Annotated in this window: 53 protein-coding genes (1 of these 53 running past the window's edge); 16 read left to right on the top strand and 37 right to left on the bottom strand. The window is 42.5% G+C overall.

The window, feature by feature from the left end; genetic code table 11:
- From OGX90_RS00300 to OGX90_RS00255, 10 genes are all read left to right on the top strand, one after another.
- Nucleotides 1–280 carry the final stretch of a cysteine protease StiP family protein gene (locus OGX90_RS00300; RefSeq protein ID WP_047745006.1) on the top strand. The gene continues 800 nt to the left of window position 1, outside the view, so only the last 280 of its 1,080 coding nucleotides appear in the window; its start codon lies beyond the left edge, outside the window; the stop codon is at nucleotides 278–280.
- Nucleotides 280–1,236, top strand: coding sequence for an HpcH/HpaI aldolase/citrate lyase family protein (locus OGX90_RS00295; RefSeq protein ID WP_000797367.1), 957 nt, complete (start codon nucleotides 280–282; stop codon nucleotides 1,234–1,236). The genes OGX90_RS00300 and OGX90_RS00295 overlap by 1 nt, the downstream gene beginning before the upstream one ends.
- Nucleotides 1,237–1,246: 10 nt before the next feature.
- A complete protein-coding gene (locus tag OGX90_RS00290) occupies nucleotides 1,247–2,455 on the top strand; it encodes a DUF4236 domain-containing protein (RefSeq protein WP_047745007.1) in 1,209 nt (402 codons plus the stop codon).
- Between the two features lie 17 nt (nucleotides 2,456–2,472).
- On the top strand, nucleotides 2,473–2,940 hold the full coding sequence (gene terW, locus OGX90_RS00285) for a tellurium resistance protein TerW (RefSeq protein WP_001176767.1): 468 nt from the start codon (nucleotides 2,473–2,475) through the stop codon (nucleotides 2,938–2,940).
- A 463-nt stretch (nucleotides 2,941–3,403) separates the two neighbouring features.
- Entirely contained in the window at nucleotides 3,404–4,042 is a 639-nt protein-coding gene (locus tag OGX90_RS00280; protein ID WP_024182867.1) for a vWA domain-containing protein, read from the top strand.
- A 22-nt stretch (nucleotides 4,043–4,064) separates the two neighbouring features.
- Nucleotides 4,065–4,706, top strand: coding sequence for a TerD family protein (locus OGX90_RS00275; protein ID WP_047745008.1), 642 nt, complete (start codon nucleotides 4,065–4,067; stop codon nucleotides 4,704–4,706).
- Nucleotides 4,706–5,344, top strand: coding sequence for a vWA domain-containing protein (locus OGX90_RS00270; protein WP_001253658.1), 639 nt, complete (start codon nucleotides 4,706–4,708; stop codon nucleotides 5,342–5,344). Before OGX90_RS00275 ends, OGX90_RS00270 begins: the two co-directional genes overlap by 1 nt.
- A gap of 85 nt (nucleotides 5,345–5,429) precedes the next feature.
- Nucleotides 5,430–6,470 carry a TerY-C metal binding domain-containing protein gene (locus tag OGX90_RS00265; RefSeq protein WP_001253655.1) on the top strand — a complete coding sequence of 347 codons (1,041 nt, stop codon included), beginning with the start codon at nucleotides 5,430–5,432 and terminating at the stop codon, nucleotides 6,468–6,470.
- Nucleotides 6,470–8,107 carry a PP2C family serine/threonine-protein phosphatase gene (locus OGX90_RS00260; protein WP_047745009.1) on the top strand — a complete coding sequence of 546 codons (1,638 nt, stop codon included), beginning with the start codon at nucleotides 6,470–6,472 and terminating at the stop codon, nucleotides 8,105–8,107. Before OGX90_RS00265 ends, OGX90_RS00260 begins: the two co-directional genes overlap by 1 nt.
- A 24-nt stretch (nucleotides 8,108–8,131) precedes the next feature.
- Nucleotides 8,132–9,631, top strand: coding sequence for a helix-hairpin-helix domain-containing protein (locus OGX90_RS00255; protein ID WP_001284314.1), 1,500 nt, complete (start codon nucleotides 8,132–8,134; stop codon nucleotides 9,629–9,631).
- Between the two features lie 165 nt (nucleotides 9,632–9,796).
- Here the strand turns inward: OGX90_RS00255 and OGX90_RS00250 are convergent, their stop codons facing one another.
- Nucleotides 9,797–10,879, bottom strand: coding sequence for a competence protein CoiA family protein (locus OGX90_RS00250; RefSeq protein WP_001232448.1), 1,083 nt, complete (start codon nucleotides 10,877–10,879; stop codon nucleotides 9,797–9,799).
- 360 nt (nucleotides 10,880–11,239) lie between these two features.
- The gene (locus OGX90_RS00245) at nucleotides 11,240–11,452 is read right to left on the bottom strand and encodes an Hha/YmoA family nucleoid-associated regulatory protein (protein ID WP_001285422.1); all 213 of its coding nucleotides are present in this window, start codon (nucleotides 11,450–11,452) and stop codon (nucleotides 11,240–11,242) included.
- Nucleotides 11,453–11,622: 170 nt separating this feature from the next.
- Between OGX90_RS00245 and OGX90_RS00240 the strand changes: the two genes are divergently transcribed.
- On the top strand, nucleotides 11,623–12,798 hold the full coding sequence (locus tag OGX90_RS00240; protein WP_286622896.1) for a tyrosine-type recombinase/integrase: 1,176 nt from the start codon (nucleotides 11,623–11,625) through the stop codon (nucleotides 12,796–12,798).
- Between the two features lie 301 nt (nucleotides 12,799–13,099).
- Here OGX90_RS00240 and OGX90_RS00235 read toward each other — a convergent pair whose 3' ends face one another.
- From OGX90_RS00235 to trhI, 22 genes are all read right to left on the bottom strand, one after another.
- Nucleotides 13,100–14,005, bottom strand: coding sequence for a hypothetical protein (locus tag OGX90_RS00235; RefSeq protein ID WP_001198595.1), 906 nt, complete (start codon nucleotides 14,003–14,005; stop codon nucleotides 13,100–13,102).
- A 9-nt stretch (nucleotides 14,006–14,014) separates the two neighbouring features.
- Complete coding sequence (locus OGX90_RS00230; RefSeq protein ID WP_000119428.1) at nucleotides 14,015–14,977, bottom strand: DNA replication terminus site-binding protein; 963 nt, start codon at nucleotides 14,975–14,977, stop codon at nucleotides 14,015–14,017.
- Nucleotides 14,978–15,067: 90 nt separating this feature from the next.
- Nucleotides 15,068–15,514, bottom strand: a complete 447-nt coding sequence (locus OGX90_RS00225) for a hypothetical protein (protein WP_000549069.1) — start codon at nucleotides 15,512–15,514, stop codon at nucleotides 15,068–15,070.
- A gap of 16 nt (nucleotides 15,515–15,530) precedes the next feature.
- Entirely contained in the window at nucleotides 15,531–16,067 is a 537-nt protein-coding gene (locus OGX90_RS00220; protein ID WP_000107167.1) for a hypothetical protein, read from the bottom strand.
- Between the two features lie 338 nt (nucleotides 16,068–16,405).
- Entirely contained in the window at nucleotides 16,406–16,996 is a 591-nt protein-coding gene (locus OGX90_RS00215) for a hypothetical protein (protein ID WP_047745011.1), read from the bottom strand.
- Between the two features lie 44 nt (nucleotides 16,997–17,040).
- Nucleotides 17,041–17,316: a hypothetical protein gene (locus tag OGX90_RS00210; protein ID WP_286622894.1), complete on the bottom strand. Its 276-nt coding sequence runs from the start codon at nucleotides 17,314–17,316 to the stop codon at nucleotides 17,041–17,043.
- A gap of 264 nt (nucleotides 17,317–17,580) precedes the next feature.
- Nucleotides 17,581–18,537, bottom strand: coding sequence for a hypothetical protein (locus OGX90_RS00205; RefSeq protein WP_000149830.1), 957 nt, complete (start codon nucleotides 18,535–18,537; stop codon nucleotides 17,581–17,583).
- A gap of 171 nt (nucleotides 18,538–18,708) precedes the next feature.
- Entirely contained in the window at nucleotides 18,709–19,647 is a 939-nt protein-coding gene (locus OGX90_RS00200; RefSeq protein ID WP_000472041.1) for a hypothetical protein, read from the bottom strand.
- A gap of 66 nt (nucleotides 19,648–19,713) precedes the next feature.
- Nucleotides 19,714–20,634 (bottom strand): hypothetical protein, encoded by a 921-nt coding sequence (locus OGX90_RS00195; RefSeq protein ID WP_000991697.1) that lies wholly within the window; start codon nucleotides 20,632–20,634, stop codon nucleotides 19,714–19,716.
- 68 nt (nucleotides 20,635–20,702) lie between these two features.
- Nucleotides 20,703–21,638 (bottom strand): hypothetical protein, encoded by a 936-nt coding sequence (locus tag OGX90_RS00190; protein WP_000691119.1) that lies wholly within the window; start codon nucleotides 21,636–21,638, stop codon nucleotides 20,703–20,705.
- Nucleotides 21,639–21,708: 70 nt separating this feature from the next.
- Entirely contained in the window at nucleotides 21,709–22,587 is an 879-nt protein-coding gene (locus OGX90_RS00185; protein WP_000762003.1) for a hypothetical protein, read from the bottom strand.
- Nucleotides 22,588–22,665: 78 nt separating this feature from the next.
- Nucleotides 22,666–23,187, bottom strand: coding sequence for a hypothetical protein (locus OGX90_RS00180; RefSeq protein WP_001011130.1), 522 nt, complete (start codon nucleotides 23,185–23,187; stop codon nucleotides 22,666–22,668).
- A gap of 269 nt (nucleotides 23,188–23,456) precedes the next feature.
- Nucleotides 23,457–24,689, bottom strand: coding sequence for a DUF7146 domain-containing protein (locus OGX90_RS00175; protein ID WP_000220379.1), 1,233 nt, complete (start codon nucleotides 24,687–24,689; stop codon nucleotides 23,457–23,459).
- A gap of 113 nt (nucleotides 24,690–24,802) precedes the next feature.
- Nucleotides 24,803–25,024, bottom strand: a complete 222-nt coding sequence (locus tag OGX90_RS00170; RefSeq protein ID WP_000192120.1) for a hypothetical protein — start codon at nucleotides 25,022–25,024, stop codon at nucleotides 24,803–24,805.
- A gap of 72 nt (nucleotides 25,025–25,096) precedes the next feature.
- Nucleotides 25,097–27,103, bottom strand: a complete 2,007-nt coding sequence (locus OGX90_RS00165; RefSeq protein ID WP_000762700.1) for a VWA domain-containing protein — start codon at nucleotides 27,101–27,103, stop codon at nucleotides 25,097–25,099.
- Nucleotides 27,104–27,180: 77 nt separating this feature from the next.
- Nucleotides 27,181–28,308 (bottom strand): DUF3150 domain-containing protein, encoded by a 1,128-nt coding sequence (locus OGX90_RS00160; RefSeq protein ID WP_024182866.1) that lies wholly within the window; start codon nucleotides 28,306–28,308, stop codon nucleotides 27,181–27,183.
- A gap of 63 nt (nucleotides 28,309–28,371) precedes the next feature.
- The gene (locus OGX90_RS00155) at nucleotides 28,372–28,545 is read right to left on the bottom strand and encodes a hypothetical protein (protein WP_001176645.1); all 174 of its coding nucleotides are present in this window, start codon (nucleotides 28,543–28,545) and stop codon (nucleotides 28,372–28,374) included.
- Between the two features lie 131 nt (nucleotides 28,546–28,676).
- Complete coding sequence (locus tag OGX90_RS00150) at nucleotides 28,677–29,735, bottom strand: ATP-binding protein (RefSeq protein WP_000063335.1); 1,059 nt, start codon at nucleotides 29,733–29,735, stop codon at nucleotides 28,677–28,679.
- Nucleotides 29,736–29,792: 57 nt separating this feature from the next.
- Nucleotides 29,793–30,770, bottom strand: a complete 978-nt coding sequence (locus OGX90_RS00145) for a hypothetical protein (RefSeq protein WP_286622890.1) — start codon at nucleotides 30,768–30,770, stop codon at nucleotides 29,793–29,795.
- 60 nt (nucleotides 30,771–30,830) lie between these two features.
- Nucleotides 30,831–31,208, bottom strand: coding sequence for a hypothetical protein (locus OGX90_RS00140; protein ID WP_000120822.1), 378 nt, complete (start codon nucleotides 31,206–31,208; stop codon nucleotides 30,831–30,833).
- A 57-nt stretch (nucleotides 31,209–31,265) separates the two neighbouring features.
- A complete protein-coding gene (locus OGX90_RS00135; RefSeq protein WP_000041927.1) occupies nucleotides 31,266–32,138 on the bottom strand; it encodes a hypothetical protein in 873 nt (290 codons plus the stop codon).
- Between the two features lie 394 nt (nucleotides 32,139–32,532).
- A complete protein-coding gene (gene trhI / locus OGX90_RS00130; protein ID WP_000517885.1) occupies nucleotides 32,533–34,317 on the bottom strand; it encodes an IncHI-type conjugal transfer helicase TrhI in 1,785 nt (594 codons plus the stop codon).
- A gap of 179 nt (nucleotides 34,318–34,496) precedes the next feature.
- On the opposite strand from trhI, the gene OGX90_RS00125 reads away from it, so the two are divergent.
- Nucleotides 34,497–35,369, top strand: coding sequence for a hypothetical protein (locus OGX90_RS00125; protein WP_047745015.1), 873 nt, complete (start codon nucleotides 34,497–34,499; stop codon nucleotides 35,367–35,369).
- A gap of 28 nt (nucleotides 35,370–35,397) precedes the next feature.
- On the opposite strand, the gene trhN is transcribed toward OGX90_RS00125, so the two are convergent.
- From trhN to parM, 10 genes are all read right to left on the bottom strand, one after another.
- Nucleotides 35,398–38,586, bottom strand: coding sequence for an IncHI-type conjugal transfer protein TrhN (gene trhN, locus OGX90_RS00120; RefSeq protein WP_047745016.1), 3,189 nt, complete (start codon nucleotides 38,584–38,586; stop codon nucleotides 35,398–35,400).
- An 18-nt stretch (nucleotides 38,587–38,604) separates the two neighbouring features.
- The gene (gene trhU / locus OGX90_RS00115; protein ID WP_181231580.1) at nucleotides 38,605–39,660 is read right to left on the bottom strand and encodes an IncHI-type conjugal transfer protein TrhU; all 1,056 of its coding nucleotides are present in this window, start codon (nucleotides 39,658–39,660) and stop codon (nucleotides 38,605–38,607) included.
- 144 nt (nucleotides 39,661–39,804) lie between these two features.
- A complete protein-coding gene (locus OGX90_RS00110) occupies nucleotides 39,805–41,316 on the bottom strand; it encodes a TrbC family F-type conjugative pilus assembly protein (RefSeq protein ID WP_047745017.1) in 1,512 nt (503 codons plus the stop codon).
- Nucleotides 41,303–41,815, bottom strand: a complete 513-nt coding sequence (gene trhF, locus OGX90_RS00105) for an IncHI-type conjugal transfer protein TrhF (protein WP_001286760.1) — start codon at nucleotides 41,813–41,815, stop codon at nucleotides 41,303–41,305. The genes OGX90_RS00110 and trhF overlap by 14 nt, the downstream gene beginning before the upstream one ends.
- 277 nt (nucleotides 41,816–42,092) lie before the next feature.
- A complete protein-coding gene (gene rsp / locus OGX90_RS00100; protein ID WP_001232109.1) occupies nucleotides 42,093–46,397 on the bottom strand; it encodes an IncHI-type conjugal transfer protein RSP in 4,305 nt (1,434 codons plus the stop codon).
- 119 nt (nucleotides 46,398–46,516) lie between these two features.
- Complete coding sequence (locus tag OGX90_RS00095) at nucleotides 46,517–47,071, bottom strand: plasmid transfer protein (protein WP_000235773.1); 555 nt, start codon at nucleotides 47,069–47,071, stop codon at nucleotides 46,517–46,519.
- A gap of 8 nt (nucleotides 47,072–47,079) precedes the next feature.
- Nucleotides 47,080–47,505, bottom strand: coding sequence for a hypothetical protein (locus tag OGX90_RS00090; RefSeq protein ID WP_000836981.1), 426 nt, complete (start codon nucleotides 47,503–47,505; stop codon nucleotides 47,080–47,082).
- Nucleotides 47,495–47,947, bottom strand: a complete 453-nt coding sequence (gene hdtA, locus OGX90_RS00085; RefSeq protein ID WP_000952689.1) for a H transfer determinant A — start codon at nucleotides 47,945–47,947, stop codon at nucleotides 47,495–47,497. The genes OGX90_RS00090 and hdtA overlap by 11 nt, the downstream gene beginning before the upstream one ends.
- 402 nt (nucleotides 47,948–48,349) lie before the next feature.
- Entirely contained in the window at nucleotides 48,350–48,988 is a 639-nt protein-coding gene (locus OGX90_RS00080; protein WP_001107538.1) for a hypothetical protein, read from the bottom strand.
- Nucleotides 48,989–48,999: 11 nt separating this feature from the next.
- A complete protein-coding gene (gene parM, locus OGX90_RS00075; protein WP_000818954.1) occupies nucleotides 49,000–50,037 on the bottom strand; it encodes a plasmid segregation protein ParM domain-containing protein in 1,038 nt (345 codons plus the stop codon).
- Nucleotides 50,038–50,400: 363 nt separating this feature from the next.
- Between parM and OGX90_RS00070 the strand changes: the two genes are divergently transcribed.
- The 4 genes from OGX90_RS00070 to OGX90_RS00055 are packed head-to-tail and all read left to right on the top strand — an operon-like array spanning nucleotide 50,401 to nucleotide 53,081.
- Entirely contained in the window at nucleotides 50,401–51,348 is a 948-nt protein-coding gene (locus OGX90_RS00070) for a metallophosphoesterase (RefSeq protein WP_000718595.1), read from the top strand.
- On the top strand, nucleotides 51,345–52,181 hold the full coding sequence (locus OGX90_RS00065) for a hypothetical protein (protein ID WP_047745018.1): 837 nt from the start codon (nucleotides 51,345–51,347) through the stop codon (nucleotides 52,179–52,181). Before OGX90_RS00070 ends, OGX90_RS00065 begins: the two co-directional genes overlap by 4 nt.
- Entirely contained in the window at nucleotides 52,174–52,695 is a 522-nt protein-coding gene (locus OGX90_RS00060; protein ID WP_000598517.1) for a hypothetical protein, read from the top strand. Before OGX90_RS00065 ends, OGX90_RS00060 begins: the two co-directional genes overlap by 8 nt.
- Nucleotides 52,692–53,081 (top strand): hypothetical protein, encoded by a 390-nt coding sequence (locus OGX90_RS00055; RefSeq protein WP_000815011.1) that lies wholly within the window; start codon nucleotides 52,692–52,694, stop codon nucleotides 53,079–53,081. The genes OGX90_RS00060 and OGX90_RS00055 overlap by 4 nt, the downstream gene beginning before the upstream one ends.
- Before the next feature lie 61 nt (nucleotides 53,082–53,142).
- On the opposite strand, the gene OGX90_RS00050 is transcribed toward OGX90_RS00055, so the two are convergent.
- The 3 genes from OGX90_RS00050 to OGX90_RS00040 all read right to left on the bottom strand — a co-directional run bounded on the left by OGX90_RS00050 (nucleotide 53,143) and on the right by OGX90_RS00040 (nucleotide 56,687).
- The gene (locus OGX90_RS00050; protein WP_001278838.1) at nucleotides 53,143–54,147 is read right to left on the bottom strand and encodes a ParB family protein; all 1,005 of its coding nucleotides are present in this window, start codon (nucleotides 54,145–54,147) and stop codon (nucleotides 53,143–53,145) included.
- On the bottom strand, nucleotides 54,144–55,397 hold the full coding sequence (locus OGX90_RS00045; protein WP_286622885.1) for a ParA family protein: 1,254 nt from the start codon (nucleotides 55,395–55,397) through the stop codon (nucleotides 54,144–54,146). The genes OGX90_RS00050 and OGX90_RS00045 overlap by 4 nt, the downstream gene beginning before the upstream one ends.
- Nucleotides 55,398–56,525: 1,128 nt before the next feature.
- A complete protein-coding gene (locus OGX90_RS00040; RefSeq protein WP_286622884.1) occupies nucleotides 56,526–56,687 on the bottom strand; it encodes a hypothetical protein in 162 nt (53 codons plus the stop codon).
- Nucleotides 56,688–57,671 lie beyond the last annotated feature (984 nt).

The raw sequence follows: 57,671 nt of genomic DNA, 5'->3' as shown, positions 1-57,671 counted from the left end.
GGAGTCAGCCCGGATCTTATGGCAGACAAGTCGCGACGTTATCGCGTTCCTGGCCGATGAATTTAAAGTGGACAGCGTCAATCGTATAAAACCCGGTATTGCTGAAGCAACCCGGGCTGTATTACGTCGGGTACCGGACCATGTATTTGTGCGTTCTATTGACGACCCGGACGTTGCCTTGCTTGTAGGGCTTGCTCGTGAAAAGGGAATAGTTGTTACAGAAATGGGGGGAACCCTCGGCCAGTATCGGGCTGTAACCATTATCAAGAAGGTACTCTGATGAAAAATCGTCTTTCTCCCTGGAATCTGGGAGCCACGCTATACATGCCTGCAACACGGGAAGATATTGCTGATGCCGTCCTGCACGGGAAAATCCCGGGTTTGCGCTCTCTGGTGATTTGCCTGGAGGATGCTGTCAGTGAAGCAGACATCCCCGTCGCCCTCAAAAATCTGGAGCACCTGCTGCACGAGCTCAGTAACAGCATGCGTAGCCTGGGTAAAAATGACTGGCCTCTGGTGTTCATTCGCCCCCGGCATGCCGAAATGGGCAGATGGTTAAAAGCGCATTATGATCTTTCCGCTGTCGACGGGTTTGTGTTGCCGAAATTTACCCTCAGTTCGTTAGCTGAATGGTGGGATATCATGGGCGGGACTCACCTGTGCATGATGCCAACGCTGGAAACAGAAGACGTCTTTGACGTGGTTCAGATGCGCGAGCTGGCCACCCATCTGGTGGAACATCCCTGCCACGACCGCATTATTGCGCTTCGAATCGGCGGCAACGATCTTATGAACGTTGTGTCGCTTCGCCGTCCCCGGGACCTGACGCTGTATGACAGCCCGATGGGCTACGTCATCAAAATGCTCGTTTCGGTCTTCGGCCCGCGTGATTTTGCCCTGACCGCGCCCGTATGTGAGCATATTGACGATCATGCCGTTATGGCCAGAGAGCTGGCTCTTGATATGGCACATGGGCTTGTTGGGAAAACGGCCATTCACCCGGGTCAGATAGAGGTCATTCAAAACGCGCTGATGGTCACTCAGGGTGAGCATTCTGACGCTCTGCGGATCCTGAACTCTACCCAGGCCGTGTTTAAGTCGCAGGGAGCAATGTGTGAACCCGCCACACATCGCCGCTGGGCGGCTGGCATTCTGGACAGAGCTCGTTTTTATGGGTTACAGAACGAGCAAAGCGCTGATGGAATCAGATTACTTACCGTGACCCAGCATCATTAAGGAAATCATAATGGGGTTCAGGTTCAGAAAGTCGATCAACATTATTCCTGGCGTTCGCCTCAACCTGAGTAACGGTGCACCGAGCCTCAGTGTCGGGCCGAGAGGTGCTTCCGTTTCTTTTGGAAGCAGGGGGACCTATGCCAATCTGGGCTTGCCCGGTACCGGGCTGAGTTACCGTACCCGGCTTGACCGGGCCGCGCGTTCCGGAGGTGGGAACCGGACGGCAACCGATCCGGGGCTCAGACAGGCGCTTGAGCAGGAAGCCGCTGAACTCATGTCAGCGGTGACCGCAATCCGTAATATTCACGAGCTCACGCCGGATCCAAAAACAGGCATCAGCTGGGCAGAGCTGGAGGCAGTATACCTGCATAACAGAACGTCGCCTTTTCAGGTTCCGGCACCGGTACGTCCAGAAAAGCCAGACTACCTTGCATTGCCGGAAAAGCCTGCCGAGAGCGAAGGCATTAGTTTTCTGGGTAAATGGTTTGAATCGGAATCAGCTAAAGCTGAGCGCCACGCCGAAAATCTTCGCCGGTGGCAGCAGGAGCTGATTGATGTGGAGCGTGAGAATACCCTTCGACAGCACCGGTACCAGCAACAACGGACGGCCTGGGCCGAACAGTATGCAAACTGGAAGTTTGAAGCTGAAGAACATGAAAAACGGCTCGCCACGGCTCAGGCAGATGCCCGGCAGCAGTTCCGGACAGACGCCGCGTTTTTCGAATCATACCTGGCGGGTGTGCTGGCAGAAACTGAATGGCCGCGTGAAACGCTTGTTGCATTTGAAGTAAAGCCGGAGCTATCAGCAGTCCTGCTGGACGTTGATTTAGCTGAGATTGAAGATTTCCCTGATAAGATTTACGGCGTTAATGCCCGGGGCACGGAGCTGACGGAAAAAGCCATGACGCAAAAAGCCGTACGCGAAAACTATGCCCGCCACGTCCATGGCTGCTTGTTCCGCCTGGTCGGTATCGTTTTACATACGCTACCGTTCGACAACGTGATTGTGTCAGGCTTTACGCAACGGGTCAGTAAGCGGACCGGCTATCTGGAGGATGAGTATATCCTGTCCTGCAAATGCACTCGCAGCCAGATGTCGTCAGTAAATTTTGCAGGCATAGAACACATTGATCCGGTTGAAGCGTTAGGCGATCAACCGGTTATTCGAAAGATGAGCAGTACCTTCATTTTTCAGCCTATTGAACCACTAACCCTTTAAGCAGGCTAAATCTTACGATGCAATTAAATACCAGACAGGCCCGGATTTTTAAGCTTGCCAACTTACTGGGCACCGGCAAGCCCGTTTCCGCTGCCGACATTATAACCAGTCTGGAATGCTCAGAGCCGACATTAACCCGGGCCCTCAAAGAGCTACGCGAGTCATATTCTGCGGAGATCAAATACAGCAAGGCAGGTCATTCCTATCATCTCGTTAATCCGGGCCAGCTGGATAAAAAGACCCTTCGCCGGATGAATGAAGCGCTCGCACAGAATGCTGAACTGAAAACCGGTGAGTCCACAGGGAAGGTCGTACTCGATAAGGATAAAAAAACAGCCGTGTCATTATCGTTACGCATGCGGATTCTAAGAAAAATTGACCGTCTGGCTGCGCTGAGTGGCTCGACCCGAAGTGAAGCGGTAGAGAAGCTGGCTCTTCACTCCGTTGATGAACTGATAAAAGAATACAGCGCTAAAAAGTCCTGACGCTAAATCTCAGACCGGGGTGAAAACCCCGGTTTTGTCATATTTCACCTCTGTATTGGCGTGACGGAGTTTTGATCTATTCTCCACCCGCAAGGTCAGCAGCGCCTTACTGCCTACAAAACCTGGTGTCTTGACATCCTCTTGTGCTACACATCAATCTTTGGGCGATTTACACTCCATTCATGCAGATCTGTGATGTATGATGATTTTCATACATAAGAAAGTTTATTTTTTCCCGAGTTTTTTCAGAAATCTGATATTCCAGTACGGTCTGAATTATTTTCTGTTGATAAGAGGCCATTCGCATGTCGGTAATTCAATGGTGGTTAACTTATTTCTATAATGCCGCTTCTGAATATTTAATCTCCACCCGACAGATGTCGTGCCGTTTTATCAAATCAACAAACCCTGGCCTCTTCCTGAAACTACTCTCCTCTTCCGATCTCTTAAGAAGGAATTACATTTGAGACGCTTACCCGTATATCTGCTACTCGACACGTCCGGCTCTATGCACGGAGAGCCTATCGAAGCGGTTAAAAATGGCGTTCAGACGCTGCTTACCACGCTGAAACAGGATCCGTATGCACTCGAAACGGCTCACGTGTCAGTGATCACCTTTGATTCTATAGCCCGACAGGCAGTCCCCCTGACAGACCTCCTGAGTTTCCAGATGCCAGCACTAACAGCCAGCGGCACCACGTCTCTTGGCGAAGCGCTTTCCCTCACGGCCAGCTCCATTGCCAAAGAAGTACAGAAAACGACGGCTGACACTAAAGGTGACTGGCGTCCCCTTGTATTCCTGATGACGGATGGAAGTCCGAATGATGACTGGCGCAAAGGCCTGAATGACTTTAAAGCGGCCAGAACCGGCGTTGTTGTGGCATGTGCAGCCGGGCATGATGCCGATACCAGCGTCCTCAAAGAAATCACTGAAATCGTGGTTCAGCTCGATACAGCTGACAGTTCGACGATCAAAGCCTTCTTTAAATGGGTCAGTGCGAGCATTTCGGTAGGCAGTCAGAAAGTGGAGTCCAGCAAAAAAGAAGTGATCGGTCTTGAAGACCTGCCACCGCCGCCGCCAGAAGTAAATGTGGTCTTATAATTTTATTGATTAAGGGGATGTCATGTCTGTCAGTCTGAGCAAAGGCCAGGGCGTAAGCCTGAAAAAAAATGAATACGATCTCTCGTCCGTTACTATCGGCCTCGGTTGGGATATTAATGAGGAAAAAAAAGGTTTCCTCGGCGGGCTCTTTGGTAAAAAAGAAGAAGAATACGACCTTGATGTGATCGCTTTCCTGTGTAATTCAGCCGGAAAGGTGACCGATCTCGGCAATGTGGAAAATGGTAAACCAACGCTTGTGAATGGCGATATCATCTTTTTCAACAGCCTTCGCCATAAGTCAGGCAATATCTGGCTGACGGGCGATAACCGAACCGGAGCCGGTGACGGTGACGATGAGCAAATTATTGTGCGCCTGAATTCCCTTGACGCTCAGTACGAGAAAATTGTGTTCATCGTTCAGATCTACAATGGTGAAAAGCTCCAGCAGCACTTTGGAAAAGTTCAGAATGCCTTCATCCGGGCAGTAGATGCCCGTAATATTGAAATGGCACGATTCGATCTTTCTGGCGGACCCGCCTTCGCCAGCCAGCGCTCCATGGTTTTTGCCGAGCTGATACGCGAGGCTACAGGCTGGAAACTCAGGGCAATTGGTGAGCCTTCAGAATCAGATTCGTTTGTCTCGCACCTGAGGAATTACATGTGATGCGCCGCCTGCCTGTTTACCTTGTTATCGACACATCCGGCTCGATGCGCGGTGAGTCCATCCATTCCGTTAACGTTGGAATTCAGGCGATGCTTAGCGCTCTTCGCCAGGATCCCTACGCTCTCGAAAGCGTTCATATCTCCATTATCACCTATGACAATGAGGCGCGTGAGTTCATTCCTCTCACGCCGCTGGAAGACTTCCAGTTTTCTGACATCGTTGTGCCAAGCGCAGGCGGGACGTTCACCGGTGCTGCCCTTGAATGTCTGATGCAGTGTGTTGAACGGGATGTACGTCGCTCAGATGGTGATACCAAAGGAGACTGGCGTCCTCTGGTATTCCTGATGACTGATGGAACCCCTTCTGATGCCCTGGCGTACGGTGAAGCGGTAAAAGCGATTCGCGGCCGGGGATTCGGATCCATCATTGCCTGCGCCGTTGGTCCTAAAGCAGGCCATGAGCACTTAAAACAGCTCACCGATAAGGTTGTGTCTCTGGAGACGCTAGATTCAACCGCGTTTGCAGGTTTCTTTAAATGGGTATCGGCCAGCGTGTCTTCCGGCAGTACAAGCGCGGGGATCAATAACGGAACTGATACCCTTCCCCCTCCTCCACCAGAAATCCAGCTGGTGCTTTGACAGACAGAAAGGTGCTGCTTTCCTGGCAGCACCTTTCTGTACAGCAACGTTTTCTGCTGGCCGTACCAGCCGTACGAGGAAAATTATGAGACGCCTTCCCGTGTTTTTTGTCCTGGACTGTTCAGAGTCCATGATTGGTGAAAACCTGAAAAAAATGACTGATGGTCTGCAAATGATCGTCGGAGATTTAAGAAAGGATCCACACGCACTTGAAACAGCCTGGGTTTCGGTAATCGCATTTGCCGGTGTAGCCCGTACGATTGTACCTCTTCACGAAATTGCCTCGTTCTACCCTCCCCGCCTTCCCGTTGGCGGCGGTACGAGCCTTGGGGCCGCATTGCGTGAGCTGACCGTACAAATTGATACCCAGGTCAGAAAAACCACTCATGAGGCTAAAGGCGACTGGAAACCCGTCGTGTACCTCCTTACCGACGGACGTCCGACTGACGACACAACCGCAGAAGTGAAGCGCTGGAAGGATCACTACGCGAGTAAAGTGAATCTCATTGCCGTTGGCCTGGGGCCGTCAGCGGACCTGAATATCCTGCGACAACTGACAGAGAATGTCATGCTGTTCACCGAGTCTCAGGAAGGGGACTTTACCCGCTTCATCAAATGGATCACGGCCTCGGTTACGGCGCACAGCCGCAGCGTCGGGGACGACAAACAACCTGAGCTCAGCCAGACTGAATACATAGTCCGGCTGGCCAAGGACGAGCCAGTAAAAGCGTACGACGAAAACTGCGTTACGCTTACCGGCCGTTGCAGCAAGACCCGTCGTCCGTATCTGATGAAGTATGAACGGCCACCAGCAAGGGTTTCCGGGCTCGATTTCAGCCTGAACCTGAACAGCTTTAATATTGCCGGATGCTATCCCATCGATGAGGACTATTTTGCATGGTCAGATGCCACCGCTACCGGTTTGCAGGTAAACACCAGCGAACTGCATGGCGTACCGGGTTGCCCTCACTGCGGTAATGCCAGTGCGTTTGCCCTGTGCTCATGCGGAAAATTGCTGTGCATTGACGGCCCGGATGACGTGATCTGCCCGTGGTGTGAAACAGGCCTGTCATTCAGCAATGATGGCGGAAACACTAACTTCGACGTAAACAGAGGAAAAGGTTGATGTCGCAAGATGCTTCACTTAAAGAGAAGATTATCCGCTTAGTTCTGTCTGAGCTGGGCCACCCTGTAGAAGGTGAGCGGCTTTTTCTTCTATCGGAGGACCCATCCCTTACCGAAGAGATTATGCGGCTTAAAAAGCGGATTGAGTGTCTTGCACAGGGTTTATCTGCGCGGGTTAGCGAAGATGATAACGACGCAGTGATTGCCGCCTCGTCAGCTTCCAGTCTTTCCGATCAGCAACAAACGGTCGTAAGTGTTGCTGATAACCCGGGCATTGACGCTACCGATACACCATTACTGCAACCCCTGCCAGAAAATGAACCTCATCCTCCGTTCTGGAAGCTGATGCCTTATTACGAATTTGATAAACCAGCACAGAGGGAAGACGAAAACCTGTTTTCCCTGGTATTAAAACCCGGGCAGATACCGACAGGCCAGCAGCGGGCCGGATTAGCTGTGACGCCTGCCGTTCCCCCGAGAGCTAAAATAATTATTCCCAACGCCCGCGCAGGCGAACGTTTCTCTTCGCCGGTTGCTATCGTTCTGGATGAGGGCCAGCAGGCTACTGTCAGGGACGTTGTCTTTCCCCGGAACATTGGCCTGTCCTTTGACAAAGAGCATAAGTTGCTGACAGGTACTCCCACCGAAAGCGGCGATATAGAGCTTTCAGTAATCTGGTCATGCGCGTCGCACGACGAATGTGAAACTAAACAGCTATTTATAGTAAATCCCGATCCGAGAAGCCTGTGGAAGGTGGTAGAGCCACCAGCAGACGCTCCCTACCCTAAGTCCCATCTGGACGCTGCTGGCCTGGTCAGGGGTGACATACGTATTGCTGCCGCCAGTCGCCGGGGACGATCTCATGAGCATGCCGGGAGCTTCAGAGATGACGACTTCTATATCAACCACTGCCAGGAGACAGGATGGTCTGTCATGCTGGTCGCAGACGGGGCCGGTAGTGCGGTAAATTCCCGGGAAGGCTCCCGGATTGCAGTCAAAACGGCTGGCGATTACCTTTTCAATCAGCTCAGTGGTGTGAAAGGCGTCCATTTAAAGCAGCACATCACGGCGTGGGAAGGGAGCGATCGGCAGGCAACCATAAACGCCATGCTTCATCATTTTAAACAGGCAGCTACGCTCGCGGTCAACAGTATCCAGAACGAAGCCATTTGTGCAGAACAACCTGTGAAATCCTATTCAACAACCCTTCTGGCAACTGTAGCGCTACGAACTGATAAAGAGCTGTTTGCGGCTGCATTCTGGCTTGGTGATGGTGCGATAGGTGCATACAGCCCTTCCGGTAAAGTCAGGATACTGGGAAATCCCGATAGCGGAGAATACGCAGGACAAACCCGTTTCCTTGACCAGAGCATTATCGCAGACCCCTCGTTTAGCGGCCGCATCAGCGTGGGTAAATGGAATGATGTATCTCACTTGATCCTCATGACAGACGGCGTATCAGACCCTCTGTTTGAGACGGATAACGGGCTTCGCAGTGACGAAAAATGGACCCGTCTCGTTGATGAGCTCAACCCTGTCCTTACAGACGCCAGTATTGCGCCTGAGAGGTTAGGCGACTGGCTTAACTTTTTCTCCACAGGGAACCATGATGACCGCACTATTGCGGTGTTGTGGTAAGGGATACGCTTTTCGGTGATCAATATGGCAAATATCGTTACGTGCAAAACAAAGGACGGCGAAACAGTCCAGTATGTTGACGAGGTAATTGGTTCGGGCTCGATGAAGGATGTTTACTTCTCGCCTGATAAATCATACGTCGTCGCTTTTTATCATAAACCGCAGAACGAGCAGGCCCGGGATCGGATTGATATGATCACCGGACGCTACAGGCAAAACATTTTTGGCCAGTCCGGAGGTGAATACTGGAAGGACCTGTTTTGCTGGCCGACCCATGTTGTTGAGCATGGGGATAAAATCGGCATCGTGGTTCCAACCTACAAAAGCTACTTTTTCTTTAAATACGGCTCTAAAAACGATGATTTTCTTGGCATAAAAGGTCGTGAAAAGGAAGGCAAATGGTTTGCCAGCGCCAGCAACCAGAACAAATTTCTCGACCCACGTGAACGAGGCAATACGCTTACCTATCTAAAGGTCTGTCTGCTGCTGACAAGAGCCGTCAGAAGGATGCATGCGGCAGGTCTCTGTCACAGCGATCTAAGCTATAAAAACGTGCTTATCGATCCAGAAATGGGACATGCCTGCATCATTGACGTAGACGGCCTGGTTGTCCCTGGAAAGTATCCTCCCGACGTCGTGGGCACCCCGGATTTTATTGCTCCGGAAGTGGTGAAAACCAGCCATCTTTCCAAAGAGGATCCGAACCGCGTATTACCAAGCATTACTACTGACCGTCATGCGCTGTCGGTGCTTATTTACATGTATCTATTCTTCCGTCATCCGCTACGTGGCGGAAAAATACATGACATGTCGGATGAAGTACGTGATGAGACCTTATCTATGGGTGAGAAGGCACTCTTCATTGAACATCCGACAGACAAAAGTAATGCAGTCAAAGTCAGTCAGCTATCCTCCTTTTCACTGCCCTGGGCTGACCCGGAGAAAATTCCTTACACCATCATGGGCCCTTATCTGACGCCTTTGTTTGAACGCGCCTTTATTGATGGCTTACACGATGCCACTAAACGCCCGACCGCCGATGAGTGGGAAAGTGCCCTGGTAAAAACAGTCGATCTGATACAGCCCTGCCAGAACAAGGCGTGTGAACAGAAATGGTACGTTTTCTCGGGTAAGACAAAGCCGGTTTGTCCCTATTGCGGTACGCCATACAAGGGTAAATTACCCGTGCTAAATTTATATTCTTCCCGAAAGGAAGGCAGTTATCGTCCTGACGATCACCGGTTGATGGTGTGGAGCGGGCAGTCAATCTATGCGTGGCATGTGAATCGCCTCATTGCGCCAAATGAGCGCACAACCGATGCACAAAGGAAACGAGTTGGGTATTTTGTTTTCCATAACGATCAGTGGTGGTTAGTAAATGAAGGCATAAATGGGCTTATGTCATTACCGGATAAACGACAGATTGCCATTGGTGAAAAAATTGAACTGACGAATAACGCTCAGTTTGTTCTGTCAAAGGAGGAAGGCGGCAGGCTGGTCGTCGTTCAGTTAGTAGAAAACTAACGGACGCCCATAACGACTGAAACCTTCTGGCAGCATACTGAACCTGTTTAATGAATCACTATATTAAGCTGTGTCAAATTTAAGCTGCCAGAAAAACTGACTGTCTGTGCCGGATATGTGGTTCACCGCCTGCGGCAAGGGTTTAATGCGCAAAGCCCAATTTATTTATAAGAGTGAATAGTTTTGTGGCTCTACCCTGCTGCTCTCCTTTCCTGTGTCATGGTTTTTAACATCTGAAATACTGACATTGTTAAGCCGGTGATTGTATAAGGCGATGCGGACAATCTCATGAAGATATTCAAGTTCGTTTTGTGTCAAGGACTGGCCTTCCTGGGTTTTTGAAATCATTTCCTGCCAGCAGATCAGTCTTTCGTAACTGACATGTTCGCTGTTTTCCAGGCAGTGCAACCTGAAATAGCGAAGGAACAAAGGAAATTCATCGGTCTGAGCGATGTCATAAGCCCGAACCGTTAACCGACACAGACATACAATCGTATCCTGCTGTAACCTGACTAGCGCGTTATGACTGCCCGGAAGGATATCAGGCAATTTCATCTTACAGTCAGCAAGGCGCTGAAGAAGAGGCCCTTCCTCTGAAGGCTCCCGTCCCCGATACTCCTGAAGAGGTTCAGATTCAAGTTCATGCATTAATGGATGATATAGCCATTCCCGGGAACTGGTCTCATCAATGATCAGGCTTTCAATGCACTCACTGTATGTTGTTTTACGTCGCCCGAGCTGCACCTGACTGATTTCATATTCAATATCAGGAAGATCGATACGCAATGCGGCAACTCTTTCGGAAGGATGAAGGTGGTCAAAGGTTAACTTCGCAGAAATGCTACGATCCCTGTCCAGAAAGACGGCCACACATAAATCATTAACCTTTACGAACAGATCAGCTGTACCTCCGAACATACTGCCGCTTCCACTAACCTCATTCAGTGAAACCGGCCCACCATCGTCGCCAGCGAGAAGATTTGGGAAACCAAGAACCTGGTGCTCGTTGATGACTTCAATAATTTTTCCCCGGATGGCTTCCATCAGACCATCACAGTCACCGGCTACAGCAGTACTGTGTGAGAAATGCCAAAGCTTGACCTCCCCCTGCTTTGCTAACAGATCAGTTTTGCAAGCGGGGCAGATGCAGTTACAGTCGATACCCCGGCTGACCTCTGTAATATCTAAAAAGAGTCCTGATTCTCTCTGGAGTCCAAATGGAATACCAAATGTGTAACTCTTACGCATGGCTGCACCCCGTTTTTGATAATTATTCAAATAATATCCGAAATAACGGAGGAGGATTTCTGTAAAACGAATTAAAAGAAATGATTTTTTAGTCTTCCAGATTAATGTTTGACAAGAATCAAATGAGAGCCTTACAAATATGAAGAGAGAAGTTTAGGTAAAGTAACTTTTATCACAACTTCTAAAATTAAGGAGAATATCGGATGTATTTAGAAGTGGGCTTGGCTTATGATTAAAGTCTTTCTCCGAACTTAATAAAAAAGTTAAAAAGACAGGCTATTACAGTGCCTTTAGCCCCGAAAGGGGCATAAACTATTTTCAAATCCAGGCACAGTCTTTTTGTTGTGCCAATATCAATAATTACTCGCGAACAAAGGTCCACACACTCGCAGGAACTTTGTCATATAACTTTTTCATTGTCAGTTCAGCTTTACGATGATCATAAGCACCAGAAATTTCAAGAGAGGCGACACCCGAGTTTTTTTCACATAACCTTTCAAATACTTTTTCGAGCGTTTCGAACGAACTACACTTACGGAATTTCATTAAATAAGACTGCTTTGTGTCAGACATAATCAACCTTCTTTAGACAGGCCTCAACTGGCCAGGGATAATCTTAATATCATTTTTCACTTAAGCCTAACGATTTCACAACCTTTTTCGTTGTTTCCACCCTGTTCATAACCAGGTACATGAGTGCTAAAATGACCTGTAAATAAAACCAGTGTATCCCGGTGAGCAGGATGAAGAATCAATCAGTGATCAGACAGTTTTCGGAAAGCGAATTACATCAGCAGCTGGAAACGTTCGGCAACCATGATAAACAGCTTTCACGCTTGATCCGTTACTTTTCCCATCTGAGATACAACACTGCTAAAACCTATCTGCACTGGCTACGAGTATGGAACGAATGGTATCTGGCGAATGCCCGGTTGCATACAGACTGGCCAGTAAGTTCGCTCCCCGTGTCTGAGGACGCTCTGCTTGCGTTTATGGGGCATCTTGAAGGCAAATTGTCACGAAGCAGCATAAACAGCTGTCTTCAGGCCTTAAATAGTATCCATAAAAAAGGGCTTAACCTGCCCGGGATTATTACGTCTGAAGCATGGTACATGCTGGAAGCCTTAAAACAATCGGAAGCACGGAAGCGAAAGACGACTAAACAGGCAACTCCCTTTCTTATTGGCGATCTCAAGGCTCTGATAAATTTACGCAGTACTACAAACTCAGTTCGTAAACTTCGTGACCTGTGCCTGATCTGGACAGGCTTTGAAACACTGCTCCGTTCATCCGAAATTCGCCGTATACGTCTGAAAGATCTGTCTCTGGATAGTATGACCGGTGAATTTAACCTGACGGTATACCGTACAAAAACGAACATCAGTACACTTCTTACCTACCGGCTGACACGTCAGTTAACTAACTGCCTCTTGAGATTGATGAACCTCGTGAAAATGGATCAGCACAGTCATCCGGATGAATACCTTTTCCAGGCCGTAAATTTCCATGATACAGGCTATATGCCACCCGGCTGGAAGCTTCGGAGTAAAGGGAATGAGCTATCTGAACTTCTTAAAAGGCATAACCTACCCTATCGTGCTAAACAAAGTCTTCTGAACGATGAAGATGAAGAAGACACTGTGGACGATGCCGGTATGCTCAGCAAAAATTCCCTTTTACGAGCATTTAAAGAGATGTGGAATGAGCTTTATCCAAATGAGACTAAAACTCGTTACTGGACAGGGCACAGCGTTCGTGTAGGTGGTGCGATACAGCTAAATATTGAAGGTTACTCGCTACCACAGATTATGGAAATGGGGAACTGGTCGAATGAAGAAATGGTTATGCGCTACATTCGCAATATTGAAGCTGGTAAAAAAGCCATGATCAAGCTTATGCGAAATGCCTTTGATGAATAGCGCCCTTACGGGCGCATAACTTTATTTTTTCTTGAACGGGTTAAGTCTGGTGAGATTAGAGAGTGCCCCTCCCGGAGGCAAAATTCCCGTCCTTTTATATTTGTACACGCCATTTAATTTCATTGTCTGGATTCCAAGATTAATAAGCGTGACAAGTTTAAGGGTATACAGGAGTGTAAATTGTGGAGCAACCTGAATAAAAACTAATAACAAGCCTGCACACATTACACGTAGCCATGCCGCGTACTCCATGCTCAGCGGACGCTTGAAATAGAATCTTTCGAGCAAATCAACTGTCTTATTACTGATCCACGCCGCCGCCACTGAGAGTAACAACACGATGCACACCATAATGCCCAGTTCCATTTTCACTCCCTTCTCTTTTAGTCTGTTTAAGTTGAGGCTTAGCCACAGTAGTTTTGTTTTTTGCTTTTTTCTTAGGTTTGGTATGATGAAACAGAAAACAATCCACCATTACCCAACCATTTTTATATCGAGCCACCAGCATCTTCTGGCTGGGGTAATGAGCATGAAACAGCATTTTCACGTCCATGGTGCCCATCAACGACTGTTTGCGCTTTAGCTCATCCTCAGCCATCTGAAATTCTTGTAAGAATTCTGAAGACAGACGCTGACGCAGGATTCTTATGGCACTGGAGTTTTCATCATTCTTAGCCAGGTGCCCGAAGCGTACAAGTGCCTTGTGGGTTATCTGGATGGGTCCCAGATGAGAGCTGAGCTGTTCGTACTGCCAGAAGTAGGTCAAATCCACCTTAACCCAGCTGATGCTGTCCAGCAGAGCCTCGTTCATGATGGTTCCGGACATAGGTACCATTGTCAGCCTGGCCAGACGCATATGTATGTAGTCCGTAAGCAACCTCAGCGACTCAGGAACGTTTTTATTGAGTAGGAGATGCTGAAGCACCGGGGTTGCGGTCTGCCAACACAGATTGCGCCCGTCAGGCAGGAAAGCAAACTTTTGATCGTCAGGCGCAGAGTTCGAAGCGTTTTCCTTACGAAGCAAAAAATAATGGCCGCACAGCAGCTCTGCTCTTACCTGGTCCTCGTCAGGGTCATGTCGGGCTTTACTTAGATCAACGGTTAGCACAACGCGGTTAATCGCATCAGCGTGATATTTTTTTACCCAGACGCAGACACGATAGAGACGCTCATCGATTTTCTGGCTGGCTGTGGAAATCCATTGCATTGTTGTTCCTTAATTTTCGGGGCTGACAATGAAAATGCCCAGCTCAGCCCCCGGCACGAGTTCTGTATATTTCAGGCTCAGCTTCCGTTGGTTGGACGGACCCTGGCTGTTTTCAGGAGCCCAGTCAGAGAGCGTTTTTAATTGAGGTATATTGCCTGCTGCGAAAATGGGCAAGGATGCTTTTACTACTGAATAATCAGTCTCAGCATATTTATTCCCGTTTCGTTCCTGCCCTTCAGGCCTAAATGCAAAAATGTGAGCAATCGGAACAGGGAAAGAGTTAGTTCGACAAAGGCGATAAGATTCGCCCTGCTTCAGTGGGTGAAATTCAAGACGGTGTAAAGCCTTATCGATATTAGACACGACATTCAAATTGGTAGTTGCTACATTTTTTACTTCTGAGGCTCTCCTGCGCTCCAACAAACTCACAAGTTGCTCTGCTGTTTTAACTTCCTGGTTTCGGTTTAGCCGCCATGAAAAAGTAACTTTTTTAAGCTGGGACTTGATGAAAAGGATATTTCTTGTTGAGTGCATAGCGACAAGGCCCGGGAGCTTCTTGTGCACTTTATCAAAACGGACATTCTTTTTATTATCGATACGCCTCATTGCCGCAGCAAAATCATTTTTTGCTTCGTTTATAGAAGTGATCAAGCTTTCGAGAAGATCTGCTCTTTCGGGGACAATGATTAGACCCGGGTATTTAGTGGTTACTTTGGTGGAATCATGACTTAATGACTCTATGTCATCCACACAGATGTCAGTAAGTGCCTGAATAATTTCCTCAACCGAAGCATCGTCTTTAATACTAACCCTGATGGGTTTAACCTGCTTCAGGCGCTCTTCTGTTCGAGATACGGTGGAGACAGTCATCAGGTTTGCCATCATCGGGGGGGTGTTCGAAAGAAAACACTTGAGCGAGTCGATGCGTTCCAGAATCTGGTCACGAAAATAGGGCAAATCGTCATAACTCATACGTTTCTCCAGGCTCATGTTATTTCCAATCAATTTTGCTGCCCAGGCTGACCTTGCAGAACATAAATGTCATGTAAACCTCTAAAGAAGTCATTTTGAAACAGCTTTCACAGCATGCGATTTATGTTCGATAGGGCTCATGAACAAAGGATGATAATGGAGACGCCATGGATAGTGGATAGTCTTACCCACCTGGGTGATCCGATTGAGGCGAAAACGACCATTTATACAGTCAACTGACCAAAGCCCGGGAGAAACTAACCTCTTCCAGCGGTAAAAAGAGAAACCTGCAACACAGAGGTCATGCTCCAGGAAATGTTGAGTTTCGACGACGCGAACTTTTATCAAAAACCCCAGCATTGGCGAAAACCAGATCAACAACCATGTTGGCGGCAGGATGACTTTGTTCAGGAGATGATCTGTCATAAGCAAGGCAGATAACATCAGAAAACTGATAGTCAACCACAGGGCCATCCAACCGGCCCATACGCGGCTCTGACAGGGTTTCCATTCGAGAAGAAAAAGTTTTTTATGCATTCTGCCCCGCCTAATTTTAATGTATTGCCGAAGTATGCTGCATCATGATGGTGGTGCGGGGAAAGATTTCAAACTTCCACAATTCTGAAGCCGTGTTCCAACCATGAAAGATCCCGTCTCCACAGCGAGTGTTAAAAGCAAGAATTTCATCCCTGACCTGGTAAGCGAGCACTTCTGGCATATCAATAAACTCAGGTAAGGAAAGAAGAATTCCATGGATAACTTCTCCGGTTAACTTACTCATAACCTCTTCCTCAGACAGGGCAGCGTCCGGGAACAAACACAACGGAAGTGAAAAACAACATAGGTCAAGACCAATAGCAGCCCTTCCTGCGTCGTAGCCTTCTTCATTAACGACAAAACGAAAGAATTTTTCTGTCTCACCCCGTAATGATGACGGTCCTTCAGACGGAACTTCAATACCACTGAAGACTTTATCGGTCCAGTTGGTAAAAGGACTGGTGAAAACCCAACAAATTAAGGATAACGCCAGCTCTTCCTTAAACATACGTTCAGTGCCGGTAGTTCTGGAAAGTTGCTTTTGAGTACTCATGTTTTACCTGTTGCATGAAATTATTGATGTTATATAAACACAACCGGCATTTTATCTAATAGGTTTGAAAACACTAAAAATCGCAAATGCTGGTACCTTTCTGTTTTAAGAGATTTTCAAGGTAAAGTGAGGCTAGATCAATTGGCTGGTTCTCTTCAAGACAGGCTCGCACAAGATCTTCAATAGAGACCGAATCAACCCCCCTTCCCTGTAAAATTTCTTTAGCAGATGCCAGCGTTTTATGAACGCTTCGACTTAGTTGTAATCTGACTTGTGTGCGGGTATCAAAAAGACAATCTTCTGTGAAACTTTGTGAAACGGTTCTACTCATTGAAAAATCACTCCATTTCTGGGATCGAATGAAAATTAACAGCTATAGATGTATTAGGTTTCCCATTTTCTACGATACTCAACCACGTACGCGCTGAGATTTGTTGTTCACAGACGAGTATGTAACCTGTTCCCTGTTGATGATGTAGCTCAAGAGCTTTTAGGATAGGCCCTGAATGAGGTCCGAGAGCATCACGCGTGTGAATAAGCGTTTGCTCTGGCAATACGTTGCTAAGCATAGACAGCAGAACATTACGTTCATCCTCATTATCCGACAAAACAAGAATTATACGAAAACCCGTTTTTATACGAAATCTGATTTCTGAAACTAACTTTCTTAATCTTAATTTATATATGACCAGGCGGAATCGAGTCATCAGTAAAGAGACCACTGTGAAGATAACGATTACTGCGCCATATTTTGACCTGTAGAACCACCAGTTAAGGCCTCCAGCAACTATCAGGATTAACATTAAAATTAAACTCCCATAGAAAAAAAGTGCTGGGTAGCGAGTTGTCTTTCCTTCAATTAGTGCTGAGGCAAATATCAAAATGGATATTCCGTAAATTACCCAGTCAAAAATACTTTCTCCAATCATTCTTTAGTGAACATCCTTAAAAGTGGAAATGTAGGTTTATGGGTTTATGCATTTTCCTGATGGCCTTGACAACCAAGGATTTCACAGAAATTGTCACAGTGTGAAGCTGTAACAAAGCGCTCTCCACGTTCGAATCGCTCAACCAAATCCTTTCTTACTTCACTTCCAGGTTTCTGGAAGATGTACTCAAGCTGGAGATCCTCGGCCTTTGAAAGTAGTCGTTCTATGCTGAAATCAACATGGTAAAAGCAAAACTGATTATCAACCGGGGGAAAGTTGCTTTTGGTACTGTTCTCGTTTTTGGATTTTAGTTCATTCATGAGCTCTCCTTGGTTGAGAACAGTATACAAATCTCTTTAGGGATTTTTTTTCGTTAATAGCACTTTTTTGAGTTTAAAGAGTATGTTCATACCAGAGCATTAGAGGCTACGAAAAGGATAATGGAATTAGAAAGATAGATTTTAAGTGGTGATGTAAGGTGGGATAGGTAGAAGAGGAGTAGACGCTTGTAAGCGAGGCAAAAAAAAAGGCACGGAAACCGTGCCATAAGAGTATGTGAGAAAAAATCAAAATCAGGGAAAGAATCAAGCAGCTTGTGAAACTGAATCTCCAACTGCAAGATTTAAATTTCTTAGGTTATCGAAAACTTCAGATACTAAGTCATTACGGTCGTGGATTTTAATCCGCCCACCGGTTAACTCTGAAACATAAACGGTATGGCAGAGGTCAGTAACCACTTCGCCGTATTCATCAACGACTTCCAAAGATGCAATCATCGGAATATAAGAAGCCGCAGCATAGCTCTCATAAATACTTATTATGGAGTCATTGTTGCGTCGAGAAATTACCCTACCAGAAGGTAAAGCCTCATCTTCCATATAGCAATCAGATAGGTCCTCACAGAAGTCATTTTCTTTAAGTGAAATATTAAGGGTCAATTCACTGTTGATAGAGCGTGAATAAGAATATTCACTCAGTTTATAGCAAGCCAAACTTATATCACTAAAAGTTTCATAAGCTTTATAGAGGCTCGATGTTATAGACTCAGATACAAATGTTATTAGTCCAATAAAATGAGTATCCCAGAACTGTTGCAAAGCAAAACGGGCAATCATAACCTGACCATCAACCTGCATCAGTCTGTTATATTCATCCCGGTCATAACCTTTCGACTGAGAAACATCATTAGACATGCTAAGAACTTCACTACAAACATCATCATATTCAAAACGGCTAGTTGCAAAGTGTTTTCCTGAAATCTCAAGGTACTGACCAGAGACTGCGTCAAACACCTCAAGAAAGTAACAGAGTCGCGATTTTAAAGATTCTCTGTTTAAAGCTTCTATTTCATTCTCAGAGATACTATCGACATATAAATCAACAGCATTCTTGAGTTCAATAGCTTTGATATTACAGGTAAAAGAAAGCTCGTCACTTTGACAATGGCAAACACTTAATACTATATCCGCCTCATCAAAATCTATGCCAAGATAGCTCAGAACTGCTCGGACATAGTTTTTATCATCAGATGAATGTGTCATATACACTACCTCAAATTTGAGAGGAAGTGCCCCAGAAGGGAAGCGACTTCCCCACTGGGTTAGATAAAAGTTTGGTTAAGCTAAAAGAAGATGCCAGCGACAGATTTTACATTGTCATAGACAAGTGTCTTCAGCCAACCAAAGTTACTTTTTTGGACTGAAGCAAAAGGATCATTGAGACGCGTTACGAAAATCGTCAAAAGCTTCAGTTATTAGTAATGTGCGATCAGTTACTCTGTATCGGTCATTACTTTCGAGAGATACGTAAGTTGAATGCGAAGAATCACAGACAACACGCCCTCTTTTATTGATCAATCTTACTTCCATCATCACCGGCACATTGATAATTGAAGCAACATCGGTATAGAGGGATATGAGGGCATCATTGTCACAATATAACGCCCCGTTCCCATCAAATGTATCGTTAAACTTAATATATATATCTGGCATATTTGCCGGATAATCATCAGTATTGAAATCAATGCATAACTTTAAGTCATCATTAATACGGCGATTAATCTTATGCTGCCCAACACGTACAAAGCCATGTTCAACAGCTTTGATAATCCTTAAAGTTTCATTAAGACAATCTGTAATTCTTTTCTCGACAAATGAGATAAAGTCACCAAAGTCGGAATGAAAAAACTGTTTAAGTGCAAATTTCGCAACTAACACTTTCCCATCCACCTTCATTTTATCGAGATAAAGATTTCTTATAGCATCAGTAGAAGAATTAGCTTTAGATAACTCTTCACAGTCATTAATAATCATTGAAACAATATCAATAACTTTAACTGGGCTTAAAGTATTACTATATCCGCGAATATCGAACGTAAAAAATCCGAAATTCTTAAATACTCCAAGAAAATAAATTATTTTTTGTTTCAAAAGAATAGAATCGGAGTAAGATGCGTTGTGCTTTATTAGTTCAGATATGTAGAGATCCAACATACAATTTAAATTATCGATATCTACATCGTAATCAAAGGTTACTTTGTCGAACGAAGTATCAGATAATTGAACGGTTATATCGTCAGCGGGAACATTAAGGCCTAAATTTTGATAAAGAAAGGCACTAACAAATTCCACGTGGTCAGATTCTTTAAACATTTACACTACCTCATGACTAAAAAGGAAGTGCTTCCCACCGGGAAGCAAGTTCCCGGATGGGTTAGATTAATTATAAAAGAGTTCTTCAGAAGGTACATGCATTTCTGGTTTGAACTGTTTTAAGGAGTTGTTTATAGCTTTTCGATATAACCCTGAAGAGTGTGGCTTAAACATTTGATATTCCGTAACGAGCAGAGGAGACGTAAAGCATCCTAAGTTCACTAGTGAAATATTTGATGTTTCTTCACAAACATCTAATTCAGCGTATATCCGCCTCTTCATTACCCTGCCTGCTAAATAGCGACGAACATGATTTATAAACTTGTCCGCATCTGATATAGAATTAACTATATAATCAGATGTGACTATCTGATTAGATACAGTTTCAGGTATAGCTTCGGCTATTATTTTTACGTTCATTTCATAATCAACACTATGGAAGCAAGCAAGAATTTGTGGCTTCGCGCTTTCTAAAATCTTTTCAAGAACAGAAAAAATCAGAGAGAACTCGTTTAAAATTCGCTTTTGTATAAGTCCATGTAGATGTTTTATGAAAGGAGAACCGTGTTCAACAAGGCCTAGTATAAGATCCTTAGAGGCCAAATCTGAGCGGTAATAAACGTATTCTAGATTATCCCGGTTAAATCCTTTGATAAGCAAATCAGGCTGCTCTGAGACCAGTCGTAAATGAGTTGAAGCTATAGAAACTTCAAAACGAAAGTTCGCGAGATTTACAGGGCCTGCTTTTAATGTAGCCGCTTCGGAAAAATAAATGAAAAGAGGATGCAAATCATCGTTACCACAGTAAAGATGGTCTGCGCCCTTAAGATATTTCACCAAATGAGGTAGAAAAGATATTACTGGAATATCAGCCACAAATCGAATATGCCGAAATGGTTTTGAATCCAAATATATATTTTCCACTACAGCGCCAACAAAACCCATTTTAACAAGAATAGATTCAACTAACTTTTGTATCGCATTCATTTAAATACCCTCTTAATAGAGGGATTTCTCCCAAAGGGAGAAATCCCTATGGGAGAAAATAATTTTAATTAATAATTGTAGCGAAGCGCATGTTCTTTTTCACTAAGATGGTTTTCATATTCCGACTTACCAGAACTTAAACACTCTTTGAAAAAGACCTTTGAAAAATTCTTCAAGTCACTTCGGTTATTAATTTCTTTGTCAGACATCAACTTAGCTGAGTGTGAGGTATCCACAGGCCCCAACCACCATTCATATTTAATATAAACACAATTGGTTTTTGTATGTCCATTTAGAAATCGTTTTGCATTTCTAAGTATTTTTCTACAACCGTTAAGGTCTGAAAGTAAGATATCTGGAGCAATGAGCTCTTCCAGAATATGACCAGGTAAGCCTTTCCTAAAAAGCTCAACATCGTAACTACAATACCAGTCACGATAATTAAAAGCTTTAATAAGTCTTTCAGGTGTATCCAAAGATATCTTATTCAGGATTTTTAATGCAAAGCATACAGCATCTTTTAACAACTCGTGCACCTCAACATTGATAAATGAGAAAAACGAGCTTAATTCTTTCTCTAAGGAATTATACAACTTACCGTAAATATCCTGAGAAAAAAGATACTGCAATCTTTCTTTATTATAAGTGCAATTCGAAATTGAATAGACTTCTCCTCTTTCGATTTTGCACCCTTCCCTTAAAACTATAGGAAACCTCAAATGGTTAACAATGAAAGAATGATTCTTTCTTTGCTTCAAAGCATCTAATTGAAATTTCGTAATTTCCTCCAGATTTGCATCTTCAAAACCTGGAAAGGGAATATCACAGAAACAAGAACTATATGCTTTTGCTGATTCATACATAAACTCCAGTGAAACATCAGCATCAAAAGACATACCAGAGAACATGCCCTGCCCATTGTCTAAAAATGTAATGTTTTTAACCTGTATTTTTTTATGTTGAACAACCAAAAAGGCATTAATGATTTTTTCGATAATTTTCATGTGATCCTCTCTCAATAAAAAAAGGGATCACTCCCATATGGGGTGTGATCCCCACATGGGTATAATTTAATTAAAAATCTGTAAGACCTAAATCTTTATTTCTACCACAAACTGTAGAAGATATAAGACGTTTTACTCGCTTTCGAGCACTTCGGCCTGACGTATCTTTCAAGTACATCGGTAATGACAATGATGAGATTTGATTACTTCGCTTATGATGGCAGACTATATAGCCCTGCCTCCACCCCGAACGCACAAACTCACGGATGCGGTTAATATATGCCGAAGCTTGAGATTTTGTACTTATCGATTCAGAACACTTTAAGTTCTGTTCGATAGAGTAAAGCTCAGCCGCCATTAATTTCACCTCATACAGGTCATCCCCATAACTTATAGTTTTCAACAGCTCTTCCTTTTCCCGAATGAAAAATACTTGCTGCATTCCAAGGATCAGGTCATAGGCCTCTCGAAAGAGGTCGATAAGTTTATTACGAACATAAATCATAAACTCCTCAAAGTGCTGAAGCCAGAAATAAGCCGCATTACTTATTTGTGAATTGTGAGAACAAACAAGCCCTTTAGCAAGCTCGACCTCTTCCTCCCGAAAAGTAAAGTTACTTTTCTTAAACCGACTTTGTTCAAAAATGCTTTGATGCATTTCTATCCATACAGAAACAAAACCGAGGGATTCAAATTCTTCGTTTAACAAATGTAAACTTTCGAAGATTTTCTGAATTTCGATCCCGATGTCATATGACAGTGGACATTCTTTTATAGAATAAACATAACCGGGTAGGAAGTGAGATAAATGCTCAGTTCGCAAATATAAACTGAATTTAAGTTCTGTCAGTGGTTGTTTCAAAGATAATTTAGATGATTCGCTTATATTTACTGGTTCAACACCATTTCTAATCAAAATAGCTTTTACCAGGTCCGTAGCTAACTTCATACAGCCTCCAGTCGTTATTGAGGCCTCCCTGATGCAGGTTGGCCATCAGGGAAAATATGTAAATCAATTAGCAACCAATCAGACCGTTGCCATTACATTGTCAATGTATCTGACAAGGGATGGGCGGTCGTCCTGTAAGGCAAAACGGCGAAGGTCATCAAGATTATACGCAGGAAGATAATCAGCGTAACCTCGAATACGAAGGTCCTCAACCACAACTTTTATATACTCAAATCGTCCAAGATTTCCTTTTAATGGGGGTTTTCCTGGACTAGACAGCATATCGTCTGCTTGCTCCCATGTGATTTCTTTAGCTTCACCACTATGTAGATCAAGATGGACATATATGAATGACTTATAATCTCCACGGCAACGAAGATAATATTTCGGATAGAAATATTTGTCACAACGCAACAAACACGTTCCTGAAGGACGAACTACGTACAACAGGTTTCTGTCATTTTCTAATATGCCATGTTTCAAAATCGTTATATCTATCTCATTATCATGCAGCAAATAGCATGACGATGGTTCATTGACGATGCGCGATTTTATAACAGCAGCAAATTTATTAAAAACTTCGTTAGTTTGAAAATTCATTAAAATGCTCTCCGATGTAAAACGACGAGCATCACCATAACGGTAATACTCCCGTTATGGGTTTTAATAGTTTATGGAATAACCATGTCATACAACCGACCATAGCCAGTAGTACCGCACATTTATTTTACTGAGCAAGCATCTCAGCCGTGAAAAGACCTTAAAGGCAGGTAATTATCACGAAGGAAAGCGGTTATCTTATCAATACAATTTAAAAAATAATATTGATAAGATAACCCCCCCCGCAAAATGCGGGGGAGTTATCGTTGTTACAGCTGATTAAGACATTCAGGAGCCCAGTGAATCGGGAATCCATCCTGCCCTGTTAACTGGAGAACATCGTTCCAGTCGATACCCTTTTTCCCATCAGGAATATCTTGTGCTGGTTCGAAGACTTCAATTGTCAGCTTTGATGCGGGATATCGTTTAGCCAAAAACTCAACCATGCGGCTTTGAAGTCGCTGAGCAGCTTCGATACCGGCACGAGTGCCTTGTGAGTTAGCAATATCCTTATCCGCCCAGATATAAAAGTTTATATATTTTACATCCGGCGGAGGCAGTAAAAAATCAGGAACAGTAACGTTTTCAAGGCACCATGCGGAGCTGGCTGCCCAGCATGGTGTTGAAGTCGCTTCTACAACAGAAAGCGCGTTCTCGATCCCTTCAGCCACTCCCAGTGTCCAGGTCGAACTACCTGAATCATAGTGAGGGTCAAACAACTGAATTGAGCCACCTGTCATATCGGCAGGAGGCTTCATCATCAGCTTTGGATTTTCTACAGGTGCCTTATCACCGTTTTTGTCTACGTATGTTCTATGGATAGTCAGAGGCCGACCTCGGGTGTCACGATAGATTGCAATCATTCCCGGATAGATAATCGATTTCTGCTTATCTTTATCCCAATAGTAGATCCGGTTATTAAAGCCTAAATCCTTTGGTAAGTGACTCAGTAAGCGGGAGATCCCACGATTACGGAGGTACAAAGCAACAGGAGTATTAGGCTTGATTTCACCGGTATAGTGATACATCACATCAAGTTTTCGCATTCGCTTTGCCACTTCCTCTCGGTCAAGAGTTTCTGTGGCACGAACTGCTGATTTATAGCGTCGTTCATTTTCAATGTCGGCGTCAGTTAACGGAGCATGCAGATCCATCCCGAAAAAATCTGAGAGAATCTTTTTGCAAGTCTGCGTTTTACTTAATTCATAATATTTCGCCAGAACATCAATTCCGTCGCAAAACTCATTTACCGGAAAGTCATTATGGATCGCACATCCGGTATAAAGGTCTTTTTGTCGGAAACGAAACTTCGATTTCCCTGCGCCAGTAAACGGGCAAGGAACCTGGCTCGGGGCTTTTGCACAAGCGTCTTTGAAAGCAGGTATTCTTTCGAATATATACTTCCAGCCAGACACTTCAGCAATTCGAGCATGAACGAGTTTAATAAAGTGTTCAGATACTTCCTGTGGTTTACGACGAAGAGCCGGGGATGCATAAGTCATGATGATCTCTCTTATCTGGCATTGTGAGTTTCTCAATGCCTTCTGCGGTGCAGAAGACAGGGAGAAACCCACAACGCAGAATTTAAGAAAGAGGGCCCGGGGGCCCTCAACATTTATGCTTCAGTCGTGAAGCCATTATTCTCAAGACGCTGTATGTAGTTATCTACAAGTAACGCAGCCTGCTGGCTATTACCCTCCGCTATAGTGACTTCGCGGAAGATTCTTTCCTGAGGGCTATCATTGCTTATAACTTCACCAACACGTCCGAAAATACGGACTTTATGCATCGCACCGACTTTTTCATGTTCTACACGGTAAGTTTTTATCTGAGTCATATTTTGCTCCTTATTCCTTCATGGAGCAAAAAGACCCACCGGGGCCTTTTTGCCCCGATTGGGTAGAGTTTATTAAGAAAGTATTTGATGAACTAGCTTACTGACTTCAATAGACAATAAAGAAGTATCATCAACTGTTACGAAAGTGTCCGTTTCAAAACCAATTATTTCATCAGTCTTAATACCAACACCAACGATTTCTATTCCATTACATTTAGCCTTTTCCATAACTTCGACGATAGTAAATTCCGATTTATTCGGATAACCATCAGTTATAAGAAAAATTATTTTCCTATCGAATTGGCTGTCAAGTAACAGATCAACAGCTGCCATTAAAGCAGATCCCGTAGGGGTATAATAACCCTTACATCCAAGAGTGAATTTCGATAGAGATTCCTCAACGCTTTGATCAAACGTTTTGATAATCTCAAATTCACTTTCCTTGAAGGGAAAAACTATATTGGAGACATGCATTTTTGACAAACTTTCAGCGGCCATCGATAAAGCAAGATCTGACTTAATGGCATGAATATATCTTTCATCATTAGCCATTGACGCTGAAATATCACGAACTAATACGAGGCCAACATGCCCTCTATTTTTAGATTCGCTTTGAGCTCTGAAGACATCACGAACTCCCATTTGTGACAGAATTAATCGATTTCCATCGAAGGTAATTCCACGCTCATGAGTTTTGTTTCGTCCACGCATTTTAACCTGCTGTAAAACAGACAAGTCGCTACCGATTGAATGACTCAGAGACAAAGCCTCATTGTAAACATTCAAATCGATAAGGAGATCAGGGATATCCCATTCAGAAGCACCGAATTCGGCTTTCACGTCATCGGATACTTTTGATGCAATACCTTCAATCTCTTTAGCCAAAGCATCGTGATAATCTTCGCTATCCTCATCACTGCTAAGAAAGGCATCCAACAAATCTGCCAGTATCTCCCATTGAGCCGATGAAAAGTTACTTTCATCTTCAACGTTAGTCGAACTGGCTTCATCTGATTCACTCTCGGAAGGGTTAATCGCATCAGTATCGTCTTCAATAATGTTATCACCCGTGGGATTGCCACCGGTGGGTTCATTATTTCCCTCGTTATCTTCAGCAAGTTCTGAAGGCTCAGAACATCCCTCTTGAGCAAGATCAGCGTTATCGGAAGTATCTGCCTGACCTTCACTATCGTCCTCAGAATCATCCTCACGACTATCAGTCGACGTAAGCGATTTATCTTCTGATTCGGTATCGGTATCGGTCTCGGATTCATCATATGCCTCCTGCTCCTCCTGCTCTGTCTGCTGCTGTTGTTCCTTTGCCTCATCCCGCAGTCTCTCTAAAAGAGCCAGGGTCTTACGAGCAAGGGATTCACAGCCCTGAGTATTTTCACAACCAAGAGCATCATGAAAAATTTCCTCAACATCAGAAATTACTGGAGAAAGTATCTTTTGGGCATAGTCAAAAAACGGATCGAGGGTTTCTTTGTGACCTACCTGCTGAAGGACTTTTACTCGCAATGAGTTAAGCAGATACCACTCAATAAATAGGACAGGATTTTCCGGACGAGAAGATATATCAGGAGTCATCCTTCCGGCTTTAACCATCAGTGCGTAAGTGGCTGCAAGCCGCCGCTTTGCATCCGGATAATCGTTACCAACCTTCTCTTCCATCTGTACATCATCGAACAGATTTATAAGCCCGGTAAGACGTTTTGCCCTGCTATAAGCTTTACGTTTCTCAGCGAGGCTCTCAAACTCTGCATTCATTCCGTCATCGAAGCGTGTAAACCCTTCAGATGACATGAGAACACTATTAAAGGCGTCACTGTAAACCTCACTGACGGTATAGCGACCATGACCAGCTTCATGACAGGTAAAACCTTCAATCAGACTGACAAAGTCATCATCGCTATAATCGCCGTTTGGTAAAACACAAACTTTATTGACAGGATCAAAATACGGTCCTTTGGTATTGTCGTCTATTACAACTCTTACATCGCCTAAGCCGCTAATGACTTTTGCTATATTCTGTAAACGCTTAATATGGCGCGGCGATGATTTAAGATCTAATTTCATAGAATACCTCTTTATAAAAAAGGGGTACTCACCCAGATGGTGAAGTACCCATCTGGGGTTTTTAATAAAGCAAACAGTTACCAGCCTTTGAGCTCGATATCAAAACCATTTTCAGCATTGTCTTCCTGTTGCGAAACTGATTTCTCAGGTTCAGCTACAGGATCAGTGTTTGAAAACGTGCTGTTTTTTATATCGTTCTCTACGACAGGTTCAACCTGAAACACATTTGTTGAATCTAAAATAGCTTCAATACCTGTGTTCTGTAGCGCGTTCGGTTCTGTTTGTGAGCTTTGATTAAATGATCTGGTAATAGATTCCAACCAGTCAGTAACCTTTTGCTCTCCTGAAATAATACGCTTTAACATTGAAGCATCACTCATGAAATAAAACCACTGCTGTAACACCGCAACGTCGCGAGGTTCAGAAATGGCACCTTTAGGTAAATTATTCATTATGTGTTTTATAGCTTCTGCAAGTACTGCCGCCTCTTTATGTATAAACATGAAGCTAATGATCTTATTTTGCATTTGCTTCAGTCGGTCAATAGTACTTGAGCGCAAATTATTATTTTTACTAATTTTTTCATAAACCCTCATTGCTTCTTCTGCCAGATCTGTTATCAATTGTTCCTGATAGTAGTCCTGGGTTTCATCACCTTCAACGCTAATAGGCGTAAAAGGAATAAAGTGAGCAATATTAAATCTAAAGGATTTTATGAAATCATCTTTAGTTAATTTCAACTGATCAATCAAAGAAGACATTCTTGGGCTTCTATTTTTTTCAGCCTCAATATGCATCTCATAATTGTCTACAACGTTTTGAATACCTGCCTGAAACTCTCGTTCAATCTCTTGGGCCCCTTCCAGAAACTCTTCCATACTGGAAACTGGTAAAATCCACATATTGCTATAGCGGATGCACAAGCGTGAGCAAAGGGTTGATATTCTGCTGGTAATCGTACTTTTGAAGCTAAGGGCTTTTATGTCAATCCAACGTACTTCGCTTTTAGATACGCTTTTTTGATCCGTAATATCATCTCCATCATAAGACAAATCGATTTTATCGGTTCGACGCGATCCTTGACAGCCACTTATTTCAATTTTTGTTATAACTGCACCTTCCAGTAAATCTGGATATGATTTTGCAAAATTCTCAGAGATTTGTTTTGCAGATACTTTGTTAAGCATTGAAGTATTTAAAGTCATGGGTTTCTCCAAAAAAAAGGGGAAACCCTCCCCAACGGGAAAGATTTCCCGATAGGGTTGATATTAAAGCTTCTCTGGTGCAATTAAAAGAATACCGGGAAACTCAGCGGCAACATCATCATTGCCCATTGCTCCCTGATACATATAACCTTTTAATTCCATTTCTTTAATTAGACCTTCCATATTTATTTTACCATCATGATAAAACAATAAAGAATAGTCGTTATTCAGTTGCATAAGTCCAGTAAAATTAGTTCCGTTTTTTGCTATAGCAATGGTAGCAGCACCATCCGTACTTAAAAACGCACTAAATTCAAGATGGGATAACTCTGAGATACAAATATCAGAGGTTTCATAACAAATCCCATCTAACTCGACTTTTTTGCTGTGAAATACTCCAGCGATTTATCCTTGTCTTCGCCAAGAGAAAGATCTATAGCTTGAAGAACAAGATCGACCACATGTAAAGGTAAAGCAGAAGCAAAAGCTATTTTGAAAGTGTCAAGAAGACTAAAGGTTTTTAACGTCATCGACGTGCCAACCCAAGCTACTAATTGACGAATATCCATCACACTGTCTTCTGTACCAGAGTCATTTACTGCAATCGCTACTCTTACGAACTTCTCAATGACCTGAAAAGGCAAAGAGCTATATCGTTTAGTAAGCACATTGGTTAAAGCAACTTTGTCGGGCTTCTCCATTTCAACTATCAAGAACCGCTTTATAAAAGCTGCATCTTGACGTTGAGAAGAAACGAACCGGCGAGCCCCTCCACTCATGTTTGTGTTTGCAGTACCAATAAATCGCGTGTAGCCATTAGCAGTTATAACCTCACCACCATTAGCACTGAGTGACCAGGGCTTACGTTCAATGGGCATGTGAAGTTTTGCTGCCGTATCAGGATCGATTTTGTCCACTTCATCCAGAAGAATGAGGTGACCATTACGAAATCCCGTTACCAAATCGCTGTGTACAAAACCTGTATTACCACCATTAAGACTGCGCTCACCTTCAAGCTCATCAACTCGAATATTGCTGTTGATCTGCTTAATTGTCAGCGGCCAATTCATCATGTGGCTAATGTACATTACCATTTCAGTCTTGCCAGAACCGGACTCACCTTTAAGACACACACTTAAATCTATATCCGGACTGATAAGCAGTTTAACCACTTGTTCAAGTATTCGGGGATTTGGTATGTAGTCTTTGTTCAGCGGAGCTCGATACGAGGTTTTAGTTTTGAAAACAGGCACAGCCATCTTTGGATCCATTTCTGGAATACCAAAAAGGTCCTTTGCTAGAACTAAAAGATACTCACCTTTATCCACATAATGTTTTAACTTTATAACATCCGGGGAAAGAAGAGCTTCTAATTTTTCATAAGCATCAGAAGATGTTTCATTTAACTTCATAGCGGCATTAGACATTTTTAACTCCGGTAAAATGCAAACACCGCCCTCTGGCAGATGTTTGCCAGTGGCATTTTATTTGAGATTCATTTGGCAAATAGTTGCCATCAGTTTCCTGATTTGAGGCACATTATAACCAAGATGATTTCCCACTATTTCAAAAGCTTCAGACATGATCCATTCAAAATGATTTTCGAATGTTGGATTTATTTCTAACTTGCCAAAAGCGTTTCGTTTAGTTAACAGATCACATGAAACAAGCTCGTCAAACAACTCTAATGTGGATTTAAAAGCTTTTATGTAAACATCCATAATTTCCCTGTCAGTCCATTTAACAGCCAGTTTTTTTTCTGACATTAAATAATCCTGATCAAAGAAGATGTCCCAGCCCATATCGTCATTGCAATCATGCAAAATGATTTCATCATCATTCCTGCATTCAGCTAATTTCGTGTTTTCACTAATCGAACGATGCGAATGATAATAGAGCCATGATTTTAATTCCGCTCTAAATTCACATGCATCAAGTCCATGAGATAAACAAGTGTATTCAAATGATTTTGACATATACCACCGTGTTTCAGCTTCTAAAAGTGGATTCACTGTGATATTACCATTGTCATCTTTGAAGAATAACTTTCTCCTCAACACTAGTTCTTTAATGATTTCCAAAGACTCTTCCATAGCGGATAGAAAAACAACATACACATCCTCAGGGGTCCATTCTATTACCAGACCACCCAAATCTGGGTTATATTCTTCAACCGTATATAGATAATCTGTTTCTGCTGCAAAATTAATTGTATGCAAAATCTGATTTTTAAGTAATTTGGATTTTTCATAAAGGTGATTTTCACGCCTTTCAGAATCAAAATTTATCTCAGAAATGTTACTTTCATCTGATTTAAAGTTTAATCCGGACGTGTATGCATCATTTAAATGCTCTTTGGGTGAATCAACTATTTGCGTTATTTCATCTTCATCTATATCGAATATAGAAAAAAAACTAAGTTGATTACTACTTATTGCAGTAGCCCTAAATTTTTGTTTCATGGGGACTCCAAAAGGAGAAATCCCATGAAGGGATTTCTCCCCTTTAGGGTGGGTTTAATGTCAGATCTGATTAAAGCTACTTTGTCCAAAACCTTTTAGAGGTTTAGGTATGTGAGCCAACTTACTTGTTGCTACCACTCTCATGTAGTCAAGAGGATGTTCTCTCCCTTCAATCATAATAGTATCGACAACAATATAACCGGAGACCATCAACTCATCACCCTGATTTATACCAGTGAAACAGGTTGAATACATTTCAGGCGACACCTTGATTTGAACTGAAAATTCTCTCTCAGTGATTTCACCATCAACTTCTGTCTTCATCCTATTTTTGAGCTTTATTAACAAACCTATACTCTGGTCAGTCATTTTTTTCTCCACAGCACTGATAACTATCCCGGACACTTTTACTTCATTGATATATTCAAGATATGACATTTTCCGCTCCTCGATTTGTTCAAAGAGAAGCCCCGTTAGGGTTCCCCCTTAACAGGATTAAATAAATTTATTAGTTACATACATGAACGTGCAGACTACCAAACAGGCAATTCCGGCAATATGTAACCAATTTCTTGTTGGTTTAGTTGGTGCAATCGCTAAAGAGTTCTCCAACTTCTCTGTTACAAGACGTCGATTCTCTGCTTTAGCCGCATCATCTAAATATTGAGTTTCACGCTTAGCGAGAGTCTCAATTTTCGATTTTATTGCATGGTCCCATCCTTTAGTTTCAAAAACGCTTAACTCACTAAAGGTGTGCGTCATGAGATCTTCTGGGAAACCCAGTTTTTTCATTAACGGACGAATGGTATCATACATTTTTTCTACATTTTCGTAGTGGGCCTTTACTGCGACATCAAAACGCTTACGTAAAGTTAATTTTTCACGTTTGCAAATGATGTCCGAAACCCAATTTATTAACTGCTCATTTTTGAGTTCACTGGCTTTTTCAAGTGAGTAATCCAGATTATCCACGTCAAGAAATGAATTTAATCCGTATTTTTCAAACTCCTCAACAAGATATTTATCCAGTTCAGTTAAGCTTTTAAAAAGTGGTACATCTGGGGAAGCTTTAAGAAGCTTATAAGCTCCTTCGAAATCAATTTTCTTGACCACGAGCTCCACAACATCCACATGATAATAGCTTGAATAAGCAGAAAGCTTTTCGGCCAACAAAGACACAGGCTTAAGAGACTTAAGTTCAATGATATTTGGGCCGTCCTCATTCAAAATAACAATCAGTTCATTATCACGTTCTGTATATTTCATCAGAACTTCTAAGAGCTGTTTGTTTAGCGCCTTATCCATCTCTGGAATAATTTCACTAAAGGTTTGATGAAGGGCTTTACTGCGAGCTTTATTTTTAGACATTTGGGGTCACCTATATATAGTAAGAAGGAAGAAACAAATTTTTGTTTCAACACGAAGGCAAAGCCTGTCATTCATCTCCCGTAAGCTATGAACCGCCTGATTTATACTATCTGGCATTAGAAGTACGCAACAAAAATAGCCCCAGGAGGAGCTAAATTAGTTACGGTTTGGTAAATTCAGATTGCCTTTTGCAGGCATGGGAAGTGCACCAGCGACAAAGGTGACATTTTGCCGGTGGTGTCTTACAGCTTGTTTAAGCTGGCCGCTTTTCACGGCTAAATCAACGCTTAACGCGAAAGTAACTTTAAGCAAAGTTACTCAAATTTGGGAGCTGATATTTAAGCTCATTGTTTTTATACTATAGCTTTAAGCATAAGTAAATGCCCATATCGAATTATTCTGTATAAAGTGGAGAAATTCGAATATTAGCTGCTTCTTTTATCTTTTCTTCACTGCATTCTCTTAAAAAGAAAGAAGGATCACCATACCACATTACAAAAAGTTGCTTTTCTGCACGCGTAAATCCAACATAAAGCAAACGTCTTTCTTCTTCTATTGCCTCCTCCCCAACTGATCTTTTACTTGGTATCTGATCCGCATTACAACTCATTATTATTACTTTATTCCACTCAAGACCCTTTGAACCATGCAAGGTTGATAGGACTACTTTCTCTGGGCTGTATTCCTCGTCCTTCTTCCTAGGGCCTAATGACATTGCAGCAGCACGATTTATCATATTCATCCAACCAGTCTTTTCTGCCCACTGTTTACAAGTGTCTAAAGCAATTTTTGTTAAGGTTGCTGTACCTTTATTACTCCTCATCTTGATTGACGACGATTCCATCCATTTCGTAAGGTTGGCGAAACGTTTTGCTATCTCAACTTTATCAGAACTTTCCTGGGTAAAGCGCACGAAGTTTGAATGTAATGTTTTTGTTTCGAGAGAACTGTCCTCCGGGATGGCAAGGTCGCCAAAAGTAACTTTTCTTCCTCTCATACTCAATGCCACTTCATCCAAAACTGATTCCTGTTCTCCAAACAATGCCAATACTCTCTTCATTAAGCGAGGATCATTTGATTGTCGGAAAAAGGCCATAAGGCTTAACACATCGCTTGTTTCTTTTTCATCCCAGAATGATTTACCTCCGTAACGAATTACTGGCTGTTCGATCAAACTTTCTAGCTCATCCAAGTGAGCATTATTGCGGCTTAGAATTGCCCATCCATGTGGATCCTGATTTATAAGGCTTAAAATACCCTGTATCTGTTCCTCCATATCTACATATGAACGAAAAGTGACCTTTCCCCCTCCCTTTTTTGCCGAGCGTAACTCTTTGGCATAACGGTAAACATTCTTTCCTATCAGTGCTCCGGCCACCTCTAAAATTTCAGGTTCACACCTAAAGCATGTGTTTAAGTAAAATATGTTAGGTCTGAAGTGCTTTTCAAACTGTTGAAATATTTTGACTCCTCCTGAGGATCTGAAGGAGTAGATGGCCTGATCATCGTCTCCAACTATACTCGTATAGACTCCAGCTCTTGTATGCAATGCTATCCATGAGAATTGTATAGAGTCAGTATCCTGAACTTCGTCTACTATCAAATGTGTCAAATCTAACGTGCGCATTTTTCCCGAATGCATTTGACCGACAACAAATTTTGAAAGAGCATTGAGGTCCGCCACATGGTCTTTCTGGCATAACGCCTGATAGGTATTAAACAAATGGATCTGTTGTCTGTTATGCCGAACTGAAATCACATCCGTATCCATTTCTCTGCCGATAGCATCAATAACGAATTCAGCTTCAGCAAACTTCATCGTTACACCGGATTCTTTCAAAGCCCGGTGAATGACAGACCTCTGTGCTGGCCCTATCAACATCTTTCCCGGCCAGCGAATCATGTCCAGTTGCTTCTTAACGAGTCCGTGAAAAGTATCCACCAGCACCCGGTCAAGATCCTTCTTGCTCAATCGCTTTTGTAACTTTGCTGCAAGTGCGTTTGTTGCAGCGCGAGTAAAGGTCACCATCCCGATTCTTGCATATGGATACTTTTTGAGAATCGATATAACCGCTTCTATCATGGTGAACGATTTGCCTGATCCAGGCGCTGCTATCACCATATTGTTTGCGCTAGCATTCTCGATAACAGGTCTTTGCTCTTCTGTTGGCTTACCCATTTCAACCTCATTACTTCGTTTTAATAATTATACATTTTTATAAAAGCGCTTTTCTTGTGTACTGCTGGTTCTACTGGAAATCACTTTTTTTCCTTTTTTATGCAATCAGGTTGTTTGTGAAACGCGTGACTATGGAATAATGGTTCCATCTCCAAAAGACATTACAAAAAGGGCTTTAAATGAAACTTTTACGTTTAGTATCTCTGGTCTCTTCTGTCGTCATTGGTTTTTCCCTATCGGGTTGTGCCGGTGACACCGGCACTACGCCAGGCACCGCTCTGAATGCGTACAGTCACGGCCAGTACTGGCATGCTAATGCAAATGATTCTGTCGCCAAGAATGCCTATTCACTTGCTGGTTTCGACGTTAATTTTAAGGAGCAAGAGGTTACTCCTGGAGGGGATGCCGACAACTTTCTTTCTAAGTATCTCATCAATAGTTCGATGGGCTACGTAACAGGCGGTCTAAAAGGTTTTGGGATCATGAGCCTCGGCTCTTTGTACAGTTCTTCTGACGCCGAATACATCCAGGTCAATCAATACCTAGTGTTCGTCCCCAATCCAAAAAAATTGCCTTACAATGATGAAAGTTTGGTACGTGAAGGAGCTAAGTATGTTTTTGAGCATACAAAAGCAACTCAGGCCTCATTTGGATACAACCCTGAAAAACAGAAAGCAGCTCTGGCCACATGTAAAATTGATATGGCAGTCGTCAATAAATGGAGTACCTGTGATCTGCCCTCTAAGCCTGATGCTGATGTTTTCCCTACAGATTCAATGTACAGCTTTCAGGCGATTCGCCCCGCAACAGGAACCGAAATTCCTCAGCTAAACCTTCCCGCTGGTGATTACGCTGTAATTCGTTATGTGTTCATCCCATTTAAAGGAAACGAAACAAGCGCTGATTTTTCGGGTATCATTTTCCGTTCTGATAGCCCAAATACAACAACTCCAGGGGGTGTTGCAGCCTCCATCAACGGAAAAGATTATTACCTCTTTACCGGTGAATACGGTAAAAAAGGCTTCCCAGAAAAAACATTGAAAGCCAAGTAATTAAAAAAGGGGCCTAACGGCCCCTTCTTCAATATTTCGGCAACTGCTTGCCCGTAACCGGATCCAGCGTAGTTGAACCTACCTCACATATGGCCGGTCGAGGTAAATAGCTACAATCTACATTTTCCTCTTTTATAGCCTGAGCATTTTCTTGTCTGGCCTTTATCATATTTTCTTCACCGCCCATTGCTTCCTTGGTACGTTCTGATGGAAGTTGATAGTTCTCATTCTGGAATGGTAAGTTTTCCACAATTGATTCTTCGGAGAATTTTGAATATTGATCAGGAACTTCTCCCACCTGAACTGCATCATTAATCCACTCCGTCAGATCAATTTTATCGAAATCCAGTTGCTGTATTTGCTTTATTGATAGCCCCACGCAATTAGAGGCGACAGGGTCTATTCCTAATTGCGGATAAGCTTGTTGCATAATAACGCGTGACAACATGGAATTATAACAGCACATGTCTGTTGCTTTTTTAACGCATTTCTTTGTGAAACCAACATTCAGATATTTGACGCATCGTTCCGTATCTAATGTAAAACAGGATTTTTGATTCTTATGAATAGAAGCTTCCATCTCTTTCTGGTCGCATGCTACCAACATTTCTAAAAGCATTTTAGTGACCTGATAGGCTGTATAAATCCAACCGATCACGTTTAATGCAAGCATAAAGTTTTGAACCGCAGCCGAGAAGACAACCTCTCCTCCGGTAGTAGCAACGTTCTTAAAGACAAAGTCACGAACTGTATCTGGTAGCAATTCGTAGGCTTTCTTCATTGCCATCTGCTTAAGCTGACCTATACCGAAGCTGGACATTGTTTCCTGTGCCAACTGGCCAGCACCTCCTGCCCCTCCAGAAGTTGCGGAAGACCCAACTGCCCTGCTCAGATTACCAGCGACGTTTTCATATATGCTCGTTAAGGAGCTCGTGACGTTGTTCCACATTTGCCCTACTGTTTTACCAGCTGATGCAGTCCACTCACCGACCGCATTGGACATAGAAGCCCATGTACCTGTATCACCGCCGGTCCATTTTATTAGCTGAGCATTAACTCTGGTCCAGTTAGTGTTTCTGATCATAGATCCGGCAAGCATGATACCTTCAAGTGCTCCTGCGGTTCCCTGCGGTGCTTCGCAGCAGTCCGTCTTTGCCAGGCCATTTACAAAGCCTACTGAACGACCACACCATTCAGGTTTTCCTTCAAAGACAGAACAGGAATTGGCATCGTTAGGGTCTTCGCATTTGGCTTCGCCCTGCATGTACTGAACCATGTTTGAATAAGCCGCAACTTTTCCAAAATCGTTGTTCTCTTCCTTTGGCCCAGTTTCGCATGTTCCTCCAGAACATGGGATCATGCCAACACAGGCATTTGTAGAAGATTCAACCTCACGAACTACATCCTTACCTCTGTCACAGGTGTATTTCTGTTCATACATGTAGCAGCTGTTAGTGCCCTCATCGAACCAACCCTCTGCACATGTTTGTTTATCGAGTACACATGCTGCATCATTTTTATAAGTGCTACATGCATCAGGCATACTCTTAATTTCTTCATAGTTGTAACAGAGGTCCTTTCCATTAGCGTCTTTCATAATTTTCCCACTAGCGTCATAAGAGCAAATCTTGTCTTTAGCCAATGGATCACAAAAATAACCTTCAAGGTTAGTCTTCCAGGTAAGAAAACCTTTATCACCTTCATACAGCGGCTTTGCCATTGAAAGCACGCTTTCCGGAAGCCGCTTTGTGCCAACATCCATATCTTTAAACCTATCGAAACGGCAGAATGTATTTGGTGTTTGTACAGCATCGTAACAACCAGCTGGTTCCTGGACGTGCTTATCTTCGAGCTTCATATTTTCAAATGTTAATTCAACTTCGAAGTAACCTTCACCATTTCCCCCCACCCATACTCTTGATGCCATCGTTACTTCACGGTCAGGCTCCTGATAAACAGATTGTCTTACTTTATCTGTAATATCAAAAACCCTATCTAGCTTCCAAGATTTATCGAGCTCCCATTTTCCTTTTGGCGCGGGATATTCACTATCTCTATATTGACCATCGATATGCGCAAAAATTTGCGTACCATCAAGTGTTACCCTCATGTGGTCATCCCACTCGGCATTAATGATCTTTGCTGAGGCCAATTTCGCATCCGGATGAAACTTCAGGGTCAATTCGTTATCGAAGACACCGTCACTCCAGTAGTTATCATCTCGGCGGCCAAACCAAATACGGACACAATTATCGCCGCACATTGACATGTCTCCGTTACCGCCTGAAATGTAAACAGGGACTGAGAAATCACGGGTTATCGTGCAGCTGCTGAAGTTATCTTGCTTAGGCGAGTTACAGTAGAACTCTTTGTAATCAGGATAGTGTGTGGTTACTGTTTTTTTAGAGGTCTCAACATTACAGTTCTGAAGCCAGTTTCCAGTACCAGCAACAGCATTTGTTATCTCATTTCTCCCCGCAGTAAACATGGGATCGTTAGGCTTTATAGATGATGCCGGGTTGTCCTTGTTAGCATTTACGAGGGTGCGGTAGGCAACGCCATCATAACTTTGAGCATCAAATAACTGGCTTTTCCGATTCTTTATATCGTTTACAAAGCCATCCTCATCCCCATAACGATCTGCGGCATTGAACTTAATATCGCTGTGCTTTTGCTCTGAGCTGAAAATCTCTCCGGTATTTGTTTTGGTTCCAGGAGTAGTATTGGGATTACTGCTTATACCAATGTTGCCATTAGCATCCCGAGAGAGCAGCTTTGCCCCTTCCTTGGTATAGTTTGAATTGATTGTCCCTCCAGACATACTCGGCAGTTGTACGGCGCTACCAATGGACTTTCCATCGGATGCGGCATTTTTCATGACACTTTCATTTGAGTTCCCTGCCCCATACTTTCCGAGATTAAGATTAGCGGATTCGGCTTTACCCACGTATTTCTCGGTGATCTTCCCACTGACATTCTCGCCTGAATCCGCATTCTTGTACTTCTCAACAATGTCCTGAGCACTGGTTGTCGCATTGCGATTTGCGTTAGGATTAGCAAGATTAAAGTTACTTTCGAGCTGGTCAAATATAGCGTCTGCCGCATAAATACGAGGAGTCATTACCATATTTATGAGAGAGATATAAAAAGCCCAACTCATAGTATTGGCAATCATTGATGCAATAATAGTTGAAGCTATCGTTTTTCTAAGTTTCATTATTTTTACCCTTAGAAATCAAGCGCCTGGTATATATCTGACGCAACAGTCATTGTAACGCCACAACATATAGACATAATTATCATTGCCTATTTTTTTGCGCCCACCTTTAAGGGTTGACCAGTCATGTACCGAATCACCAAGACGATGACAGCAATCCGGCCCTTTCGCCTCAGGAGTTGGGAAAAGCATTGAAAGCCGATACTGGGAACGAGGTGTAAAGTATTCCCACGTTTTCTCACACATTGCGTCTGCTCCCATCGTTCGCATCAGCATTCCCTGGCGATGTAGTTTAGTCAGAAGACGCTGGGTTATCAGTGAACTCGTCCTTACAGCGTCATCATTTGCGTAAATGTGGCCGGTTAATGGATAAAGGTTGCCATCGCATCCGGCACAAAAGTATGCAGCGAGATTATCCTTTCCTGCTGTTACTGCTACACAGTCAGCAGCGCACACCATTGAGGCAATTGGGTTTGCAAAAACTACTGCCTCTGGATTCAGGACGAGTGTAAGCAGATCACTTTCCCACATAGGGTCCACTTCGCTTATATAGGTCAGGCTGGCATCTATATAGGGTTCAGCAGTGCACTCGCCAATAATCAGTAATTTGAGCATTGTCATGATTGGGAACTCCCAAAGATGAACATCGTAAAATCCGGCTTCAGTTGCTGTCATTGGCTGATTTGTGTTGCTTTTACCAATATCAAACTGCGATTTTTGAAGCATCGTGCCTTCAAGAAAGGGGCTGCACCAGGGGCTCTTTACAACTTCTACAATCTTCACCGGCTGAAAGAAGCTCAATTGCCAACCTATTTCCGGTACGCCGTTCTGATCTGTGCAGTAGCAACCCGGACGTGAAGGAGCAGCGCCTTCTGGAGCTGCCCCTATGCCCATTATCCTCATGGGAAAAATGCAGCTCCAACAGATATTCTTAATCAAGCCCTGCCACACTCCAGCTGACTGACACATAGCCCCAGGGACTCCAGCATCTGCTGCCATAGCCATACCCGGTATAGAAAGCGAAAGCATAACTGCTACAATGAACTCTAAAAGTAACTTTTTGAATTTTTTCACCATCATGCTCACTTGGATGTAATAAATGTTGCAACACTTTCGATATAGTCGACGGCTTTGGTAAAATAACTTCTCATCTGGTCCGGATAATTTAGCGTCAGCCATGTTGCAAAGAGAGCGCCTATAATAAATCCGAGTTTCATCTTATTTTTCCTCTGAAAGATTTGGGGCTCCGATACCACGGACTTCTGCCTCGCTAAACAGGGTGATCCGGAATTTATCTTGGTCAGTAGTTATAAGCGCAGGTGTGTTTTTAATCTGAAAGCGTGAGATAATCTGTTCGTTAACTTTAAACACCTTACCGTTAAATTTTTCACGTAAATCATTTAGGTGATCCCATCCATTATCTTTTTGGATACGGGTAAACATTGGCATTACTTTTCCACTACCCAGACGTTGTCGATACTGCTGCTCAGCCCATACCAGCTGGCCCGGATTGAGTGGATCGAAAATTATCATCGTCAGGTTTTGAGGAAATCTCGAAAGTGGATTAATCAACTCACCGGCGGAAGCTATTACACGGCCCTGCTTATCTTTTACGTCCTGAGTGACCCTCACTGTAGGGTCAATTAAAAATTCTTTGTGTTCCTGGGCAGGAGGGAGGTCGACCATCCATTGATTTTTCCATGTGTCAGAAACGGCCCTTTTTTTTGCACCTTCCCAGTCATATTTTTGTGCACGTTCTTCCAGTTCTTTAATGATGCTCTTTTCTTCAACGGGATAAGTGGTACCAGCAACCGGGAAAATATCCTGATCGGGTTTTTTAGCAAGTTCTCGCTGAAAAAACTCAACGTTGAAGGAGCCTACCATTTTTGCAAAACGAGCTTGCTCCCTAGAAATAATTGTCGGTACTTGAGTTACTTGATACTGACTGAAGCTATCAGGATCAATTGTAATCAAAGGAGATTCAAATTTTCCTTTGACAATCATTTGGTTTATTGCTGCCTGTGTCTCTGGTAGCCGAGTAGTTCCTTTCTTTAGACCATTGAAAACTACACGAGCTTTATGCTCTGAGGCCGTACGTAGAAGGTCTTCCAGTACATAATCCGGCAAGCTAAATGAAGCAAAGATCGTTATACCATTTTCAGTTGATAGTGCTTCTTCACGTGTGCTATCCATTTTTCTTTCGAAGTCAGCAGCTGTGATGCCCGAGGAACCAAACAATTTTTCGATATTTTTAGATTGTCCTCGCATGACTTCCGGCTTATTTTCCACAGCTTTCAGAGCCGCTTCATTAAGGCTGGCGTTTTCTTGAATTTCATCACGTCTTCTAATTATATCGTTGACAGCTTCAGAGTTATTACTTTGGGCCCTGATAGCCTGGGTATGGTCTATAACTGCTTGAACACTATCCGCATTCATACCGGGGACGTAACCACGGTTTATTTGCTTGCTCAGGTCCTGGTTTTTTTTGAGTGCTTCAGCTTGCGCTATGTACTTCTGCACATCTGGTGATTTTAGCGTAGCATCAAGGCTAAGAGCCCCATCTGGCTGCTGTGCACCTTTAGCCTGTGCCCCAAGCCCTTTTGCTTGCTGAGCGATTAAGTCAGCATCATGTTGATACTCAGTGCTTGCATTTGTATTACTTAAAACTGCACATAACGCAAGACCAGGAAGTATTGGTAAATATTTTTTATTTACATTAAAAGATCGCATATGTTTTCCCAATTACTGAATTCAGCTTTACTGTTCCCCAAAAACGGGAATCCCATGAGTGATCGGTTTGCCCAATTAGGAAAACTTCGCCTTCAGGAATTATCAATTCTTTTTCAATCAAAATGGACGGAATATTGTATTTCTTTGAAATACGACGTGCATTAGCTTCAAAAAATTTGTCCCCGTTATAAACCCCATCCATTGTTACTTTAAGTTTGTCACCGCCCACACCGGCAACTATTTTTATGACTCGTTCATTTTCTGGGATAAAACGTACCGATTTCGGCATGTTAAATGCTATGAGTTCACCAGTTTTAATACTTTTATCCGAATGATCAATCATATAAAAATCAGCAGGCAGGCACCCATTCAATAAACCGTATCCAAATGTATAACGGGTGAAAAAGACACACATAACGAGAATCAGCAATAAAATATTAAGGGGGACATACCAATCCAGTATAAGCAGCCCTCTCTTTTTAGGTATGTAGTCGCTCATATTTTTCTCACTGGCACTGAAGAATATTTTTACTAAGTAGATGCACCTCTATCCAAGTAACTATTATCCATGTTTTTCAACGCTCGGAAGTCTGCAAACTAACCTAATATTTACCTATAAGAATGTTAATTCCTCAGCATGTATACGCAGCTTTGTTAGCGGCCATGAAAGATGCCTTTGTAGCAAAGTTACTTTCCGACATTAATTTTTCAAAGGTCCAATTATTGGGTATAAAAAAGCCGGGACAAAATGTCCCGGCTTTATATTTAAAAATTAACTACTCACTGCTTGGTATTGATACAGTGTTTTCAGACTTACTTGCCTCTTCGGCCGGTCCGAAAACTGTCACGTGCTGCGTTGCAAAGTCTCCACTATCATCATAAGCAATTACTTTTATGTCCTGCTTACCACGGTTAAGGTTTTTAGAAAGTGTAGCCGTACTACCGAAAACGTTCCTTAATTCGCCGTTGATGAACCATTCATATCTAACCATTTTTCCATCAGTATCATCACATTTATTGGTAAAGCTCCAGCTTAGGTTGGTTTCCGTGTAGCTCAATGTACAATTAGGCACTGCGTTTTTAACGACATCAAACTCAACAGATGCTGAACCTCTCTGTCCAAGTTTACTAACAACATCAATTGTAATCTCGTATTTCTTTTCTTTTAAACCCGAGATCAGTTGAGCCCAATAATTTTTGCCGCTGGGTATTACTTCACCGTTCACCTTGTATGTGACCGTATCTATCGAGTCCGCCGAATGAGATAGCTTGATGTTTGACCTTAAGGTTACATCGAGTGGAGCTCTCATATATTTGTTAGAGAACTTGGGTGTCATCTCAACGTTCATTGGCGTTTGTTCATCGACAACAAAGGTATTTTCGATACGCTGTTCATTGTTTCGGTTATCTTTGAAAACAACCATCAATGTATATTTGCCAGGATTTTCAATTGTAAATTCTTTGGTGTCACCTTCATCTTTAGTGATTACCAGATTCTCTTTGTCGTAGATCCATTCACGGGAATAAGTAACACCAGGATAGTCTCCATCCTTAATACCGCTCAACGCAACGCGTAGGGTGGTCGGTGCCATGTCGTATTTAAGTTTGGAGCTTATTTTCATCTCGGGAAATTTATAAACCCACGATTTGACAGAAACTCTACGGGTAGAAACCGTATTCTCCTTATTGTCCGCTAACCATGCACTGTATTCAAAAGCAGCATATCCCTGTTTATCCAACATTTGCTCAGTAAGGGTAACAGACAGTGAAGAGCCCTTAAATGTCTGGCCATCCGGTGTTTTCCATTCTTCAACTACGTTATTACCATTCTGGTACTTACTGTTAGGGTTCGTGAACTTACCTTCCAAAGTAACTTTTTGACCAACCTCTACCTTTGAAACCCCCGTTACCGAGACAGAAAGGCGCTTGGGTTTTGCGGCTGCCAACCGAGCAGACGTTTCCTTCCATGAAGACTCCTCTGCCAGTTCATCGGAATCAAGGTAACGCATCCGGGCATAAATCGTAGACGGTAGGGTATCAGCTGAAGCCACAGTGTAAGTTGTATCTCCCTGCACCCAGTTGACTTTATCCTCTGACCAGAGAACCTCAGCGGTGCCTGCTGGTATAGGTTCATCGTTATCAAGCAGGGTTACAGGTATATCTGAGCCCTGAAGAATGTCTGTAACATCTATACTGAGCTTAGGCTGCTTGTAGGTAACTACCGTTAAGGCATCTGTGTAGGAAATCTTGGATGTGAATTTATTAGTCATTTTTGCCCTATAAAGCCACTTTCCTACTTCTGTCTTTTTGATACTTACACTTCTCTTTCCGGTCATGTCGGAAAGCATGGTCCAGGTTTGACCATTATCAGAGGACTGCTGCCATTCGGTGGGGGCGAGTGCATCAGAGTTAGCCGTACTGGCAGATTTGAAGCTTACCAGAGTACTAAGTGGGATCCTTCCGATAATAAGGCTTTTCGACAGGTTACCCTCCAGTTCTTCACCTTTATAGATTCGAATGCCTACAGCACTGGTCTCACGTTTCATTTCAAAATCAGAGAATGGCGATCTGACCTTAGCCACACCAACCAGACGCATATTACCCAGATCCATATTTTCAATTTTAATCTTGGTTTCGACAATGCCCGCATCATTGACCGGCAATGCTTCAGTCAGCGCAGTTCTTTCGTACGTAGTTTTATAACGGCCTGTTTCTGGATCTTTGCCGTATACACTTTTTTGAGAGTATATCGTGACGTCCCATTCTCCCATTGTTTTACGGTCAAATGCACTTTTACGTGTGGAGTTGTTATAACGCCCCACTGTTACCTTTAAGGGCACTTCAAGAGATGTGGCTGTTTTTTTGTCATCCACTTCCATCGATGCTCGAATATTGAAATCAGGCACCGTATATACGTTGAGGGTGTCTGTAGTTCTTAATTCTGGATCCTTTGAGTATTCTACAGCTATGTCAAAGACGTTCTTTGTCCACAATGGTGCAGCAGCAACCTTGACCCTTTGTACAAAGGTCGTTGCATCGTTGTTTGAGGAACGATTTTTAAATGACGTTTTGACAGCCTCAGAGCCGTTTTGAGAGACGATCATCGTAACGTCAGCTGGTACCACCTTCGCTAATATTCGAGCGGCCTCCCCCCCGGTCGTATAAGCCAGAGCAGTGTTCGGATTGATGCCTGCTATGACTTTATTCTTTTTGTAAGAGATGATCGGGTTGTATGGTAATTGTGTGGTCAGAGTACGGCGATTCCTTGCGGAAACCGCTTTAGAGCCCTTCCCGTTAATCATATAGACTTGATAGTCGAGCAGATTCTCACCTGTTTTATTAAAGAATCCAGTTAGACCCGGGGTACGTCCTTTAAAATAGAACTCCAACCCATCAGGGACATTGTTCCACTGAGGGTAGCATGCTGTAACATCTGATTTTTCCCCATACCAGGCGAGGTAAGCATTCGCATTTTCCTCTGTGGTAAACAGAGTGCATTTATCACCAGCTGTTTGACTAAGCAGGTCCGTATACTGACGTACGCGCGAGTAAAGAGTTACGTTTTTTTCCAGATTCTTAAGAGTGAATCCAGTAGGTTGATAAGTGAACACGGTACTGAAATTTACGTTTTTTCCATAAAGGTTTTCAGCCACCACAGTAATCTCGTGATCCGAATTAACTGCTAAATCGTCTCCAACCGGCAGGTAGTAAATACCTTTATAATTTGTAGGTGTTAACGAAACTACTTTGTTGTCTATTGTTACTGATTTTATGTCAGCAACCCCAGCCTGCCCCTGGAAAGCTGCAACGATAATCTCGTTCAGGAAGTATACGGGTGCTCGTTTAGTTAATACCTGCCCATCTTTGAGAACCATAAGCGTTGGGTTATCAGACAGCATCAGTTTGCTTTCAGGCTCAGTGTACGTAGAAGAGTTTTTGCTCGTATTTTCTACTGTAAAAGTCGCTGCGTAGGACCCGTTTATAAGATCCGTTAAGTCAAAGATATAGAGGTACTCATCACCGACTTTTTGAGGTCCACTTACCGGCTGTAAAGTTCTACGTAAAGGGGTTGCCCAGGACTGTTTGAAATCAATCTCAGTGCCATCATCTAAAGTCACTTTAGTCGTCGGCTTAAACACGCCATCCGGAGTCATAGTGAGCGACATAGCTGTTGGGAGCCACCATTCACCTTCTGTTTCTTGCTGGGGTACCTTAACGGCCACAGCAACGGTTTTGGCTCCGGTATAGATGTCCTGGCCACCTACTTTGATTGTTTTAGCCTCATCGGTAAAATTCCAAAGTGTATGGTCTACTACAGGAGGCCGATAATCCCAGTTAACAACAAGCTTTTTGGATTCAGGAGGTGCGAAATAATTATTCTTAGAGTTTGCTGTAATTGTGATATCACGTGAACCCAAAAGTTCATCTGTATCACTGGCCTTAATGCTTCCAACTTCAATGGTACAGGAAGTTCCGCCAATAGGTACTTCACAGGCGGAGCCTGAACCTATTGAGATGTATTGAATATAATTGCGGGGTTCAACAGAAACAGCGATATCTTTGATCGCTTCATCCTTTAAATACGATTTGAAAGAAAAGCCGTCATAGACTAATCCGTTCAGGGATGATTTAAGACCGGTGATAGTTGGTTTTACCGGTGCCACACTTTTGATTGAATATTCACCTTTTACTATTTCAACTTTTTTCCGTTCAGAACCAGAGAAGTAAGAAATCTTGTAAGGTAGTTTTAAATCACCGGTGGTGTTGGGAACGCCTGAAAGAGTGAAGCCGTTAGAAGTTAATCCCAAGGTATTGGGTAACCACTCAAAAAAACAAACGAGGTTATCAACAGAGGAAGTCGCTCGATCATCAACCGTTACATTACAGGCTGTGCCTGCACCTGAGGCAGTGATAGTGTTAGAATTAACGTATGCAACAAAGTCGCCCGGCCCCGGGTCAAAGGATACGGCTGGCAAATCAGCCTGTAGCTTTCCTGAAATCATAATCGCTTCAGCATAGACCGCTTTAATCGGAGCAATTAAAGAAAACAACAGGGCTAAACCTAAACCTGATTTTCTCATGACGAATACCTGTTTTTCTGAGCAAAATTAAACTCACTTTACGATGAAAAACAGAAATATCCGTTCGTATAACATTTAAAAAAACCTGTATTTTTCCGTATATTCCGTATGTTAATGCGCTATTTTGAATTCTTGGCTTCAGATAAGCGAAGCGCGGTAATTATAGACTCGGAGCTTACCCAGGGCGTTTTTTGAGCAAGATATCCAAGTATGTAGAGGCCAATTTTAACGCAATCCATTTGTGAGACGGGGACCATGTGCATGAAGGGTTTTAAGCCATCTTTATCGACTGGAACTATCCCTGCGGATAACAACAAACCGCCCCTCTCGTTTGGGGTAACGCTTATATTTTTGTATACGACGTGGCCATGATGTGAGGTTTTCCTCTTATCAATCTTTAAAGTATGCATGATTCTAAGAAATACAGATGCCATCTGCATAACTTCATTCGTCGACAATTTTAGAAGTACAGAACGGTTTGAGCCCCAGTCATAATCTTTTTTTGCGTTCCTTGGAGCGACGTGCAATGTAAGATAATAATTATCAATCTCATTTGAAAAAGGTGAAGGTTTTGATGAGCTAACATCTTCATTGTTCATCTCAATGACAAGGGCTGCATCCTGACCAAATGCTTTAACATTATGGTTTTTAAGAGCGAAGTCTGAAGTTGCCATATAAAAAGTCACTTTTGATAAAACCACATACCGCCTAATGATTCATCATCGGCAAGATGCTTGAAATTTGATAGTGTAAATCCTGTTTTGGTTTCAGAAATCACCAGGCTGTAAGATGCCGTATGTACAAGGCGAGAATTGTTTAGATCAAGATCATCACAAAAACCAGGGCTTTTGACGGGGTCAGCCTTTTCAACAAAAGTTACTTTTGAAGCGATGCCGTTGATCACGATTTTCTCGTTATCAGCAATTTTAATGTTTAAAGAAGGCGAGCTTTTATCACATGGCAGGAAGAGTGATGTCTTTTTAAATGTGTTTCCAGTGAAGTCCAAAAGGTCAGGTTTAACCGGAACATTGTTTAGGATTTTATAAACTCCAGCAAATGCACATAACACAACAAAACCAGATAAAACATATCTAATCTTAGACTTCATCCCCCAGTTCCTCTCCTAAAAGTTTTAACGCGCTTACGCACATAAGCCTCAACTGATACAGTAAGTTATCAGCGGTTATTCCACCAACGAAGGTAACTGTACGTCGTATTGATGCTCCGCCAGGCTCGCACTGGATATGGCCAATACCAGAATCACGGAGGAAGTCATTTTCTGCACTTACAAGGTCTGACTCTACAGGTGGAATGATAACTTCAATGAGTATTGTATCAACTGGGGCCCACTCCCAATCGAACTTAAGAGAGGAAATTGGGGATATAGAAACAAGAAGCTCATCAATATTAAAAATTACGGGTTTTATTCCCATAACCTCAGACTGAATGAAGTGGCTTTCTACCATAACTACCGGAAACTCTGAAATAGTCAGAACTCCGATTAACTGGTCTCGGCGTAAACCATGTATTAGTGAGTTGCGAGATAGCATTCGATCAGCCTTTATTATAATAATCAATCATTTGGGACAAGGACAAAAGGGATTACAGAAACGAAGATTCTACATGAACATCGTTGTCAGTGACCTTAGGTCCATCGGGTATAAGGGTATCAAAAAATCCTTACATAACCATTAAACCACAAAGACTTTTTACGTAAAATAATAATTAAGTACCAGATTTATTAAGATAATTCTTAGGTTTTTTACAAATTTAGGAAAAATCCGCACTTCCTGTAACAGCATCCAAATTAACCTAAAATACCGTTTCATTAACAGTAATTTTACAGATTCAGCTGAAGCCTGAGTTTATTATAACAAAAAAAAGGCCAGCAAGTATGCTGGCTTTCCTGGTAAGACAAGTTGAACTCAGAAGTCGATTGTACTGTCTCTCACCTATCTTGCCAAAGTCGCTAGTCGCTTGTTTGCCTTAGCTTTAGATTTTATGCTTATGGAGGCGGTTTGATTTTCATCCGATACTTTTTCTAGCACTGGCACCACAGAGGAAATGGACTTTTCTTTTGAAATTTTGGATGCACCTGAAGAAAGTGGGCTTTCAGATGGTATAGAGGTATCGCTTCCCTCATTTTCAATCTTCACACCAAAGCAGGCATGTTCCTTTTGTACAAGGAAGGTTTCTTTTACAGAAACAGAATCCTGCTTTGAATTATCTAATTGTAGAGGTGTTAAATACTCCTTAAACTTTTGATCTAAGACATTCTCTAGCAATACATTAATAGGAGGCTTAGGTTCAGTATCTATAGTATTTCCATCATTCAGAAACCTATTAAGATCTGCAAGTGTTAATCTTTCGTTTAAACCATTTATAAAATTTGCCAAGTCAGGAAATAAATTATTTAATACCAACCCGGTACTAATAGCCGACCTAATTAAATCCAGTTGGTCACCCCTATGAGAAAGTTCTGTTTTTTTCAAGAAACTATAAACATAGGGTGCTTTTCTTTCGGATATCCAGAAAGACCGGATCTGAATCCGGTCGTTATCTGCCTTATTTGAGATAGGGTTTTTAGCCATGTTCTAGCTCATTATTCTGAATAAATAGTATCAGCAATTGCCAAAGATAATGCGAACTGCGGATTGTCTACCATGATAACTTTAGCCGTTTCAAAATGTTTACGAATAGCTGTTTCGATGAGATATGAACCTCCCCCAACAAGGAAAACATTATGAGGCCTCTCTTCGACTTGTGTAACCGCTCTGATTACTTTACTTTGCAACTTCTGTACCGCAGAGTTTACCGCATCAAAAACACCGTCACGCTTGTCCTCTGCAACCTTCAAAGCTGATTTATCATGACGATTATCAACAAGATGATGAATGTAAGCATTACTCGTATTCAGTTTCTCAGATTCAAGATACCTGCTGATCTCATCGTAAACAATAGAACAACCAATACGGTCAAAACCTTTTACTTTCGAAATCTGTTCTAATTGCCCAGTAATACTTGCAACATCAAGAGTAGTACCACCAAGATCAATTACCAAACTTGATTCAAATGAAGCAATATCCTCAATTTCATCTGCCCGGGTCACAGCTGGTAAAGATTCAGGGAAAACAGTCACAGACAAAACGTTAAAAGAATAGCGTTTACCGTCAAGATAACGCTCTACTGGTTTCATCAGATTATCTTTTTTTCTCTGAATATTTTCAATATTCGTTTCCCCTAAAGCAGTATAGAACTGGCTAAGTGGTAAAGTAACAAAGAGGTGAACATCCTGAGGAACTAAACCAGAAGCATGAAGTGCATGGTGAACATTTAACCGGCTAATTTCATCGTATTGGTGAGATACATCAGTCGATTCCAGTGAGTTACTAGATTCGCTGTGATGCGAAAACCTTTCCAGCCCATCAATAAGATAGTTAAAAGGATTGAGACCCTCATGGCGAACACGGAAATCTGGAACAAAACTATTTTGTGTAAGCAAGGGAACTAATTCGTTTCTTTCATTAAGACAAACCAGTTTTGCAGCTTTACTTCCATCATCGACAACGATTTTTAAAGCTTCAGTGATATCCTGCACTGATGGTGAAACAGGACTTTCAGATTTTAATAGTTCAGCCATAAAAACTCTCTTTTATTAATAGGACCATATTAGATATTAACTTTATACATTAATGGTGACCTATTATCAACATTAACACTATTAAAAAAATACGTAAGTCTATGTTATTTCAGCATCCTTCCATTTTAAATACCTTACCGTTAAATTTCCTGTATTCATGTATTAACCATGTTTATAAAGGAGCCAATTATAATCAGAAAGTTACTTTGCATCCTAAGTATGAACTGTTTGAGAGCCAGGACTGGGGCCTTTACCTGTAAGTAACAAAGGTCCTTAGGCTTAGAATCCAAAATGACGCCTTTTTGTAAAAAAATCATAGTTCGAAATACCGTATCATCGATGTAAACATACGTAGAGGAATTTATGGCAGCTGAGCACGTCCAAACTATAGACCTTACAAACTTCTCCGGAAGGATTTTCTTTCTGGCAGATCCTCATGGACATTACTCTGCGCTGTGCAACTTGATCCAATCAGTTACAAAGCCAGAAGAAGAGATAGTAATTTTCTCTACTGGAAATTTGTTTGACTATGGGCCGGAACCCATAGAATTGATGAAGGCGATAAACAGTGGCTTTTTCGATGGACGTTTTGTGAGGCATTTCTCAGCTGCCGGAGCCGGAGAAGAAATGTTAAAAAAATTGTTACCATTAAACAAAGACCGGAGAACATTTTACCCCAGCACATACCTCAATGAGAGATGGTGTGTAATGGGCGGAAAGTGGCATAAAGCTGTGAATCGTTACTATTTAGAGGAAGAGGTAAAAAAACTTCTTAATACCCAGCTTGGTACGATGATGCAGATTTTACTAAAAGGCGATATAAAAATTGGGGTTTGCCCTTCTGATTACGCCCCTATCCGCACATCATTCACTGATACTTATAATGCGCTTCAAGCATTCAACTATGCCAATGTGAATATTTTTCAGAGCCAGTTTCTATTCGGTATGGACCATGCCGTAATACCAATGATGATAAATGACGTCAACCTTATGGTCCTAGGTAGGAATCCTGTAAACAGCATTCGAAAAGCCCATGGTCGTACTCAAAACAATCTTCCAGTACTGATCGGTAATTGTTTGCATATAAATACTGGATCACTCTATATGTCAAAATTAGAAGACCAGGTAATAGTTGCTCCGGGTATACCGCAAACTGACTCACCAGCACTTACATTAGTAGAAATAATCATGAAGAACAATCCAGTTTTATTGTGTCATCAGCTAATACAAACAACAAACAAGTTTTATTCACTTAAAACCTATCCTTTAGAACTCGATTCGATTGAAAACAACATTGAGGTAACAAGATGAAGATAAATTTGAAGATTATCTCAATTTCAACATTACTTTTGCATCTTCACGCAGCAGCTGCACCACATCAAGAGAAAGAGCATAGAAAAGATGCTTTTTCTTCTGCCGCACAGAAAAGTGATTCACTTATATCTGCTAAAGCGGAGCTTATAAACGGAAGGTGGTTTATAAATGGTAAATATAGGCCTGTTCTAAAGACCAGCATGACCAAAACCAATTTCTTAGAAATCATGAATGTTTCAAATAAAGAATCACTTTTTATTGTGATACCAAAACTTGAGTATAATATCATTGCCAAAAATAAAATCTTACTAAATGAAAAAATTGCATTAAGCGAAGGCACATCCGGAAAAAGCATTGTTTGGGTCGAGCCAAAATCAAGTCTAACTATATCGTTTATAAATGACCTTGCTAATACGCCCCTTCAGGCTATCGTTTCGATCACAAGAAACAACAAAGATATAATTGCCATCTTTGGACCGGATCAGGGTAAAGGGTTTACTCTTCCCGGAAATACGTCTAATGATCAAGTGTCCGTTCCTGACTATTCTGACCTAAATATAAAAAAACTTAACATACCTCAAAGTGTTGGTAATCCAGTAACCATCAATCCTAAAGAGAAGAATTACCTCTTAGTTGGACAAGGAAAATATGAAATCTTATCTCTTCCTAAATATCAACATTTAGTATTTTCTGAACCCGTTTATATTGAGAAAAGAAAAAATATCCTCGGTGGTTATGGTTATTGGACGAAAGAAACAATTCTCTACCCCGGTGAATCATTATCTTTTATAACGAGCGCCAAAAACAATCTAAGGAAGCGGGATGATTAAAGTTATCACACTTTTATTGTTTGCATTACTGACTGGTTGTCAGTCAGTAGAAAGTAAAATCGAAGAACTCCCGACAGTTGGTTTTGACCCTATTCTATACAATAAAAGTGAGGCCTTTACTGACGGAAAAGTTACTTTACGTGTCGAAAGTTCAGGAACTGATGTTTGGCTTGTCGCCAAGAATGGAACCAGAAGTTTTATTGAGCTTTCAGGCCTAACGCTAGGTGGTAGTCGTTGTGCTTACAATGCCCGTAGTAAGCAACTTTTGCCCCCAGGCAGCGTAAGCACATTCGTAGTTCCTACGGTTGGAATGCTTGGACTTTGCTTCAACAATGAAGATCAACTTATGTTTATTAACCGTGCTTTTAGCAGAATCTCTCCCAAAGCAAAAGGAAAAGATTCGCTTTCGCTTTTATTTTCTGTTAGTTACGATTTTCCCGGAAAAGCGGACCTAATTACTAACCACGATTTTCAAGAGTTATATCTTTTATTTTTGAATGAGGATAATCTATGAAACAAACATTAATTGTTATTTTAATATGTTTTTGTCACACGGCTTTAGCATATCCATACCGTATCTATACTGTCCCGGAAGGGGCATTAGTAAAAAACATACTAACTAATGAATATCTAGGAAAAACCCCTGTGGTTGTGGACGTGAGCAATACCGAAGCTGGTTCTACTTTTGGGATTTCATTATTTAGACATGAAAATGTTGCTATAAAGATTTTTACAGTAATGCCTTCAGCAGAAAATAATTTTGCTGTTTCTGGACCTGACGTTGCAACTATGTCATTGCCGGGAAAAGCACCTTTAAACGTAGTAAATGATGGGAATGGCGCTTCTGTTCATATAGAACTAAGACCTTATATGTCTGAACCTGCGCACACCCCATATTAATATAACAAGAAATTAAAAATATAAATCATATGAACTGCATCATAAAGATGCAGTTCAATATTTATTCTGATACTTTTAATTTTTCTTTTATGAACTCCTCTAGTTCCTTAATAAAACCCGCATTTATCCTATTGAATTCAAAGCGAATTTTTCTACCAGTATTGTTTTTACTGATTCTTGCATACTTATCTTTGTTATCAAAAGTAATAAGATCACTTGTTTCCCATTTTGTGGAATAAGTTTTTTCACAAACACTTTCCACAGATTGTGTGATTTTTTCCATTACAACTTTTTGAGCAACCTGGAGATCTCCAATGTCTAAATCTTTTGTTTCCTCTTTAACATTATCTATTACTTCATCTAAAGGAAATAGATTTTTTTGCACATATTTCTGTAAACGAGACAAGCGACTATAATAGGAGTTCGGGATTCCTTCATAATCCGGGAATAAAGAGATCAATGTTTCGTCAATACGGGCCGCCTGGATTCTTTTGGCTACCGATACATGACTAATCCCAAGATATGCTGCGAGTTCTTCATTAGTAGAAAATCCTTTTTCTTCCATTTTTTTGATAAATTGAAACCCAACTTCTCTATATGAAAATTTTCGAGATGTTTGTGCTGCGGATATAATTGAATTTATATCATCTTCGGTTAGTTCATCCGGAAGAACCCACAGGGGGAGATCCTTTTCTGCCTTTATACAGCAGAAACGTCTGCGACTTCCTTCTATTAATAAATAAACCCCATCTCTTTTTACAGCGATCCCTTCGGTATCGACCCCTCTTTCTTCAATCTGCTTAAGAATATCTCTAACAGAATAATCTGTAAGGGCTTCTTGATTTCGTGGGTTCGCTGGATGGACTAAGGTCTCCTTCTCCACTCTCTGGGCTGGAACAATCACATGTTCCGCTTCAAGTCTCCGGCCCTTATGAAGAGTGAATAACTTTTTTATGCGAGGTGCTGTTTTCAAACCCGCAAGACCTGAACGGTGACCGACTTCTGTCCGCTTTGGTGCGTTTAAATATCGAGATTTATCATTCCCGATATGTTGCTCATCGCTCATGCGTTAACTCCTTGCTTAGCTGAAAAACTTTTTATTTCATTTATAAATTGCTGATATACCTGTAATACAGATTCTTCTGCGATATCAAGCTGCTTTGCGGAACAAAGTTCCTCTGATTTTTTGATATCAAGCACTGTACGCCCTTTGGAAGCAGCTGCCTTAAATGCTTCAGAATTTTTTATGTTAGCGGACATCAAAAGGTCCTGAACAGTTCTGATTAATTTATCCAAAACTATTCTTTCATATGGACTTTTGTCATCTACATTGACAGCAAGAACTTTGAACCATTTTAAATTGTCGCCCTTACTTGGTGATTGTTTAAACCTTTCACTTATTGTAAGCATGAAGTCTGTAGTAGAGGCGTAATCATATTCACGTGGTGACACTGCGACAAGAATCCCATCGGCCGCTTCGTCAGCAGCCCAGATCAAAGGTGAATCTTCAGGTGGAGTGTCTATAATAATCAAATCATAGTTCTGCTTCAGTACCGGTAAGATAACTTCCTTGAAACGTAGTAACAAAGACGTACGTTCTTCTCTAGAACATTGCCAGTATTTATCTTTAAAACGAGCATCTGTCGGAAAAGCCGTTATTACGTCCAAGTTTGGCAGATGCGTTGAAAAAGGCATATTAGTGATGATTTCTTCTTCAGAGAATCCTGAATCTAAATATTTTTTATACTCAGAATTTTCTTCATAAATTCCAAGGATTGCATCAATTGCTGTAAGGAAGACATCATCTTCTGAGACACTTTGAATCATGCTGCTTCCAATCGAACCTTGTGGGTCCCATTCGATCATTAATACACGTGCATTGAGTTGTAGATCTAAAGCAGCTGCTACTGCTAAAGCTACAGATGTAGTGCTTTTCCCTGTACCGCCTTTATGATTCTGAGTAACAATAGCTCTGCTAAAGTAATGATCGCGGTACTTGGGATAACCCAGGGCATCCATTATTTTTTGAACATCCCAGCGGGTGTAAAGATGATTTTTGTTTTGATAAATAGGTGCACCAACAAGTTCTTTTTCTTCTAAGTCCGAAAGTATTTTATTGAACGTTACTCGTGACTTCCCAAAAAAATCAGAGAGATTTTTTTTATTCAAACAGTGGTTATAGATCAGTCTATCAACACCATCAACACTATCATCAGAAACAGATACTCTTGATGAAGCCATCAGAGATTCCTTTAGAGAAATCTGCTCGCTTTTCATGCGCTGACCAACGAGGGCGATCTTTTCAAGTAAATTCATGGTTATGACCTTTTTGCACTGAAAACCGACTTTTACGCATATATGTAAACTTTACGTATAATGCGTCCATTTCCTTGTTATGCGTACAATTCTATCCTTAGTTTCAATCTTAAGCTAATGTTTGTTTACTTTTTTATGATTTTTTGTGAGCTTAACTTGCAGATGTGAGCTCAGACTCTCTAGTCCATACCTAATGCACAACCTGTTTAAACCACGATTCTTGTCTCCTTCTCTACGCTTTGAAGTTAAGAGCTCCATTAATGAATCTTCACGCCTACCCTATTTCTTGCTTAGACCCTAAAATCTATCTCACCGGTGTGCTGATATACGTTTCCTAACTGTGAACCGTTGTCGTCAGTCCAGTCTAAAGATATGAGGTGTTAATCTCTTGAGGAGGCACACTACGAATTATGGGAGCAGAGTTAGCAACCTCACCCCGAACTGAAACCCAACTTAAGGAGGCAACCCCAGTGTGGAGATTAAGGGGGTTAAATCTGCCAGCGGCTGACAGTGTCCCAGCTGCTGCTCAGTCACACCACGCCCTGATTTAATCCCCTGCCCGGTATTGTAATGACCGAAAAAAACCCGTGCACTGGTGTCGGCAGACCGGCATGCATGAATATGACGTTAATCTGTATCAGCAGGCACTTTTCGCATAATGGGAGCAAGTGATAGCAACGCCGCCCAGAACGGAATGCCAACATCAGGACTGAACCCAAGTTTGGCGATTAAGGGGGTTAAATTTGCAAGCGGATGACAGTGCCCCCAGCTGCTGCTCAGTCACACCACGCTTGATTAAATCTCTCGCCAGGTCTTGTTTTGACCGAAAATAGCCCAAGCACTGATGTCGGCAGACCGGCATATAGGAATATGACGTTAATCTGTATCAGCAGGTACATTTCGCATTATGTGAGCAAGTGATAGCAACCCAGCCCGGAACTGAAGGCCAGCATGAGGACAGAACCCCAGTTTGGCGATTAAGGGGGTTAAATCTCACAGCGGCTGACAGTGCCTTCAGATGCTGCTCAGGCATACTACTCTCCCTGATATAATCTCCCATATGTTCTTGAGATCGTCGGAAATCGCCCATGCACCGGTGTCGGCAGACCGGTATGCAGTAATGTGAATTTAATCTGCATCATCAAGCACATTTCGTATTATGGAAGTAAGTGTTAGCAAACCAAAGCCCGCCCAGAACGGAAGGCCACCATCAGAACAGAATCCCAGTTTGGCGATTAAGGGTGTTAAATCTGCAAGCTGCTGACAGTGCCCCAGTTGCTGCTCAGTCACACCACGCCCTGATAAAATCTCCTGCCCGGAAATGTGATGACCGAAAAAAGCCCGTGCACTGGTGTCGGCAGACCGGCACGCAGGAATATGACGTTAATCTGTATCAGGAGGCACATTTCGCATTATGGGAGCAAGCGATAGCAACCCAAGCCCAGAACTGAAGGCCAGCATCAGGACAGAACCCCAGTATGGCGATTAAGGGGGTTAAATCCGCCAGTGGCAATAAGTTCCCGAGCGGTGTTTAAGAAATATTTCCCGAAGGACAATCTTCCGCTCGTACGATGAATATAGTGTTCAACCCGGGAGAAGGATCACTTAACCTGCTTAGCCTAAATCTTACGTCATTCTCTAAACGGAGTTTAAGCTTAATGGTCCTGAGAAAGTTAAAAGGACTACCCATAATGACGGTTTGAGATGGCGAATAAGGGTTTTTTCTGCCAGCGGCTGACATTGCCCCAGCTTCTGCTCAGTCACACCACGCCTGATTAAATCTTCCGCCAGGTCTTGTTATGACCGAAAATTGTCCGTGCACTAGAGTCGTAAGACCTGCATACAGGAATGAGGCGTAAATCTTTATCAGGTGGCAAGGTTCGCATCATGGGAGCAAGGGTCTTGAACTGGAGGTTAACATCATAAAATCCCAGATTGGCGATTAAGGGTGTTAAATCTGACAGCGACTGAAAGTGCCTTCAGATGCTGCTCAGGTATATTACACCCTGAAAAAATCAAGCATCTGTGCTTGCGAATATCGGAAAAGGCCATGCACCGGTGTCGGCAGACCGGCATGGGCAATGAGACGTTAATCTGTATCAGCTGGCGCATTTCGTATCATGGGAACAAGTGTTAGCAACCCTCTCCAGGACGGAAGGACACTATCAGGACTGATCCCAGTTTGGCGATTAAGGGGGTTAAATCTGCCAGCGGCTGACAGTGCCTTCTGATGCTGCTCAGACATACTATGCACAGATATAATCACCCGTCCGT

The organism is Citrobacter sp. Cpo012 (genome assembly GCF_030333015.1).
Taxonomy (GTDB): domain Bacteria; phylum Pseudomonadota; class Gammaproteobacteria; order Enterobacterales; family Enterobacteriaceae; genus Citrobacter; species Citrobacter portucalensis.
This window is presented reverse-complemented; position numbering and strand designations above follow the sequence as displayed.

Excerpts from the sequence above, each read along its gene's own strand:
- OGX90_RS00295 (WP_000797367.1), top strand. The coding sequence starts at position 280 with ATGAAAAATCGTCTTTCTCCCTGGAATCTGGGAGCCACGCTATACATG.
- OGX90_RS00290 (WP_047745007.1), top strand. The coding sequence starts at position 1,247 with ATGGGGTTCAGGTTCAGAAAGTCGATCAACATTATTCCTGGCGTTCGC.
- terW (WP_001176767.1), top strand. The coding sequence starts at position 2,473 with ATGCAATTAAATACCAGACAGGCCCGGATTTTTAAGCTTGCCAACTTA.
- OGX90_RS00275 (WP_047745008.1), top strand. The coding sequence starts at position 4,065 with ATGTCTGTCAGTCTGAGCAAAGGCCAGGGCGTAAGCCTGAAAAAAAAT.
- OGX90_RS00270 (WP_001253658.1), top strand. The coding sequence starts at position 4,706 with ATGCGCCGCCTGCCTGTTTACCTTGTTATCGACACATCCGGCTCGATG.
- OGX90_RS00265 (WP_001253655.1), top strand. The coding sequence starts at position 5,430 with ATGAGACGCCTTCCCGTGTTTTTTGTCCTGGACTGTTCAGAGTCCATG.
- OGX90_RS00260 (WP_047745009.1), top strand. The coding sequence starts at position 6,470 with ATGTCGCAAGATGCTTCACTTAAAGAGAAGATTATCCGCTTAGTTCTG.
- OGX90_RS00255 (WP_001284314.1), top strand. The coding sequence starts at position 8,132 with ATGGCAAATATCGTTACGTGCAAAACAAAGGACGGCGAAACAGTCCAG.
- OGX90_RS00250 (WP_001232448.1), bottom strand. The coding sequence starts at position 10,879 with ATGCGTAAGAGTTACACATTTGGTATTCCATTTGGACTCCAGAGAGAA.
- OGX90_RS00245 (WP_001285422.1), bottom strand. The coding sequence starts at position 11,452 with ATGTCTGACACAAAGCAGTCTTATTTAATGAAATTCCGTAAGTGTAGT.
- OGX90_RS00240 (WP_286622896.1), top strand. The coding sequence starts at position 11,623 with ATGAAGAATCAATCAGTGATCAGACAGTTTTCGGAAAGCGAATTACAT.
- OGX90_RS00235 (WP_001198595.1), bottom strand. The coding sequence starts at position 14,005 with ATGCAATGGATTTCCACAGCCAGCCAGAAAATCGATGAGCGTCTCTAT.
- OGX90_RS00230 (WP_000119428.1), bottom strand. The coding sequence starts at position 14,977 with ATGAGTTATGACGATTTGCCCTATTTTCGTGACCAGATTCTGGAACGC.
- OGX90_RS00225 (WP_000549069.1), bottom strand. The coding sequence starts at position 15,514 with ATGCATAAAAAACTTTTTCTTCTCGAATGGAAACCCTGTCAGAGCCGC.
- OGX90_RS00220 (WP_000107167.1), bottom strand. The coding sequence starts at position 16,067 with ATGAGTACTCAAAAGCAACTTTCCAGAACTACCGGCACTGAACGTATG.
- OGX90_RS00215 (WP_047745011.1), bottom strand. The coding sequence starts at position 16,996 with ATGATTGGAGAAAGTATTTTTGACTGGGTAATTTACGGAATATCCATT.
- OGX90_RS00210 (WP_286622894.1), bottom strand. The coding sequence starts at position 17,316 with ATGAATGAACTAAAATCCAAAAACGAGAACAGTACCAAAAGCAACTTT.
- OGX90_RS00205 (WP_000149830.1), bottom strand. The coding sequence starts at position 18,537 with ATGACACATTCATCTGATGATAAAAACTATGTCCGAGCAGTTCTGAGC.
- OGX90_RS00200 (WP_000472041.1), bottom strand. The coding sequence starts at position 19,647 with ATGTTTAAAGAATCTGACCACGTGGAATTTGTTAGTGCCTTTCTTTAT.
- OGX90_RS00195 (WP_000991697.1), bottom strand. The coding sequence starts at position 20,634 with ATGAATGCGATACAAAAGTTAGTTGAATCTATTCTTGTTAAAATGGGT.
- OGX90_RS00190 (WP_000691119.1), bottom strand. The coding sequence starts at position 21,638 with ATGAAAATTATCGAAAAAATCATTAATGCCTTTTTGGTTGTTCAACAT.
- OGX90_RS00185 (WP_000762003.1), bottom strand. The coding sequence starts at position 22,587 with ATGAAGTTAGCTACGGACCTGGTAAAAGCTATTTTGATTAGAAATGGT.
- OGX90_RS00180 (WP_001011130.1), bottom strand. The coding sequence starts at position 23,187 with ATGAATTTTCAAACTAACGAAGTTTTTAATAAATTTGCTGCTGTTATA.
- OGX90_RS00175 (WP_000220379.1), bottom strand. The coding sequence starts at position 24,689 with ATGACTTATGCATCCCCGGCTCTTCGTCGTAAACCACAGGAAGTATCT.
- OGX90_RS00170 (WP_000192120.1), bottom strand. The coding sequence starts at position 25,024 with ATGACTCAGATAAAAACTTACCGTGTAGAACATGAAAAAGTCGGTGCG.
- OGX90_RS00165 (WP_000762700.1), bottom strand. The coding sequence starts at position 27,103 with ATGAAATTAGATCTTAAATCATCGCCGCGCCATATTAAGCGTTTACAG.
- OGX90_RS00160 (WP_024182866.1), bottom strand. The coding sequence starts at position 28,308 with ATGACTTTAAATACTTCAATGCTTAACAAAGTATCTGCAAAACAAATC.
- OGX90_RS00155 (WP_001176645.1), bottom strand. The coding sequence starts at position 28,545 with ATGCAACTGAATAACGACTATTCTTTATTGTTTTATCATGATGGTAAA.
- OGX90_RS00150 (WP_000063335.1), bottom strand. The coding sequence starts at position 29,735 with ATGTCTAATGCCGCTATGAAGTTAAATGAAACATCTTCTGATGCTTAT.
- OGX90_RS00145 (WP_286622890.1), bottom strand. The coding sequence starts at position 30,770 with ATGAAACAAAAATTTAGGGCTACTGCAATAAGTAGTAATCAACTTAGT.
- OGX90_RS00140 (WP_000120822.1), bottom strand. The coding sequence starts at position 31,208 with ATGTCATATCTTGAATATATCAATGAAGTAAAAGTGTCCGGGATAGTT.
- OGX90_RS00135 (WP_000041927.1), bottom strand. The coding sequence starts at position 32,138 with ATGTCTAAAAATAAAGCTCGCAGTAAAGCCCTTCATCAAACCTTTAGT.
- trhI (WP_000517885.1), bottom strand. The coding sequence starts at position 34,317 with ATGGGTAAGCCAACAGAAGAGCAAAGACCTGTTATCGAGAATGCTAGC.
- OGX90_RS00125 (WP_047745015.1), top strand. The coding sequence starts at position 34,497 with ATGAAACTTTTACGTTTAGTATCTCTGGTCTCTTCTGTCGTCATTGGT.
- trhN (WP_047745016.1), bottom strand. The coding sequence starts at position 38,586 with ATGAAACTTAGAAAAACGATAGCTTCAACTATTATTGCATCAATGATT.
- OGX90_RS00110 (WP_047745017.1), bottom strand. The coding sequence starts at position 41,316 with ATGCGATCTTTTAATGTAAATAAAAAATATTTACCAATACTTCCTGGT.
- trhF (WP_001286760.1), bottom strand. The coding sequence starts at position 41,815 with ATGAGCGACTACATACCTAAAAAGAGAGGGCTGCTTATACTGGATTGG.
- rsp (WP_001232109.1), bottom strand. The coding sequence starts at position 46,397 with ATGAGAAAATCAGGTTTAGGTTTAGCCCTGTTGTTTTCTTTAATTGCT.
- OGX90_RS00095 (WP_000235773.1), bottom strand. The coding sequence starts at position 47,071 with ATGGCAACTTCAGACTTCGCTCTTAAAAACCATAATGTTAAAGCATTT.
- OGX90_RS00090 (WP_000836981.1), bottom strand. The coding sequence starts at position 47,505 with ATGAAGTCTAAGATTAGATATGTTTTATCTGGTTTTGTTGTGTTATGT.
- hdtA (WP_000952689.1), bottom strand. The coding sequence starts at position 47,947 with ATGCTATCTCGCAACTCACTAATACATGGTTTACGCCGAGACCAGTTA.
- OGX90_RS00080 (WP_001107538.1), bottom strand. The coding sequence starts at position 48,988 with ATGGCTAAAAACCCTATCTCAAATAAGGCAGATAACGACCGGATTCAG.
- parM (WP_000818954.1), bottom strand. The coding sequence starts at position 50,037 with ATGGCTGAACTATTAAAATCTGAAAGTCCTGTTTCACCATCAGTGCAG.
- OGX90_RS00070 (WP_000718595.1), top strand. The coding sequence starts at position 50,401 with ATGGCAGCTGAGCACGTCCAAACTATAGACCTTACAAACTTCTCCGGA.
- OGX90_RS00065 (WP_047745018.1), top strand. The coding sequence starts at position 51,345 with ATGAAGATAAATTTGAAGATTATCTCAATTTCAACATTACTTTTGCAT.
- OGX90_RS00060 (WP_000598517.1), top strand. The coding sequence starts at position 52,174 with ATGATTAAAGTTATCACACTTTTATTGTTTGCATTACTGACTGGTTGT.
- OGX90_RS00055 (WP_000815011.1), top strand. The coding sequence starts at position 52,692 with ATGAAACAAACATTAATTGTTATTTTAATATGTTTTTGTCACACGGCT.
- OGX90_RS00050 (WP_001278838.1), bottom strand. The coding sequence starts at position 54,147 with ATGAGCGATGAGCAACATATCGGGAATGATAAATCTCGATATTTAAAC.
- OGX90_RS00045 (WP_286622885.1), bottom strand. The coding sequence starts at position 55,397 with ATGAATTTACTTGAAAAGATCGCCCTCGTTGGTCAGCGCATGAAAAGC.